The organism is Nocardioides sp., from assembly GCF_964228225.1.
GTDB lineage: Bacteria > Actinomycetota > Actinomycetes > Propionibacteriales > Nocardioidaceae > Nocardioides.
In genome coordinates, this window is record NZ_CAXQZB010000027.1 from 1 (window position 1) to 52,794 (window position 52,794).

The 52,794-nt window shown below is 73.6% G+C and carries 48 protein-coding genes; 28 read left to right on the plus strand and 20 right to left on the minus strand.

Translation table 11 applies throughout. The annotated features are described in order from the left end of the window. Positions 1 to 886 (minus strand): PH domain-containing protein (locus ACERUJ_RS06735; protein ID WP_370247712.1); only part of this gene is annotated, 886 nt, incomplete at its 3' end. Next, on the minus strand, positions 883 to 1,467 hold the full coding sequence (locus ACERUJ_RS06740) for a PH domain-containing protein (protein ID WP_370247713.1): 585 nt from the start codon (positions 1,465 to 1,467) through the stop codon (positions 883 to 885). The genes ACERUJ_RS06735 and ACERUJ_RS06740, both read right to left, overlap by 4 nt. 143 nt (positions 1,468 to 1,610) lie before the next feature. Here ACERUJ_RS06740 and ACERUJ_RS06745 point away from each other — a divergent pair, with 143 nt between their 5' ends. Continuing rightward, entirely contained in the window at positions 1,611 to 2,705 is a 1,095-nt protein-coding gene (locus ACERUJ_RS06745; RefSeq protein WP_370247714.1) for an SGNH/GDSL hydrolase family protein, read from the plus strand. Positions 2,706 to 2,863: 158 nt separating this feature from the next. After that, positions 2,864 to 4,447: a hypothetical protein gene (locus ACERUJ_RS06750; RefSeq protein ID WP_370247715.1), complete on the plus strand. Its 1,584-nt coding sequence runs from the start codon at positions 2,864 to 2,866 to the stop codon at positions 4,445 to 4,447. Between the two features lie 187 nt (positions 4,448 to 4,634). Here the strand turns inward: ACERUJ_RS06750 and ACERUJ_RS06755 are convergent, their stop codons facing one another. Together ACERUJ_RS06755 and ACERUJ_RS06760 are read right to left on the minus strand one after the other, a co-directional pair. Beyond that, the gene (locus tag ACERUJ_RS06755) at positions 4,635 to 5,993 is read right to left on the minus strand and encodes a polysaccharide biosynthesis tyrosine autokinase (RefSeq protein ID WP_370247716.1); all 1,359 of its coding nucleotides are present in this window, start codon (positions 5,991 to 5,993) and stop codon (positions 4,635 to 4,637) included. A gap of 152 nt (positions 5,994 to 6,145) precedes the next feature. Next, entirely contained in the window at positions 6,146 to 7,939 is a 1,794-nt protein-coding gene (locus ACERUJ_RS06760) for a biotin carboxylase N-terminal domain-containing protein (protein WP_370247718.1), read from the minus strand. A 161-nt stretch (positions 7,940 to 8,100) separates the two neighbouring features. Between ACERUJ_RS06760 and ACERUJ_RS06765 the strand changes: the two genes are divergently transcribed. The 3 genes from ACERUJ_RS06765 to ACERUJ_RS06775 all read left to right on the plus strand — a co-directional run bounded on the left by ACERUJ_RS06765 (position 8,101) and on the right by ACERUJ_RS06775 (position 10,495). Then, positions 8,101 to 8,763, plus strand: coding sequence for a hypothetical protein (locus ACERUJ_RS06765; protein ID WP_370247719.1), 663 nt, complete (start codon positions 8,101 to 8,103; stop codon positions 8,761 to 8,763). A 66-nt stretch (positions 8,764 to 8,829) separates the two neighbouring features. Beyond that, positions 8,830 to 9,999 carry an acyl-CoA dehydrogenase family protein gene (locus ACERUJ_RS06770; RefSeq protein ID WP_370247720.1) on the plus strand — a complete coding sequence of 390 codons (1,170 nt, stop codon included), beginning with the start codon at positions 8,830 to 8,832 and terminating at the stop codon, positions 9,997 to 9,999. Positions 10,000 to 10,024: 25 nt separating this feature from the next. Then, on the plus strand, positions 10,025 to 10,495 hold the full coding sequence (locus ACERUJ_RS06775) for a GtrA family protein (protein WP_370247721.1): 471 nt from the start codon (positions 10,025 to 10,027) through the stop codon (positions 10,493 to 10,495). 188 nt (positions 10,496 to 10,683) lie between these two features. Here the strand turns inward: ACERUJ_RS06775 and ACERUJ_RS06780 are convergent, their stop codons facing one another. Genes ACERUJ_RS06780 through ACERUJ_RS06790 form a run of 3 tightly spaced genes read right to left on the minus strand, consistent with a single transcriptional unit; the run spans position 10,684 to position 13,155 of the window. Continuing rightward, positions 10,684 to 11,283, minus strand: a complete 600-nt coding sequence (locus ACERUJ_RS06780) for a nucleoside triphosphate pyrophosphatase (protein WP_370247722.1) — start codon at positions 11,281 to 11,283, stop codon at positions 10,684 to 10,686. Between the two features lie 13 nt (positions 11,284 to 11,296). Further along, positions 11,297 to 11,539 carry an acyl-CoA carboxylase subunit epsilon gene (locus ACERUJ_RS06785; protein ID WP_370247724.1) on the minus strand — a complete coding sequence of 81 codons (243 nt, stop codon included), beginning with the start codon at positions 11,537 to 11,539 and terminating at the stop codon, positions 11,297 to 11,299. Beyond that, on the minus strand, positions 11,539 to 13,155 hold the full coding sequence (locus tag ACERUJ_RS06790; protein ID WP_370247725.1) for an acyl-CoA carboxylase subunit beta: 1,617 nt from the start codon (positions 13,153 to 13,155) through the stop codon (positions 11,539 to 11,541). The genes ACERUJ_RS06785 and ACERUJ_RS06790 overlap by 1 nt, the downstream gene beginning before the upstream one ends. 129 nt (positions 13,156 to 13,284) lie before the next feature. Here ACERUJ_RS06790 and ACERUJ_RS06795 point away from each other — a divergent pair, with 129 nt between their 5' ends. The 8 genes from ACERUJ_RS06795 to ACERUJ_RS06830 all read left to right on the plus strand — a co-directional run bounded on the left by ACERUJ_RS06795 (position 13,285) and on the right by ACERUJ_RS06830 (position 20,590). After that, complete coding sequence (locus ACERUJ_RS06795; protein ID WP_370247726.1) at positions 13,285 to 14,103, plus strand: biotin--[acetyl-CoA-carboxylase] ligase; 819 nt, start codon at positions 13,285 to 13,287, stop codon at positions 14,101 to 14,103. 23 nt (positions 14,104 to 14,126) lie between these two features. After that, complete coding sequence (locus ACERUJ_RS06800) at positions 14,127 to 14,648, plus strand: PH domain-containing protein (RefSeq protein ID WP_370247727.1); 522 nt, start codon at positions 14,127 to 14,129, stop codon at positions 14,646 to 14,648. 4 nt (positions 14,649 to 14,652) lie between these two features. Beyond that, positions 14,653 to 15,675, plus strand: coding sequence for an adenylate/guanylate cyclase domain-containing protein (locus ACERUJ_RS06805; protein ID WP_370247728.1), 1,023 nt, complete (start codon positions 14,653 to 14,655; stop codon positions 15,673 to 15,675). 179 nt (positions 15,676 to 15,854) lie between these two features. Further along, positions 15,855 to 16,163: a winged helix-turn-helix domain-containing protein gene (locus tag ACERUJ_RS06810; protein WP_370247729.1), complete on the plus strand. Its 309-nt coding sequence runs from the start codon at positions 15,855 to 15,857 to the stop codon at positions 16,161 to 16,163. A gap of 54 nt (positions 16,164 to 16,217) precedes the next feature. Continuing rightward, on the plus strand, positions 16,218 to 17,441 hold the full coding sequence (locus ACERUJ_RS06815) for a 5-(carboxyamino)imidazole ribonucleotide synthase (RefSeq protein WP_370247730.1): 1,224 nt from the start codon (positions 16,218 to 16,220) through the stop codon (positions 17,439 to 17,441). A gap of 2 nt (positions 17,442 to 17,443) precedes the next feature. Next, a complete protein-coding gene (gene purE / locus ACERUJ_RS06820; RefSeq protein WP_370247731.1) occupies positions 17,444 to 17,965 on the plus strand; it encodes a 5-(carboxyamino)imidazole ribonucleotide mutase in 522 nt (173 codons plus the stop codon). A 277-nt stretch (positions 17,966 to 18,242) separates the two neighbouring features. Beyond that, positions 18,243 to 19,667, plus strand: coding sequence for a sulfatase-like hydrolase/transferase (locus ACERUJ_RS06825; RefSeq protein WP_372715304.1), 1,425 nt, complete (start codon positions 18,243 to 18,245; stop codon positions 19,665 to 19,667). Further along, positions 19,664 to 20,590: an SUMF1/EgtB/PvdO family nonheme iron enzyme gene (locus tag ACERUJ_RS06830; protein WP_370247733.1), complete on the plus strand. Its 927-nt coding sequence runs from the start codon at positions 19,664 to 19,666 to the stop codon at positions 20,588 to 20,590. The genes ACERUJ_RS06825 and ACERUJ_RS06830 overlap by 4 nt, the downstream gene beginning before the upstream one ends. A 21-nt stretch (positions 20,591 to 20,611) precedes the next feature. Here the strand turns inward: ACERUJ_RS06830 and ACERUJ_RS06835 are convergent, their stop codons facing one another. Genes ACERUJ_RS06835 through ACERUJ_RS06855 form a run of 5 tightly spaced genes read right to left on the minus strand, consistent with a single transcriptional unit; the run spans position 20,612 to position 25,224 of the window. Beyond that, positions 20,612 to 21,802: a hypothetical protein gene (locus tag ACERUJ_RS06835; RefSeq protein WP_370247734.1), complete on the minus strand. Its 1,191-nt coding sequence runs from the start codon at positions 21,800 to 21,802 to the stop codon at positions 20,612 to 20,614. A 37-nt stretch (positions 21,803 to 21,839) separates the two neighbouring features. After that, positions 21,840 to 22,619 (minus strand): hypothetical protein, encoded by a 780-nt coding sequence (locus tag ACERUJ_RS06840; RefSeq protein WP_370247735.1) that lies wholly within the window; start codon positions 22,617 to 22,619, stop codon positions 21,840 to 21,842. Continuing rightward, positions 22,619 to 23,059: a CoA-binding protein gene (locus ACERUJ_RS06845; protein WP_370247736.1), complete on the minus strand. Its 441-nt coding sequence runs from the start codon at positions 23,057 to 23,059 to the stop codon at positions 22,619 to 22,621. The genes ACERUJ_RS06840 and ACERUJ_RS06845 overlap by 1 nt, the downstream gene beginning before the upstream one ends. Before the next feature lie 13 nt (positions 23,060 to 23,072). Then, entirely contained in the window at positions 23,073 to 23,960 is an 888-nt protein-coding gene (locus ACERUJ_RS06850; RefSeq protein WP_370247737.1) for a crotonase/enoyl-CoA hydratase family protein, read from the minus strand. Between the two features lie 7 nt (positions 23,961 to 23,967). Then, positions 23,968 to 25,224: an LCP family protein gene (locus tag ACERUJ_RS06855; RefSeq protein ID WP_370247738.1), complete on the minus strand. Its 1,257-nt coding sequence runs from the start codon at positions 25,222 to 25,224 to the stop codon at positions 23,968 to 23,970. 38 nt (positions 25,225 to 25,262) lie between these two features. On the opposite strand from ACERUJ_RS06855, the gene ACERUJ_RS06860 reads away from it, so the two are divergent. Together ACERUJ_RS06860 and ACERUJ_RS06865 are read left to right on the plus strand one after the other, a co-directional pair. Beyond that, positions 25,263 to 25,811: an acyl-CoA thioesterase gene (locus tag ACERUJ_RS06860; protein WP_370247739.1), complete on the plus strand. Its 549-nt coding sequence runs from the start codon at positions 25,263 to 25,265 to the stop codon at positions 25,809 to 25,811. A 123-nt stretch (positions 25,812 to 25,934) separates the two neighbouring features. Beyond that, positions 25,935 to 27,416 (plus strand): LCP family protein, encoded by a 1,482-nt coding sequence (locus ACERUJ_RS06865; RefSeq protein WP_370247740.1) that lies wholly within the window; start codon positions 25,935 to 25,937, stop codon positions 27,414 to 27,416. A gap of 187 nt (positions 27,417 to 27,603) precedes the next feature. On the opposite strand, the gene ACERUJ_RS06870 is transcribed toward ACERUJ_RS06865, so the two are convergent. Beyond that, positions 27,604 to 28,392, minus strand: coding sequence for an inositol monophosphatase (locus ACERUJ_RS06870; protein ID WP_370247741.1), 789 nt, complete (start codon positions 28,390 to 28,392; stop codon positions 27,604 to 27,606). A 22-nt stretch (positions 28,393 to 28,414) separates the two neighbouring features. On the opposite strand from ACERUJ_RS06870, the gene ACERUJ_RS06875 reads away from it, so the two are divergent. Further along, a complete protein-coding gene (locus ACERUJ_RS06875; protein WP_370247742.1) occupies positions 28,415 to 29,326 on the plus strand; it encodes a glycosyltransferase in 912 nt (303 codons plus the stop codon). Further along, a complete protein-coding gene (locus ACERUJ_RS06880; RefSeq protein WP_370247743.1) occupies positions 29,323 to 30,246 on the plus strand; it encodes a glycosyltransferase in 924 nt (307 codons plus the stop codon). Before ACERUJ_RS06875 ends, ACERUJ_RS06880 begins: the two co-directional genes overlap by 4 nt. Positions 30,247 to 30,252: 6 nt before the next feature. On the opposite strand, the gene ACERUJ_RS06885 is transcribed toward ACERUJ_RS06880, so the two are convergent. Next, the gene (locus tag ACERUJ_RS06885; RefSeq protein WP_370247744.1) at positions 30,253 to 31,332 is read right to left on the minus strand and encodes a phosphatase PAP2 family protein; all 1,080 of its coding nucleotides are present in this window, start codon (positions 31,330 to 31,332) and stop codon (positions 30,253 to 30,255) included. Between the two features lie 103 nt (positions 31,333 to 31,435). Between ACERUJ_RS06885 and glf the strand changes: the two genes are divergently transcribed. Further along, positions 31,436 to 32,650 (plus strand): UDP-galactopyranose mutase, encoded by a 1,215-nt coding sequence (gene glf / locus ACERUJ_RS06890; protein ID WP_370247745.1) that lies wholly within the window; start codon positions 31,436 to 31,438, stop codon positions 32,648 to 32,650. Between the two features lie 45 nt (positions 32,651 to 32,695). Here the strand turns inward: glf and ACERUJ_RS06895 are convergent, their stop codons facing one another. Continuing rightward, on the minus strand, positions 32,696 to 33,994 hold the full coding sequence (locus ACERUJ_RS06895; protein WP_370247746.1) for an endonuclease/exonuclease/phosphatase family protein: 1,299 nt from the start codon (positions 33,992 to 33,994) through the stop codon (positions 32,696 to 32,698). 285 nt (positions 33,995 to 34,279) lie between these two features. Between ACERUJ_RS06895 and ACERUJ_RS06900 the strand changes: the two genes are divergently transcribed. The 4 genes from ACERUJ_RS06900 to ACERUJ_RS06915 all read left to right on the plus strand — a co-directional run bounded on the left by ACERUJ_RS06900 (position 34,280) and on the right by ACERUJ_RS06915 (position 39,354). Continuing rightward, positions 34,280 to 35,713 (plus strand): phosphatidylserine/phosphatidylglycerophosphate/cardiolipin synthase family protein, encoded by a 1,434-nt coding sequence (locus ACERUJ_RS06900; protein ID WP_370247747.1) that lies wholly within the window; start codon positions 34,280 to 34,282, stop codon positions 35,711 to 35,713. Between the two features lie 5 nt (positions 35,714 to 35,718). Further along, positions 35,719 to 36,894, plus strand: a complete 1,176-nt coding sequence (locus ACERUJ_RS06905; protein ID WP_370247748.1) for a hypothetical protein — start codon at positions 35,719 to 35,721, stop codon at positions 36,892 to 36,894. A gap of 134 nt (positions 36,895 to 37,028) precedes the next feature. Beyond that, positions 37,029 to 38,180: a hypothetical protein gene (locus ACERUJ_RS06910; protein WP_370247749.1), complete on the plus strand. Its 1,152-nt coding sequence runs from the start codon at positions 37,029 to 37,031 to the stop codon at positions 38,178 to 38,180. 67 nt (positions 38,181 to 38,247) lie between these two features. Then, positions 38,248 to 39,354 (plus strand): hypothetical protein, encoded by a 1,107-nt coding sequence (locus ACERUJ_RS06915; protein ID WP_370247750.1) that lies wholly within the window; start codon positions 38,248 to 38,250, stop codon positions 39,352 to 39,354. A 47-nt stretch (positions 39,355 to 39,401) separates the two neighbouring features. Here the strand turns inward: ACERUJ_RS06915 and ACERUJ_RS06920 are convergent, their stop codons facing one another. The 4 genes from ACERUJ_RS06920 to ACERUJ_RS06935 form a co-directional block, all read right to left on the minus strand. After that, a complete protein-coding gene (locus ACERUJ_RS06920) occupies positions 39,402 to 40,262 on the minus strand; it encodes a maleylpyruvate isomerase family mycothiol-dependent enzyme (protein WP_370247751.1) in 861 nt (286 codons plus the stop codon). Positions 40,263 to 40,329: 67 nt separating this feature from the next. Then, on the minus strand, positions 40,330 to 41,898 hold the full coding sequence (locus tag ACERUJ_RS06925; RefSeq protein WP_370247752.1) for a LicD family protein: 1,569 nt from the start codon (positions 41,896 to 41,898) through the stop codon (positions 40,330 to 40,332). Then, entirely contained in the window at positions 41,895 to 43,076 is a 1,182-nt protein-coding gene (locus ACERUJ_RS06930; protein WP_370247753.1) for a hypothetical protein, read from the minus strand. Before ACERUJ_RS06930 ends, ACERUJ_RS06925 begins: the two co-directional genes overlap by 4 nt. 60 nt (positions 43,077 to 43,136) lie before the next feature. Next, complete coding sequence (locus ACERUJ_RS06935; protein ID WP_370247754.1) at positions 43,137 to 43,373, minus strand: DUF6752 domain-containing protein; 237 nt, start codon at positions 43,371 to 43,373, stop codon at positions 43,137 to 43,139. 278 nt (positions 43,374 to 43,651) lie between these two features. On the opposite strand from ACERUJ_RS06935, the gene ACERUJ_RS06940 reads away from it, so the two are divergent. The 6 genes from ACERUJ_RS06940 to ACERUJ_RS06965 all read left to right on the plus strand — a co-directional run bounded on the left by ACERUJ_RS06940 (position 43,652) and on the right by ACERUJ_RS06965 (position 51,868). Beyond that, positions 43,652 to 44,386 (plus strand): sugar phosphate nucleotidyltransferase, encoded by a 735-nt coding sequence (locus ACERUJ_RS06940; RefSeq protein WP_370247755.1) that lies wholly within the window; start codon positions 43,652 to 43,654, stop codon positions 44,384 to 44,386. Next, the gene (locus ACERUJ_RS06945; RefSeq protein ID WP_370247756.1) at positions 44,374 to 45,453 is read left to right on the plus strand and encodes an iron-containing alcohol dehydrogenase family protein; all 1,080 of its coding nucleotides are present in this window, start codon (positions 44,374 to 44,376) and stop codon (positions 45,451 to 45,453) included. The genes ACERUJ_RS06940 and ACERUJ_RS06945 overlap by 13 nt, the downstream gene beginning before the upstream one ends. Positions 45,454 to 45,626: 173 nt before the next feature. Beyond that, positions 45,627 to 47,711: a glycosyltransferase gene (locus ACERUJ_RS06950; protein WP_370247757.1), complete on the plus strand. Its 2,085-nt coding sequence runs from the start codon at positions 45,627 to 45,629 to the stop codon at positions 47,709 to 47,711. 2 nt (positions 47,712 to 47,713) lie between these two features. After that, positions 47,714 to 48,634, plus strand: coding sequence for an ABC transporter permease (locus tag ACERUJ_RS06955; protein ID WP_370247758.1), 921 nt, complete (start codon positions 47,714 to 47,716; stop codon positions 48,632 to 48,634). Continuing rightward, positions 48,634 to 49,422 (plus strand): ABC transporter ATP-binding protein, encoded by a 789-nt coding sequence (locus ACERUJ_RS06960; protein WP_370247759.1) that lies wholly within the window; start codon positions 48,634 to 48,636, stop codon positions 49,420 to 49,422. Before ACERUJ_RS06955 ends, ACERUJ_RS06960 begins: the two co-directional genes overlap by 1 nt. A gap of 319 nt (positions 49,423 to 49,741) precedes the next feature. Then, positions 49,742 to 51,868, plus strand: coding sequence for an FG-GAP-like repeat-containing protein (locus ACERUJ_RS06965; protein ID WP_370247760.1), 2,127 nt, complete (start codon positions 49,742 to 49,744; stop codon positions 51,866 to 51,868). A gap of 42 nt (positions 51,869 to 51,910) precedes the next feature. Here the strand turns inward: ACERUJ_RS06965 and ACERUJ_RS06970 are convergent, their stop codons facing one another. After that, positions 51,911 to 52,660, minus strand: a complete 750-nt coding sequence (locus ACERUJ_RS06970; protein ID WP_370247761.1) for a TIGR03089 family protein — start codon at positions 52,658 to 52,660, stop codon at positions 51,911 to 51,913. Positions 52,661 to 52,794 lie beyond the last annotated feature (134 nt).

Consider the following 52,794-nt stretch of genomic DNA (forward strand, 5'->3'; position numbering starts at 1 on the left):
CGCCGGCGACCCGCGCGTCGTCGAGGGTCGTCTCCTGGCGCGTGAGCAGGCCGCGGGTCACGCGCCACGCCCGCGGCGTGCGGTCGAGCCGGTAGCCGCCGTCGACCAGGGCGGCGCGCACCACGGGTCCGACGACCAGCACCAGCGCGACGGCCCCGAGCACCAGCACCACGAGCGCGACCCCCACCAGGGGGGCGGCGTCGCGCAGGGCCGTGCCCGCCGAGGACTCGAGCCGGCGACCGAGGTCGGGCGCGGACTGCAGCACGAGGGACGCCCCGCTGGCGAGGGCGGCGGCGACGGCGGCCAGGGCGGTCGTGTCCAGCGGCGCGAAGCGCAGCCAGGAGGGATGGAACCGGCTCACGGGGCCGGCGTCGGGTCCGGCGTCGGGTCGCGCGTCGGGTCGGGGGAGTGGTGCGCCGTCGTGCGCGGTGCTCTCGAGCAGGTCGTCGCGCAGCCGCGAGGCCGCAGCGGCGCCGAGCCCGTCCAGGACGAGGTCGTCCTGGTCGGTGCTGGTCGCCAGACCGGTGCCGACCCGCATGGAGACCAGCCCGAGCAGTCGCTGGCTGAGGGTCGCGGTGAGGTCCACGGTGCGCACCCGGGCGCGTGGCACCTCGATCACGCGGCGGCGCAGCAGGCCGTGCCGCACCGCGATCCGGTCCGGGGTCAGCAGATACCGGGTGCTGAGGTAGCGCACGATGCCGAGCGCCAGCGGGCCGAGCACGGCCAGCAGCTGCCAGGCGCCCCCCTCGCCGTCGCGGGCCACGCGGCCGGCGAAGAGCACCACCAGCAGGGCCGGCACGAACCGGGCCAGCTCGCGCACCGGGTGCACCACCAGCATCCGCGGGTCCAGCCGACGCCAGTCGGTGCCGACCTCCGGTCCGCTCATCGCAGCGGGCTCCCCGGCTCGGGATCCGGGTGGTCCTGCTGCTGGGGGTGCGGGGGGCGCTGCTGGTGCTCATGCTGGTCGGTGCCGTCGCCGCCACGACCGGCCCGTTCCAGGACGTCGCGGGCCAGGGCGGCCGCGACCTCGCGGCGCAGTCCGTCGATGCGCAGCGGTCCGGCCGCCGACGCCGTGGTGAGGGTGAGGGAGGTCAGGCCGAGGGCGCGCCCGAGGGCCGTCTCGTGGCGGTCGACGGTCTGCACCCGGGCCAGCGGGGCGAGTCGCTGCTCGCGCGTCCACCATCCGGTCTGGACGTACACGGCCTCGGGGGTGACCTCGTACCGGTGCCAGCGGTAGCGCAGGCCCGCGCCGACCACCGCGAGGGTGACGCCGAGGCCCAGCAACGGCACCACCGACCAGGTCGGGAGCCACGCCGGGCCGAGCAGGGGCAGACCGACCCCGAGGGCGAGCGCGCCCAGGACCGCCAGTCCGAGTCCCTGCGCGGTCCACAGCCAGCGGGCCCGCACGTCGACGGCGCAGGCGGGCTCCCGCAGCGCCGCGGCGCTCGGCACGGATGTCTCCTCCACCGCTCCAACCTACGGCGCCGGGCGCGTGCGTCGGGTGACCGGCGGGATCCGGGTGAGTCCGGGGATCCTGGGGGGACCGAGGTCACACCGGCCCATGCCCCCGGGGGCAGTGACCTCCGCCCGGTTGCGTCGTTGGCCCGGACGTGGTCCCTCCTCCCGACCGTCCCGACGTCTCCGACCTCCCCGTGCCGCCGCTGCCCCCGGACGACCCGGGGGCGGGCGACGCGGGCCCGGAGGACGCGGAGGGCCCGCCGGGTCGCCGCGGCGTGCTCGCGCTCGCCCTCGCGGTGGTGGTCGGCCTGGTGGCCGGCGCCGCCGTGCTCCTCACCCGTGGCGACGACGGGCCGGTCGATCCGGCCGCCGACCCGGCCGCGGACCTGCTGGTCGTGAGCACCGCACCGGTCGAGCCCCTGCCGCCGGAGCTGCTCGCACGCGGGATCCGGCGCTACGTCGCGATGGGCGACTCCTTCAGCGCCGGTCCGGGCATCGCGCCCGCGCAGGAGGACTCCGGGACCGCGCTCACCTGCGGCCGCTCGACGCGCAGCTACCCCGCCCTGATCGCCGCCCGGGGCGACGTGCGGCGGTTCGTGGACGCCACCTGCTCGGGCGCGTCCACGGCCGCGGTCACGGACCGTCAGCTGATCGGTGCGGACGCCGTCGTCGTCCCGCCCCAGATCCGCGCCCTCAACGGCCGTGAGGACCTGATCACCGTGAGTCTGGGGGCCAACGACGGTGACCTGTTCGCCACCGTGTTCGCGGTCTGCGCCGAGGTCGTGGAGCAGTCGGTCGGGGGTCCCCCGGACGCGACGCCGTGCCGCGACGCCTTCGGCGAGGCCGGTGTCGCCGGTCTCGAGGCCAGTGCGACCGGGATCCGCGCGAGCCTGGCCGCCGACCTCGAGGCGATCCGCCGCCGCAGCCCCGACGCCGTGGTGGTGGTCGTCGGCTACCCCCGCATCTTCCCGGTGGCCGGTACGTGCGAGGACCTGTTGCTCACCGACGCCGACGCCCGCTGGCTCGCCGGGCTGTTCAACGTCGTCGTCGCCTCGCAGGAGCAGGCGGCCCGCGACGCGGACGTCCGCTTCGTCGACCTGCGCACCACCGAGGGACAGGCGATCTGCGAGGAGGGCACCTGGGTCAACGGCGGATTCACCGCGCCCGGTGACGGCATCGGCTTCCACCCCAGCGCCGACGGCATGGCGCGGGCCGCCGACCGGATCGTCGAGGCCCTGACGCCGTGACGAGATCCACAGCGACACGGGGCCGGGTATCCGGTAGCGTCCGTCCACCACCGGTGGAACCTCGATGACGCGGATCCGACGATGGCCGTAACTTCGCGCTTCGCCCGACGTTGCCATACTGTCGGCCGTATCCCCATGAAGCAGAGGATTCCCCAGACATGACGACACCGCCCCCCGTCCCGTCGTCGCTCACGCACCGTCATCAGGACCTGAGCGCCCTCAGTGACCACGCCCTCACCAGCTACTGCCGTGCGGGCGAGACCGCTGCTGCCGACGTCGTGCTCTCGCGCCACCGCGAGGCCGTGCGGCCGTGGGCCGACCGGATCGGTCCCGACGTCCTCGCCGAGTCCGAGGAGGTGCTGCGCCAGTGGCTGGCCGACCCCGCCGGGACGCGCGTGCCCGTGCGGGTCGCCTGGCACCTGGTGATCAACAAGCCCGACGCCCTCGTCGACCGCGGCGACACCGCCGTGTGGGACGCCTTCGTCTCGCTGCCGCCGTCGTGGCAGACCCTGGTGTGGCACCGCGACATCGAGGGTGAGGCCCTCGATGACATCGCGACCGTGCTGCCCATGTCCGAGCACGAGATGGTCCACGCCCTCGGCTCCGCCCACGCGGCCATGCGCCGCGAGGTCGCCGTGCGTCACCGCGGCGGCGCGGGGGACACCTGCCGCGGGCTGCGCGAGGAGTTGCGCGCCACCACCTCGGCCCGGCTCGGCGATCGCTTCAGCCGGCGCCTGCGCGACCACGGCCGCGAGTGCGACGACTGCCTGCCCCTGGTGCGCGACGTCCTCACCCTCGACTCCGCCGTGCGGCTGGCCCTGGCCACGGCCGTGGTCGGCACGGCCGCCGTGCCGTTCCTGGCCGCCCACCCCGAGCGTGGCCGCCTGGCCAGCACGGTCTCGATGACCACCCGCATGTGGCGTCGCCAGCGTCAGGCCCACCCGGTCGCCGCCATGGTGGGCTCCGGGGCGGTCGCCGCGGTCGCGCTCACCGTGCTCCTGGCCGACCCCAGCCGGCTGCCCGGCACCCCGTTCCGGGGTCCGGAGGACTCCATCGTCGGCGTCACCTCCGAGCCCCCGACCTTCGCGGTCCCGGGGGCGCCGGTGCCCGACGTCGACGAGCCCCAGGTCCTGCTGGTCTCCGACGCCACCGCTCCCGTGCTGCCCATCGGTACCGGCGTGACGCCGGGCACCGAGGCGGTCGGCGGCAACGGCGGTGACACCGACGGTCCCACCGACGGCGGTGGCTCCGACGGCGGCACCACCGACCCCGGCACCGACCCCGGCACCGACAACGGTGGCGGCACCGACAACGGCGGCGGCACCGACAACGGTGGCGGCACCGACAACGGTGGTGGCACCGACAACGGTGGTGGCACCGACAACGGCGGTGGCACCGACAACGGTGGCGGCACCGACAACGGTGGCGGCACCGACAACGGCGGTGGCACCGACAACGGCGGTTCGACCCCGACGTCCCCGGTCACCGTCGACGACTCCGGCTCGGTCACCGTCGGCGTGGGTGGCGTCACCGTCACCACCCCGAGCGTGCCCGGCCTGCCCGGCGTCAACGTCACCGTGCCGGACCTCCCGATCGTCAGCGACATCACCGGCCCGATCCTCGGCACCGGCAGCACCGGCACCAGCGGCGGTGGCACCGCCGGCGGCGGCGGCGGTCTGGTCGGCGGCCTGGTCGGCGGCCTGATCGGCAAGAAGCCCGACACCGAGGTCGCGGCGGAGTAGTCCGCCCCTCCTCCGGCTCACCAGGGGCGGATCGCGCACGGCGCGGTCCGCCCCTGTGCCGTCTCCCGGACCTGGGACCGCGCGACCGGAGCCGGCAGCGCGGCACGACTCCGCAGCGCAGCGCGCACGAGCGTGCCACCGCCGCCCCCGAGTGGCGGTGGCCGGACCGGCCCCCGGGCCGGGAGCGTCAGGAGCGGGAACGCCGACGCTTGGTGCTGGCGGTGTACTCGTAGCGGTAGCCGCTGGACACGGTCACGTCGCTGCGGTTCAGCACCGCCCCCGCCACCACGGCATCGACCCGGCACAGCGCCGTCAGGGCCCGCTTGAGCTGCATGCGGGTGGTGATCTCGGCGCGGGCCAGCAGCACGGTGGCGTCGACGCAGGTGCTCACCACCGCGGCGTCGGTGACGCTGAGCAGCGGCGGGGTGTCGAGGATGACGACGTCGTAGGTGTCGAGCAGCTCGCGCACCAGCCGCTGGAAGCGGCCGGAGCCGAGGATCTCGCTGGGATTGGGCACGGTGGGCCCGCCTGCGACGACGTCGAGCCCGCCGTGGCGCTGCACCACCTCGGTGAGCGGCAGCAGCCCGGCCAGCACGTCGCTCAGCCCCACGTCGTGCACCAGGCCCAGAGTGCGGGCCACGGCCGAGCCACGCAGGTCGGCGTCGACCAGGACCGGGCGGAAGCCGGCGTCGGCGTAGGAGAGCGCCAGATTGACGGCGGTGAGGGTGCGGCCCTCGTCGCCGAGCGGGCTGCAGATGGCGATGCGCCGCAGATGTCCCTCGCTCGCGCTGTAGCTGAGGTTGGTGCGCAGGCGTCGGTAGCCCTCGGCCCACACCGGGTCGGCGTGGTCCAGGCCGAGCAGCGGCACCTGGTAGTCGGTGCGGGCCTCGGGGATGACGGCGAGGGTCGGGAGGTCCGTGGCCTCGGCGATGTCGTCGTCGGTGGCCACGCGGGTGTCGATCCGCTCGCGCACGCCGACGACCAGCGTGCCCACGATCAGGCCGAGCAGCAGGCCGAGGGAGAGGTTGTAGGCCGGGATCGGGCTGATCCGCTCCTCGGGCACGACCGCCGGTCGGGCGAGCTCGGCCTGGACCGGGGAGTCCTGCTCGGTGCGGGCCTGCTCGATGTCGCTGACCACGGTGCTGAAGCGGGCGGCGACGGCATCGGCGATCTCGGCGGCGCGGGCGGGGTCCTCGTCGTCCACCGCGATCTCGAGCAGCACGGTGTACGGGGGTACCCGGGTGTGGATGCGGGAGGCGAGGTCGGCGGCGTCCTGGTCGAGGTCGAGCTCGTCGATGACGTCGTCGAGCACCAGCGGGCTGCTGACCACGCGGGCGTAGGACTTGATGCGACTCTGCAGGAAGGTCTGGCCCAGGCTGCGGTCGATCGCGTCGCTGTTCTCACGCACCGACACGAACACCTGCGAGGTGGCCCGGTAGACGGAGGGCTGCAGAGCCGTGAGGGCGCTGGCGGCCGCGACCCCGAGCAGCACCGCCACCAGCAGCAGGCGCCACCGGCGGATCAGGGCGCCGAGCAACTCAGGCATGCGGACCTTCCGGGGCGACGACGGGCACGGGGGACCGGGCGGACCCGGGGGTCCCACGGTAACGGCCGCGGGACGCCGACGGGGCCACCGCCGCCCGATGTGGACGGATCCGGTGGCCCCGTGGCGGGTGCTCCCCGGGTGGGGAGAGGAGGTCAGTCCTTGAGCTCGCAGATGACCGCGCCGCTGGTGACGGTGGCGCCCACCTCGGCGGCCAGGCCGGTGACGGTGCCGGCCTTGTGCGCCTTGAGCGGCTGCTCCATCTTCATGGCCTCGATGACCACGACCGTGTCGCCCTCGGCGACGGCGTCGCCCTCGGCCACCACGACCTTGACGATCGTGCCCTGCATCGGGCTGGTGACGGAGTCGCCCGACGCCGCGGCGCCGGCCTTCTTGCCGCCGGCGCGCTTGGGCTTGGCGGGACCGCCCGCGGCCGGCGCGGCGGAGGCGATGCCGCCCAGGCCCGCCGGGAGGACGACCTCGACGCGCTTGCCGCCGACCTCGACCACCACGGTCTGCTTCTCGCCGGCCTCGTCGGCCTCGCCGAGCTCGCCGTCGTAGGGCTGGATCTGGTTGTCGAACTCGGTCTCGATCCAGGTGGTGTAGACGTCGAACGAGCCCTCGCCGGTGGGGTTGGACGCCCCGACGTAGGCGGGGTCGTTCAGCACGGCCTGGTGGAAGGGGATGACCGTGGGCATGCCGCTGACGCCGAACTCGGCCAGCGCCCGGCGCGAGCGCTCGATCGCCTGCTGGCGGGTGCGGCCGGTGACGATGAGCTTGGCGATGAGGGAGTCGAACGCCCCGGGGACGGTCTCGCCCTTCTCGTAGCCGCCGTCGACGCGCACGCCCGGGCCCTGCGGCGGGTTCCACTCGGTGAGGGTGCCGGGGGCGGGCATGAAGTTGCGGCCGCCGTCCTCGGCGTTGATGCGGTACTCGATCGAGTGGCCGATGATCTCGGGGTCGCCGTAGCCGAGCTCCTCGCCGGCCGCGATCCGGAACATCTCGCGCACGAGGTCCAGGCCGGTGACCTCCTCGGACACGCAGTGCTCGACCTGCAGGCGGGTGTTGACCTCGAGGAAGGAGATCGTGCCGTCGCGGCCCACGAGGAACTCGCAGGTGCCGGCGCCGACGTAGTTGGCCTCGCGCAGGATGGCCTTGGAGGACTCGTAGAGGCTGGTGAGCTGCTCCTCGGAGAGGAACGGCGCGGGGGCCTCCTCGACCAGCTTCTGGTGGCGACGCTGCAGCGAGCAGTCGCGGGTGGAGACGACCACGACGTTGCCGTGCTTGTCGGCCAGGCACTGCGTCTCGACGTGACGCGGGCGGTCGAGGAACTTCTCGACCAGGCACTCGCCGCGGCCGAAGGCGCCGATGGCCTCGCGCACCGCGGACTCGTACTGCTCCGGGATCTCCTCGAGCGTGCGGGCCACCTTCAGCCCGCGGCCGCCGCCACCGAAGACCGCCTTGATCGCGACCGGCAGACCGTTGGCCTTCGCGAACTCGACGACCTCGTCGGCGTCCTTGACCGGGTCCTTGGTGCCGGGGGCCAGCGGCGCGTTGGCCTTCTGCGCGATGTGCTTGGCCTTGGCCTTGTCGCCGAGGGCGTCGATCGCCTCGGGCGAGGGACCGATCCAGATCAGCCCGGCGTCGATGACGGCCTGCGCGAACTCGGCGTTCTCGGCGAGGAACCCGTAGCCCGGGTGCACCGAGTCGGCGCCGGAGCGGGCGGCGACCTCGAGGATCTTCGGGATCGAGAGGTAGGAGTCGGCCGGCGTGGCCCCTCCCAGCGAGTACGCCTCGTCGGCGAGGCGCACGTGGAGCGCGTTCGCGTCGGGCTCGGCGTAGACCGCGACGCTCCCGATCCCGGCGTCCTTGGCCGCGCGGATGACGCGGACGGCGATCTCGCCGCGGTTGGCGATCAGGACCTTCTGCAGAGGCTTCACCTCGGGCACCTACTCACTCCTTGTTCGTCCGGTGTCGACCCCGTCGACGCGCGCCCCGCAGGCTACCGCGTCACGGTGTCGCCCGAGCGCGGGGTCTGTACCGTGGGCGCCCGCCGGGTACGCCGAGGGTGCCTCCGCCGGACCGCGTGCCGTCGCCTTATGCTCGGGGGGTGTCCGAGTACCAGCAGGAGCGCAAGGGGTTCTGGCACGAGCCGGGCGGCGAGCAGACCTCCGAGGCGATCGCCCTCGAGGCGTGGGTGAAGCTGACCCACCCGATCCTCGAGGAGGTCGCGGCCGACTACCACGCCGTGATCCGCGAGGCCGATCTCGCCGAGCGGCTGCTGCGCGAGTCCCACCTGGGCACCACGCGGCCGCACGAGAAGTGGCTGCCCAAGGTGCTCGCCCCGCTCGCGCGGGTGCACGCCCGCGACGGTTTCCCGCCGCTCACTGCGCTCGTGGTCGATCATCGCGGCTACGTCGGCGAACGCTACGACGACGTCCTGCGTGCCGCCGACCAGCTGCCCCTCACCGACGTCGGGGCCCGCGAGCGCCACGCCGCCGTCTCCCGACTGGCCTGCTACGTCTGGGCCGGCAGCGCCCCCGAGGACGGCGGCGTCCCCGCGGCCCTGCCCCGTGCGACCTCCACCCGCACCCGCACGACCACGCCGCGCACCCCGGCCGCCCCGCGCGCCCCCCGGGCCGCCCGGACTCCGGCTGCCCCCAAGGCGCCGGCGCCTCCGAAGCGCGTGCACGCCGTCGACCGGCCGGTCGCGGTCTGCCCCCGGTGCTTCATGGCCCTGCCCGCCACCGGACTCTGCGACACCTGCGACTGATCCCGGCGCGGGCCGTCGTCCGCCCAGACGGTTAACAAACGCTAACCACTGATCTACGATGCCGTCATGACGTCCTTCGAGTTGTCCCGCGAGCACGAGGAGTTCCGCCGCAGCGTCCGCGACTTCGCCGAGGCGCAGATCGCGCCGTACGCGGCGCAGTGGGACCGCGAGCACCACTTCCCGGTCGACGTGGTGCGGGCGATGGGCAAGCTGGGGCTCTTCGGCCTCACCGCCCCTGAGGAGTTCGGCGGCGCCGGGGGCGACTTCACCAGCCTGTGCCTGGCGATCGAGGAGCTGGGTCGGGTGGACCAGTCGATGGGCATCACCCTGCAGGCGGGGGTGGGCCTGGGCATCAACCCGCTCATCGAGTACGGCACCCGCGCGCAGCAGGAGGCCTGGCTGCCGGCGCTGGTGGCCGGCGAGGCCCTGGCGGGCTTCGGTCTCACCGAGCCCGGCGCGGGCTCCGACGCCGGCGCGACGCGCACCCGCGCGGAGCTGCAGGGCGAGGAGTGGGTGGTGAACGGCGCCAAGCAGTTCATCACCAACTCGGGCTCGGAGATCACCAGCCTGGTCACCGTCACCGCCCGCACCGGGGTGCGCGAGGACGGCCGACCCGAGATCAGCGCGATCATGATCCCCGCGGGCACCCCCGGCTTCGTCGCCGAGCCGGCCTACGACAAGCTCGGCTGGCACGCCTCCGACACCCACCCGCTGAGCTTCACCGACGTCCGGGTGCCGGCCGACCACCTGCTCGGGGAGCGGGGCCGCGGCTACGCCCAGTTCCTCGCCACCCTCGACGACGGCCGGATCGCGATCTCGGCGCTGAGCGTCGGCTGCCTCCAGGCCTGCCTGGACATGGCGGTCGCCTACGCCGGGGAGCGGCAGACCTTCGGGGGGCCGATCGGGCGCAAGCAGGGCGTGGCCTTCCAGATCGCCGACCTCGAGGTCATGCTGCAGGCCAGCCGGATGCTCACCTACCGCGCGGCGGCCCTCAAGGACGCGGGCGCCCCGGCGGGCGTGGTCAAGCAGGCCGCGTCGGTGGCGAAGGTCTACAGCACCGAGTCGGCGGTGACCGCCACCCGGATCGCCACGCAGGTCTTCGGCGGCTACGGCTTCATGGAGGAGTACCCGGTCGCGCGCTTCTACCGCGACGCGAAGGTGCTGGAGGTCGGCGAGGGCACCTCGGAGGTGCAGCGGATGCTGATCGCCCGCGGCCTGGGCCTTCCCGTCGAATAGCCGGTCGCGCCCGTACGATGGCGGGGTGAGCCGACATCGACGCCTGGCGGCCGAGGTGCTGCGGTTCTTCGTCGTGGCCCAGGCCGCGACGTGGGTGTCGTTCGTGCTGTTCAACATGTTGGTGCACGGGCTGTTCCTCGACCGGCCGCCGATGCCGGACCAGGCGATCCTGGGCTACGTCGTCGCCAACTCGGTGGGCATGGTGATCAGCTACCACGGCGCGAGCCGCTTCGTCTTCCCGCACCGCCCGCCGGTGCAGGCCGACGGCGGGTGGTCGGCCTACATCGCGATCAACCTCGCCGCGATGGTGCTGCCCCTGGGGTGCCTGGCGATCAGCCGCCACGTGCTGGGGCTGGACAGCGCCCTCGCCGACAACGTCGCCGGCAACGGCATCGGCCTGGTGCTGGCCTTCGTGGCGCGCTTCTACCTCTTCCGCCGGTTCGTGTTCCGGCGCCCGGCGCTGCCGCAGGCCGCGACGGAGTCGGTCGCGGGCTGAGCCGCCCGCGCGCAGGACCCCACCGCCGTCCCCCGGCTCACCGCGTCTCGTGACGGCGCCGGGGCGCCTCCTCGACGACCGTGGGTGGGTCGGCGTCTCGTGACGGCGCCGGGGCGCCCCCTCGACGACCGTGGCGGTGGTGCGGTCGTCGAGGAGCGAGCGCAGCGAGCGTCACGGGACGCGTGCAGCTACCAGAGGTCGGTCCAGGACCCGCCGAGGTCGGCCAGCAGGGTGCGCACGAGCGGCAGGCTCACGCCCACGACGTTGTGGTGGCAGCCCTCGATGCCGGTGACGAACGCGCCGCCGCGGCTGTCGACGGTGAAGGCACCGGCCACCTGGAGCGGTTCGCCGGTGGCGACGTAGGCCTCGATCTCGGCGTCGGTGACGTCGGCGAAGTGCACGACGGTGGAGGCGACCGCGCTGCGGTGCTCCCCGGTGCGCGGATCGCGGAGGCTGTGGCCGGTGTGCAGGACGCCGCTGCGTCCGCGCATCGCCCGCCACCGCGCGATCGCGACCTCGGGCACCTCGGGCTTGCCGTGGGCCTCGCCGTCGAGCTCCAGCACGGAGTCGCACCCCAGCACCACGGCGTCCGGCGGGAGGTCGTCGCGGGCGACCACGGCGGCCGACTTCAGCTCGGCCAGGCCGAGGGCGAGGTCGGCGGGGGAGAGGCCGGTGAGCTGGTCCTCGTCGACCCCGGAGACGATGACGACCGGCTCCACCCCCGCGGCTCGCAGGGTCGCGAGCCGCGCGGGGGAGGCCGAGGCCAGGACCAGCGTGGTCACCGCCATGGCGCGCCGACCCTCAGCGGGGCAGGCCGCTGGCGCGCCAGCCGCCGACGCCGTGGGGCAGCGTGCGGCGCACCTGACGGGCCGGGTGGCTCCACGACGCCCGTGCACGCCGCGGCGCGGGAGCCGCGCCGCCCAGGGAGGAGAGCACCGCGACGATGGCGGCGACCTCCTCCGGCGTGGTGTCGGGCGTGATGATCCGCAGCAGCGGCGCCGCCGGAGCGGCGTCGGGAGCGGTGTCGGGCGTGGTCTCGGCCATCAGAGCGGGATGTTCCCGTGCTTCTTGGCCGGCAGGGTGGCGCGCTTGGTCTGCAGCAGCCGCAGCGCCCGCACGACCTCGGCGCGGGTCTCGTGCGGTGCGATGACGGCGTCGACGTAGCCCCGCTCGGCGGCGATGTAGGGGTTGGCGAGGGTGGTCTCGTACTCGTCGATGAGCTCGGCGCGCTTGGCCTCGACGTCGCCCCCCTCCTTCTCGATCTTCGCCAGGGTCTTGCGGTGCACGATGTTGGCCGCGCCCTGGGCGCCCATGACCGCGATCTGGGCGGTGGGCCAGGCGAGGTTGATGTCGGCGCCGAGGTGCTTGGAGCCCATGACGTCGTAGGCGCCGCCGTAGGCCTTGCGGGTGATGACCGTGACCAGCGGGACGGTGGCCTCGGAGTAGGCGTAGATCAGCTTGGCGCCGCGGCGGATGATGCCGTTCCACTCCTGGTCGGTGCCGGGGAGGAAGCCGGGGACGTCGACGAAGGTCAGCACCGGGATGTTGAAGGCGTCGCAGAACCGCACGAAGCGGGCGGCCTTCTCGGAGGCGTCGATGTCGAGGGTGCCGGCGAACTGCATCGGCTGGTTGGCGACCACGCCGACCGAGCGGCCCTCGACCCGGCCGAAGCCGACGATGAGGTTGGGGGCGAACAGCTCCTGGACCTCGAGGAAGTCCTCGTCGTCGAGCACGGCGGTGATGACGTCGTGCATGTCGTAGGGCTGGTTCGGGGAGTCCGGGATGATGGTGTCCAGGCCGAGGTCGAGGTCGGTGGGCTCCAGGGCCGCCGGGGAGTCGTAGGCCGGGACCTCGTCGAGGTTGTTCTGCGGGAGGAACGAGAGCAGCGCCTTGACGTACTCGATCGCGTCCTCCTCGTCGCTGCCCATGTAGTGGGCGTTGCCCGACTTGGTGTTGTGGGTGCGCGCGCCGCCGAGCTCCTCCATCGAGACGTCCTCGCCGGTGACGGTCTTGATGACGTCGGGTCCGGTGATGAACATCGCCGAGGTCTGGTCGACCATGATCGTGAAGTCGGTGACCGCGGGGGAGTAGACGTGGCCGCCGGCGCAGTTGCCCATGATGAGGCTGATCTGCGGGATCACGCCCGAGGCGTGCACGTTGCGGCGGAAGATCTCGCCGTACAGGCCGAGCGAGACCACACCCTCCTGGATGCGGGCGCCCGCGCCCTCGTTGATGCCGATGATCGGGCAGCCGGTCTTGATCGCCAGGTCCATGACCTTGGTGATCTTCTCGCCGTAGACCTCGCCCAGGGAGCCGCCGAAGACGGTGAAGTCCTGGGAGAACACGCACACCTGGCGGCCGTTCACGGTGCCGTAGCCGGTGATCACGCCGTCGCCGTAGGGGCGGGTCTTCTCCAGGCCGAAGGCGGTGGACCTGTGCCGGGCGAGCTCGTCGAGCTCGACGAAGGAGCCCTCGTCGAAGAGCATCTCGATGCGCTCGCGGGCGGTCTTGCGCCCCTTGGCGTGCTGCTTCTCGATCGCCTTCTCCGACCCGGCGTGCACGGCCTCGTCGAGGCGGCGCTCGAGGTCGGCCAGCTTGCCGGCGGTGGTGTGCAGGTCGATGTCCTGGGGGACGTCGGTCCCCTTCGGCTGTGCGCTCACGTGACTTCCTGGCTCCTGGATTCGAGCGGCACCCCACGGGTGCGGTCGGGCTTCGGGCTGGCGTCCGGCGAGGCCGGCGTCGGGAGCGACACGTTTCGCGCCCCCGGTCGGTAGGACAGGCTAGTGCCCGTGACGACCGACAGCGCCGAGCGCCCACCCCTCGACAAGCAGCGACTCGCTCCCGGCCACCCCGCGCTCCCGCCGGATCTGGTGGTGGAGGTGCTCGAGCAGGCCGCCTCCACCAACGCCGAGGCGATCGCCCGTGCATGGGAGGGGGCGCCCGACGGTCTCGTGGTCGTGGCCGAGCACCAGCACGCCGGTCGTGGCCGGCTGGACCGGCAGTGGGAGACCCCGGCCCGCGCGGGCCTCACGTTCTCGCTGCTGGTGCGTCCCACCAGCCCGACCCGCGCCTGGCCGTGGCTGCCGCTGCTCACCGGCTACGCCGTCGACAAGGCCCTGCGCGCGCACGGGGTCGCCGACGTCGGGGTGAAGTGGCCCAACGACGTGCTCATCGGGGAGCAGAAGGTGGCCGGGATCCTGGTGGAGCGCATCGAGACCCCGCAGGGTCCCGCCGCCGTGCTGGGCGTGGGAGTCAACGTCTCCACCACCGCCGAGGAGCTGCCGGTCCCCACCGCGACGTCGCTGCTGCTCGCCACCGGGGCGGCACCGGATCGCACGACCCTGCTGCTCGCGGTGCTGGCCTCGCTGCGGGAGGCCTACGACGCCTGGGAGGCCGGGGGTGACGCCTCCGGCATGCGGCTGCAGGAGTCCTACCGGGCGGCCTGCGTGACCGTCGGCCGCCAGGTGCGGGTGGAGCTGCCCGACGGCAGCGCGCTGGAGGGCGTGGCCCGCGAGATCGACCCGGCCGGCCAGCTCGTGGTCGAGGCGGCGGGCCGTCGCCACGCCGTCTCGGCGGGCGATGTGGTGCATGTGCGTGCACTCACCTGAGCCGCGGTGACATGATCCCCTGCGTGGCCCTCTCGCGCAGACTGCTGAACCCGGGCGAGGAGATCGTCGTCAGCACCCGCACCCACGCCAAGGCGCTGGTGGTGCCGGTGCTCACCGGCGTGCTCCTGCTCGCCCTGGGCGTGCTGTTCTCGGTGGGGGCCCCCGACGCGCTCACCGACGAGCCCATCGTGGTGGGCGTCGTGTGGGGGGCGGTGGTGCTGCTCGTGCTGTGGCGCACCGTGTGGCCGGCGCTGGTGTGGGCATCGGGCTCGTACACGATCACCGACCGCCGGCTCATCACCCGCCACGGCGTGCTCACCCGCCGGGGCCACGACATCCCGCTCAGCCGGATCAGCGACGTCGCCTACGAGCGCGACCTGCTCGACCGCGTGCTGGGGTGCGGCACCCTCGTCATCAGCGACGCCAGCACGGACGGGCAGGTGCTGATCCACGACATCCCGCGGGTCGAGGAGACCCAGCGGACCCTCAACGCGTTGCTGCACGGCGTGCACCGGGGCGAGCGTCCCGGTGCCGAGGGCCACTGACCCGGTGGCCGCCCCGACGCCCCCCGGCGGCCCGGCCCCCGAGGCCGTGCCCGATCCCCCGGACCCCCGTGGTGCCGAGAGCACCGAGCTGCTGCGCGCGATCCTCGGCGAGGAGCCGAGCCTGACGGCGGAGGAGCTGGCCGGGGCCAGTGGCACGACGGTCGACCACGCCCGCCGGCTGTGGCGGGCGCTCGGCCTGCCCGAGGCCGACCAGGCGCGGGCCTTCACCCCCGCCGACGCCGATGCCATCCGACGACTCACCGCGCCGATCAACGAGGGCCTGATCGACCTCGATCTCGCGGTGGCGCTGACGCGCGCGCTCGGTCAGACGATGGCGCGGCTCGCCGACTGGGAGGCCTCCGCCCTCGTGCACCGGGTGGAGGAGCTGGAGCAGGCCAGCGGCGGCACCCGCATGGAGACCGCCCAGGACCTGCTCGACGGTCTGGGCGCCAACTTCGAGCAGCTGCTGATCTACGCCTGGCGACGCCACCTGGCCGCCGCCGTCACCCGCATCATGGCGGTGGGGGAGGCCGACCCGAACACCGTGCCGCTCACGGTCGGGTTCGCCGACATCGTCAGCTTCACCGCGCTGTCCAACGAGCTCTCGCGCGAGCGCATCGGCGACCTCGTGGAGCTCTTCGAGAGCCGCTGCGCCGACGTCGTCGCCGCCCAGCGGGGGCGGATCATCAAGTCCCTGGGCGACTCGGTGCTCTTCGTCAACGACGATCCGGTGCGGGCCTACGACACCGCCGAGGGCATCATCACCGTCATCGGCCGCGACTCCCGGATGCCCGACGTGCGGGTGGGCCTGGCCTCGGGGTCGGTGGTCACCCGGCTCGGCGACGTCTTCGGCCCGCCGGTGAACATGGCGGCACGGCTCACCAACGTGGCGCGCCGCAACCGCATCATCATCGACGCCGAGACCGCGGCCCTGCTGCCGCCGGACCAGTTCGAGACCCGCCGCCTCCCCGCGCGACCGGTGCGGGGCTTCGGCCTGGTCGAGCCGGTGGCCGTGCGGCGTCAGTGACGACGGCGGGACCGACCGCGGGTCCGCGGCGTCCCGCCCGACCCAGCATCCCCAACCGTCCCACCCGTCCCGCCCGTCCCGCCCGCGCCACGCACCGGTCTAGACCGATCCGTCGCCGCACCGTCTCATGTGCCGGATCGGTGCCCCTGCCCGCATCGGTGTCCCTACGTTGAGCGCTCATGTACGAGGTGCAGGGCGTCCGGGTGGACCCGGTCGCGCGGCGCGTCTGGCGCGCGGGGGAGGAACTGGTGCTCTCCCGCAAGGAGTTCGACCTCCTGCACGCCCTCATCGCCCGGGCCGGCGACGTCGTCTCGCGCGAGACGCTGATGCACGAGGTCTGGCAGACCACCTTCTGGACCTCCTCCAAGACGATCGACGTGCACCTGGGCTGGCTGCGCCGCAAGCTCGGCGACGACGGCCGGCGCCCGCGGCTGATCACGACCCTGCGCGGGCGCGGGCTGCGGTTCGAGACCACGCCCCCCGAGTGATCCGCCGCCGACCCGGATCGCGGGTCGACCGCGACGCGCCACTAGGGTGAGCCCGTGTCGAGCCCCAGCCCCGCGGCCCCGAACCAGGCCCCGAACCAGGCCCAGTCCGAGGCCCTGGCCCCCACGATCGCGGTGATCGGCGGTGGTCAGCTGGCACGGATGATGGCTGAGCCCGCCGCGGCCCTGGGTCTGCCGCTGCGGCTGCTCGCCGAGGCGCCGGGCGTCTCCGCCGCGCAGGTGATCCCCGACCACGTCGTCGGCGACTACCGCGATCTCGCGACGCTGCGAGAGGTCACGGCCGGAGCCGCCGTGGTGACCTTCGACCACGAGCACGTCCCCACCGACCACCTGCGCGCCCTGGCCGCCGACGGGGTCGGGGTGCACCCGGGTCCGGAGGCGCTGGTGCACGCCCAGGACAAGGCCGTCATGCGCGAGCGGCTCAGCGCGCTCGGCGCGCCCTGCCCGCGGTTCGCCCGCATCGCCGACGCCGCCGACCTCGCCGCCTTCGGGTTCCCCTGCGTGCTCAAGACCACCCGGGGCGGCTACGACGGCAAGGGGGTGTGGTTCGTGCGCGAGCCCGCCGACGCCGAGCCTGCGTTCGCCGCCGCCGCGGCGTCGGGGGTGGAGCTGCTGGCCGAGGAGCTGGTGGACTTCGCCCGCGAGCTGTCCGCGATCGTGGTGCGCGCCCCGTCCGGGCAGGCCGCGGCCTACCCGGTGGTGGCCACCACCCAGCTGGACGGGATCTGCCACGAGGTGATCGCCCCCGCGCCCGACCTGCCCGAGGAGCGCGCCACCGCGGCCCAGCAGCTGGCGCTGCGCCTGGCCGGCGAGCTCGGCGTCACCGGCGTCCTCGCGGTGGAGCTCTTCGAGACCGCCGACGGCACGATCCTGGTGAACGAGCTGGCCATGCGCCCGCACAACACCGGGCACTGGACCCAGGACGGCGCGGTCACCTCCCAGTTCGAGAACCACCTGCGTGCGGTGCTCGACCTGCCCCTCGGCGCCCCGGACCCCCGGGCCCGCTGGACCGTGATGGTCAACATCCTCGGCGCCCCCGACCGCGAGGACGGCACGCCGGTGGGTCGCCTCTACGACGGCTACCCCCACGCCCTGGCCCGCGATCCGCGGCTGCGGGTGCACCTGTACGGCAAGTCGATGCGTCCGGGCCGCAAGGTCGGCCACGTGAACGCCTACGGCGAGGACCTCGAGGACTGCCTGGAGCGGGCGCGGCACGCCGCCGCCTGGTTCCGCGGCGACCTCGGCGACGAGAGCGAGTGACGATGAGCGAGCAGCAGACCGGACCCCGCGTCGGGATCGTGATGGGGTCGGACTCCGACTGGCCGGTGATGGAGCTCGCCGCGCGGGCGCTGGAGGAGTTCGGCATCGCCTACGAGGCCGACGTCGTCTCGGCCCACCGGATGCCCGCCGAGATGCTCGCCTACGGCCAGCAGGCTGCGGCGCGCGGGCTGTCGGTGATCATCGCCGGCGCCGGCGGAGCCGCCCACCTGCCCGGCATGCTCGCCGCGGTCACGCCGCTGCCGGTGATCGGGGTGCCGGTGCCGTTGAAGTACCTCGACGGCATGGACTCGCTGCTCTCGATCGTGCAGATGCCCGCCGGTGTGCCGGTGGCGACCGTGGCCATCGGCGGTGCCCGCAACGCCGGGCTGCTCGCGGTGCGCATCCTCGCGGCCACCGACCCCGCCCTGCAGCAGCGCATGGTCGACTTCCAGACCGACCTCCACCGACAGGCCACCGAGAAGGGCGCCGTGGTGCGCGCCGCCGGGGCCCCGGTCACCGGGTGAGCGGTCCCGACCCCGGCGCGGGAGCGTGACCCACGTGCCGCCTCGTCCTCCGCTCGGGTTCCGAGGACTCCGCACCGCCCCCGGCGCCCCCGTCGGTGTCGCTGCGCTCGCGCTCACCACGGCCCTGCTCGCCGGGTGCACCGGCGCGCCGGTGACGCGGGGCGGTGTCCCGGGTGCGCCGTCGTCACCGGCCACGTCGGCGTCGCCCGCCACGCCCCCGCGGTGTCCGGGCGTGCGGGTGGTGCCCCCGCGGCCGCCCGATCCGACCGACACCGGCGTGCAGCAGCGTGCCGCCGACGCCCGGCCGAACTTCCTGCTCATCACCCTCGACGACGCCGCCCGCCGCGACTTCGCGTACATGCCGCACGTGCGCCGGCTCGTCGGCGACGCCGGCGCCACGATGACCACGATGATCGCCCCCACGCCGGTGTGCGTGCCGTCGCGGGCCTCGGTGATCACCGGCGAGTACGCCCACAACCACGGCATGCTCACCGTCGGCGGCACCTACGGCGGGGCCGATCGCTTCGTCGCGCGCGGCGAGCAGGACAGCACGGTCGCGACCTGGCTCGACGACGCCGGCTACGACACCTTCGTCACCGGCAAGTGGATGAACGGCTACGAGCGGGCGCTCCCGGCCTCGGCGGCCCAACCGGGCTGGGACTGCTGGACCCCGGCCACGCTGGGGACCTACCGCTTCTTCGACACCCGGTTCTTCGCCCCGGGCGGACGGCTCACCGGCGTGCCGGGGCGCTACAGCAGCGACCAGATCACCGACCGGGCCACCACGTGGATCGCGGAGCGGGCCGCCGACCCCGATCCGTGGTTCGGCTGGATCAACTACGTCGCCCCGCACAACGGCGGACCCCGGGGGCCCGACGACCCGCCGGGCCTGGCGTCCACCGTGCCCGCCCCGCGCGACGTCGACTCCTTCCCGCGGCTGCGGATGCCGCGCGACCCCAACCTGTGGCGCCGGGCCGGCCTGTTCGGGGACGTGCGGACGCCGCCGCGGCTGCGGCGCGCCGAGGAGCAACTGTTCCGCGAGCGCGTGCAGGCGCTGCAGGCGGTGGACCGCGGGGTGCGCGACCAGATCCGGGCGCTGCGCGTGACCGGGCAGCTGGACCGCACCTACGTCGTGGTGACCTCCGACAACGGCTACACCACCGGGCAGCAGAACTGGCTGGGCAAGATCGTGCCCTACCGCGACATCCTCACCGTGCCCACGGTGGTGCGCGGCCCGCGGATCCCGCGCGGCAGCGTGGTGACCTCCGCGGCGGCCGTGCCTGACCTGCCGGTGACCTTCGCGACCCTGGCGGGCGCTCCGCCGGAGGCCGACGACGCCGACGGCGCCGACATCTCGGGGCTGTGGGAGGGACGGGTCGCCGGGGTGCGGCCGATCCCGATCGAGGGGTGGCCGAAGAACTCCGACGTGCGTCGTTTCGAGGGCGTGGTGGTGGGTCGCTACCGCTACGCCGTGCGCCCCAACGGCACCGATCAGCTCTTCGACGTCCGCACCGACCCCTTCGAGACCGTCAACCTCGCCGCGGGTGCCGGATCCGACTCCCCGCTGGTGGTGCGGCTGCGGGAGCTCACGGCCGCCTACGTCGACTGCGTCGGGACGGGTTGTCCGCGCACCTACGCCCTGGGGCTGCCGTTCGCGGTGCCCCCGACCGAGCAGCCGACCGAGCGGCCGACGCCTCCGTGAGCGGCGTGGACGGGGAGCAGGGGAGCGGGTCGCCCGCGCCGTGCTGCCTGCCTGCGCGCGGCGCGACGCCGGGTCCGGTGGAGGTGTCCCGGCGCTCCGGCGGGTCCGGCGGGGCCGACGGGCCCCGGCTGCTCGACCTGCCCGGGGGGCGGTTCGCGATGGGCTACGAGGGCCCGCTCGCCCGCCCCGAGGACGGCGAGGGTCCGGTGCGCGAGGTGGTGGTGGCGCCGTTCCGGATCGGTGCCACGCCGGTCACGAACGCCGAGTTCGCCGCATTCGTGGCAGCCACGGGCCACACCACGGTGGCCGAGCGCGAGGGCTGGTCCTTCGTCTTCCACCTCCAGGTCGGCCCGCGTGCGGTGGTGCGCGGTCGGGCGGCGGGGGTGGAGTGGTGGATCGCGGTGCAGGACGCCGCGTGGTCCCGGCCCGGGGGCGCGGGCACCGAGCGTCGTGCCCGCCCCGACCTGCCGGTGGTGCACGTCGCCGCACCCGACGCCGAGGCCTACGCCGCCTGGTGCGGGGCCCGGCTGCCCACCGAGAGCGAGTGGGAGTACGCCGCCCGGGGCGGTCTGCCGGGTGCGCTCTACCCCTGGGGCGACGAGCATCCGCTCGCCGGTCCGGCGCGGTGCGTGATCTGGGAGGGCGACTTCCCCCACCGTCACCGCCGCGGGCAGGGGGCGGTCGGTCCGGGCCCGGTCGGGGCCGGGGAGCCGAACGGCTTCGGCCTGCAGCAGGTGGTCGGCAACGTCTGGGAGTGGACCGCCACCGATGCCGGTCCCGAGGTCCGGATCCGTCGCGGCGGGTCCTACCTGTGCCACGACTCCTACTGCAACCGCTACCGGGTCTCGGCGCGCGATCGAAGCCACGTCCTCGACACCGCCGGCAACCTCGGCTTCCGCATCGCCGCGGACGCCCGCACCTGACCTCCCGGCGGGGCGCGGGGGTCAGCCGAGCAGGGCGGCGATGTCGCCGCCGCGGGCGACGTCGTCGGCGAGCAGGTCGATCAGCGCCACGAGCCGACGCACCGTCGGGGTGGCGCCGGCGGGGGCCGGCCGCCCCGTGGTGGTCGACGCGGCCGGATCCAGGGTGGTCGCCCCGGCGGCGAGCCGCTCGAGCTCGGCGATCGCGAAGTCGCCGGCCGCCGCCACGGCCTCCGGTGCCGGCGGCTCGACCGGCCGGTAGGCGGGGGAGTCCGGGGCGGGGACGTCGAGGTCGACCCGCAGCTGCGCCCGGACGGGCGCGGGCAGCCCCGGAGCGACCTCCTCGATGCTCGCCAGGACCTTGCGGTTCCAGGCCGCGGCCCACCTCCCGAGCGCCGCGTCGACCGGGATCGAGGGCTCCTCGCGCAGCCGCTTGATGAGGATGCGACGGCTCAGCAGCCGCTTGGTGACCAGCCGGGTCTCCTCGGGCAGCGGGGCGCCGCGCCGGGCGGCGACGTCGTCGAGGGCGACCTGCACCTGGCGCACGAGCTCGGCGGAGGGGTAGCCCAGGCTGCGGTTGACCGCCTCGCCGGGGCGGTAGGGCACCCGGTCGGCCAGGCCGAGGGTGCCGCAGAACCGGCGCCACAGCTCGGCGGGGTCGGAGCGGTCCTCGGGCACGCTGAGGATCGCGGGCTCGCCCAGGGAGGACCAGGCCTCGAACTGGCGCACCAGGCCCTGGCGCCGGCGGAAGAAGGCCTTCGCCGGGTGGGCGCCCCGCGCGGCCAGCCCGGCCGCGAACTCCGGCCACGGCTCCGGCGTGCCGTTGCGGGCGGCCGTCTGCCACACCGAGGGGGCCAGTCGCAGGGCGCTGCGCACCGTGAAGACCGGCAGGATCCGGTGTCCGGGCAGCGCCGCGCGCAGCCGCGCGACCTCCTCGGGGCGGTACAGCGAGAGGAACTCCATCGAGACCAGTGCGTCGCCCGGGTGGGCGTCCAGCCGGGCGGCGAGCTGGTCCCAGGCGCGGCCACCGCCGTCGCGGCGGAACTCGCGCACTGCGTGGGACTGCAGGCCCCACGCACCGGCGTCGTCGAGCGGGAAGAGCAGACCGGCCCCGGCCAGCTGCGGGGCCATGGCCGTCGCGGCGTTCTGGAGGTAGGTGCTGCCCGACTTCATCGGGCCCACGTGCAGGAACAGGGTGCGCGTCGTGCCGGACACGGGGGCTCCTCAGGACTGGCGGGGAGGGTGATCGGCGTCAGTGCGCGGCGTAGCGCAGTGCGACGTCGGGGAGGTCGGGTCGGTTGGGGTGGGTCAGGTCGGCCACCCGTCGCCGGGCCTCGGCCTCGGCGGTCGCGTCGGCCCCGGCGGGCAGGAGCATCTCGGCAGGGGCGAGGGTCATCTCGAGCACCAGGGGGTCGCCGCCCGCGTCGAGTCCGCCGTAGTTGTTGCCGTGCACCCAGCAGGGCGTCAGGCGACGCAGCCGGCCGAGGAGGTCGGTGACCCGGTCGCGGTGCAGGTCGAGGTCTTGCCACTCGATCACGACGGCGACCAGCCGGTCCTCGTGCGCCACCAGGTCCTCCAGCACCCGGTACTCGTCGCCCTCGATGTCGATGCGCAGCAGCTGCGGCCCCTGGGTCATCGCCAGCAGCTCGGCCAGACTGCGGTCCCACTCCTCGGGCGGACGGCGGATGCCGTCGCCCGCGCGCACGGCGAGGTGGGTCGTCGCGGGGTCGGCACCGAAGAAGCGCCGGTAGTCACGGCGCCGGCGCCAGATGTCGGTACGGCCGAGCCGGGCCTGCGCCCACGCCTGCTCGATCCAGAACCGACGGTTGATGGTGTGGTCGCAGACCACGATCGGTGCCGACGAGCGCGCCCGGAACGCGGCCTCGAAGGACCACTCCAGACCCAGGCCGAGGCCGAGGAGCCCGGCCGCCTGATCGACGGCCTCCGCCGGCAGCACGTAGCCGCCGTCGTGGGGGGCGCCGAGGCGCACGGGGTTCCGGGGTGGCTGCGGACGCCACGTCGAGGGCAGCATCAGGGCTCCTGACGGTCCAGCCGCGGCCACTCGATCGCGGGACAGGAGTCCATGACCATCGGCACGCCTGCGGCCTGCGCCCGCGCGAACGCCGCGGCGTCGAGCACGCCCAGTTGCAGCCAGATCCCGCGCGGCACGGTGGCGAGGGCCAGCGCCTCGTCGACCACCGCCCCCGCGGCCTCCGAGCGCCGGAAGACGTCGACGACGTCGAGGGCGAACGGGACCTCGGCGAGCGCGGCGTACCCGGGCTCCCCGAGCACGGTCGGTGCGTCGGGGTGCACGGGCACGATCCGCTTGCCCCGGGCCTGCAGCAGCGCGGCGATGCGGAACGCGTCGCGGGAGGGGTCGCCCGAGAGCCCGACCACCGCCCAGGTGTCGCACTCGGTGAGCAGGGACCGCACGGTCTGCGGATCGCGCCAGGCGGGAGCGGCGGACGTCATGGCTCGGGTGCGCTCAGCCGGGGAAGATCCGCGGGGTCTGCGAGGCCCGCGAGGTGAACTGCGGGGTCCGCTTCTCCAGGAACGCCGCCACGCCCTCCTTGCCGTCGCCGACCGAGGCGTGCCACATCGCGAGGGAGTCCGACAGGTGCGCCTCCATCGGGTGCGCGGCGGCGGCGTTGCGGTACATCAGCTGCCGGGCGAAGGCCAGGGCCTGGGGCGAGCGGTCCTTCACGAACGAGCGGGCCAGGGCCAGGGCGTCCTCCACCAGCTGCTCGGGCTCGTGCACCGAGCGCACCAGCCGACCGGCATGGGCGGCCTCGGCGTCGAGGATCTCGGCGGAGTAGACCCACTCCAGGGCCTGCTGCAGCCCGACCAGGCGGGGCAGGAACCACGACGACGCCGCCTCCGGCACGATCCCGAGCCGGCCGAACACGAACCCGATCCGGGCCCGGGTCGAGGCCATCCGGATGTCCATCGCCAGCGTCATGGTGGCGCCGATGCCGACGGCCGGGCCGTTGATGGCGGCGATGACCGGCTTGGGGAGCTCGTGGATGGCCAGGGTCACCCGGCCGCCGGTGTCGCGCAGGCCGTCGGCGTAGGCGGGGTCGTCGAACCGCTCGCGGATCGACTCCGGCGTCGGGTCGAGCGTCTCGTCCAGGCCGAACACGTTGCCCTGCGCCGAGAGGTCCATGCCCGCGCAGAACGCCCGGCCCGAGCCGGTGACGACGATCGCGCGCACGTCGTCCTCCAGCGCCGGGCCGGTGAAGAAGTCCAGCAGCTCGCGGGCCATCACCAGGTCGAAGGCGTTGAGCGCGTCGGGGCGGTGGAGCGTCAGCAGGCCGACGCCGTCGTCGTCGACGGTGAAGGTCAGGGTCTCGTACGTGCTCGTTGTGCCGGTCATGCGGTGGTCAGCTCCTCGGGATGCCGTTCGGGGTGCATTGGGCCTTCGTGATGGCGTCGGTGTCGTCGTCGGCGATCGCCTGGAACAGCGGGTCGGCGAGGTCGCGGTCCCAGGTCTCGGCCGAGAGGTCGGTGACCGGCACGGTGCAGGTCAGCTCCACCCGCGTCATGCCGTAGGCCCAGAACGCGGCGTCGGTGGTGGACATGCCCTTGCCGAAGCGGAAGAAGGACGGCACCGCCTTGTTCAGGTGCCACCAGCGCCACGGGTTGAGCACGGTCCACGGCGACAGCACGGCGTCGCCGATCGCGGAGACCACCTCGCGCTGCCGGCGCACCCGCTCGAGGTCGCCGTAGGTGGACTGCTTGCGCGAGCGGGAGTAGGCCAGCGCGGTCTCGCCGTCGATGTCCTGGCAGCCCTTGCGGATGTTCAGCCCGGCGAGGGGGTCCTTGATGCGCTCGATCGGGCACACCTCGATCCCCCCGACGGCGTCGACGACGTCGGCCACCCCGCCCAGGCCGATCTCGACCAGCTGGTCGATCCGGATGCCGGTCTCGCGCTCGATGATCTTGACCAGCAGCTTCGGGCCGCCGCGGGCGTAGGCGGAGTTGATCTTCGACAACCCGTAGCCGGGCATGTCGACGATGGTGTCGCGGGGGATGGAGACCAGCACGTTGGGGCCGGAGCCGGTGTGCATGAGCATCATCGTGTCGGTGAGCTCGCTGCTGGGGTTGCCGGTGCTGTACTTCCGGCGCTCCTCGGCGGTGAGGCCCTTGCGGGAGTCGTTGCCCACGAGCAGGTAGGTGGTGCCGTCCTGCTCCGCGGGGCGGTCGCCGCCGGGGGCGAACGCGATCTGTTCGGAGGTGCGCCACACCAGGAACGGGGTGGCGATCGTGAACACCAGCCAGAGCACGAGGAGCAGCAGGACGGTGCGGATCCAGAACCGCGGGCGCCGCACCCGGCGCGCCAGGAACCCCGCCACGGGGTGGCGACGTCGCCCGGGCGGCGGGGGCCCGGCGGGGGAGGAGGGGGTGCCGGGCCCGGGCGGCGGCGGTGCCGCGGGTCCGGTCGGCACCACGCGCGTGGCGTCGGGGGGCGGCGGCGTCACCGGGATCGCGCGGGTGGGATCGGGCGGGGGCGGGTTCTTGCCCAGGGGCACGCCGCCCCGGCCGCCCGGTGCGTCCTCGGGGCCGCTGCCGTAGAGCCAGCCGAAGCCCGGGCCGTCGGGGCCCTCGGGGCCGCCCGGCCCTCCACGCTGGTCGCTCACGCGCGGAACGCTACCGGGTGGCACTAGCGTCGGGAGGCATGACCACCGACGACGTCCGCCCTGCGGGGCCGCCCGGGGCCGGCACCCCGGCGAGCGCCCTGCCCTCCTCCTTCGCCCGGGTGTCGCTGGCCTATCTGATGCGGAGCGTCGAGGCGAACCTGCTGGGCAACATCCACGGCGGCGAGATCGTGAAGCTCGCCGACACCACCGCCGGTGCGGTGGGCCAGCGCCACTGCGGTGGTCCGGCCGTGACCGCCGCCCTGGACGACATGGCCTTCCTGGCGCCGGTGCACGTCGGGGACATCGTGCGCACCTACGGCCAGGTCAACTGGGCCGGTCGCACCTCGATGGAGATCGGGGTCCGGGTCGAGGCCCAGCCGTGGAACGACCCGCGCGACGAGGCGGCGGTGCACGTCGCCTCGGCCTACTTCGTGTTCGTGGCCGTGGACGCCGACGGTGCTCCGCGGGCCGTGCCGCCGCTGGTGCTCGAGACGCCGGAGGACCACCGGCGCTGGCGCGAGGCCGAGATCCGGCGCGCCCACCGGTTGGCCCGCAAGGCGGAGATCGCCTCCAGCCGCGGCCACTGAGCACCGACGCGTCGGCCAGTCCGCGGCCGGCGGCGTGTTGTGGCTGCTGTGGCCAGCGTGACTGGTGATACTGACGGGGCTGTCCTTCCCCGGTCGCACCCCCGCAGCAGAGAGTCCCACCACATGACCATCCCGTCCTCGGTCCCGCCCCGGTCCGTGCGCCCGACGGCGGCGACGTCGTCGGTGATCACCGCCAGCGCCCAGCGGGCGGCCGAGGTCCGCTTCCGGCGCGCGCTGGCGCTGATGGCGATCACCCTGGTGCTCCCGGGCAGCGCCCAGCTCGTGGCCGGCAACCGCGACGTCGGCCGGCTCGCCCTGCGGATCTGGTTCGGCCTGCTCGGCACCGGCCTGGTGGCGCTCGTCGTGCTGGTGGTGCACCCCTCGTGGGGGCTGACCTGGGCCACCGACACCCGGCTGCTGTTCGTGCTGCGCTGGACGCTGGCGCTGGTCGCGATCGCCTGGGGGGCGCTGCTGGTGGACGCCTGGCGGATCGGCCAGCCCCTCAGCTACGGCCTGTCCCAGCGCCGCGCCGCCGTCGGGATCAACGGCGTGCTCTGCCTGGTCACCACCGGCGTGCTCCTGTTCGGCAGCCACCTGGTCGACGTGCAGCGCCAGTTCATCCTCACCACGTTCGGGGACGGTCGGGCCACGGCCGCGCACGACGGCCGCTTCAACGTGCTCCTGCTCGGCGGCGACTCCGGGGCGGGCCGCTGGGGGCTGCGGCCGGACTCGATGACCGTGGCCTCGGTCGACGCCGAGACCGGACGCACGGTCCTGATCGGCCTCCCGCGCAACCTGCAGGACTTCCCCTTCCGCGAGGGCACGCCGATGGCGGAGCAGTTCCCGAAGGGCTTCACCGACTGCGGCGCGGACTACTGCATGCTCAACGGCGTCAGCACCTGGGCCGAGGACCACACCCGGTTGTTCAAGGGCAGCGAGCACCCCGGCGTGGACGCCACGATCTCGGCGATCGAGGGCATCACGGGCCTGCGCATCAACTACTGGGCGATGGTCAACCTCGAGGGGTTCAAGGACCTGGTCAACGCCGTGGGCGGGGTCACCCTCACCGTCCGCGACCGGATCCCGGTCGGCGGGCTCGGCGACGACGTCACCGGCTACCTCGAGCCCGGCACCCGCAAGCTCACCGGCTTCGAGACGCTGTGGTTCGCCCGGGCGCGCGAGGGCTCGGACGACTACTCCCGCATGGCGCGCCAGAAGTGCGTGATGAACGCGCTGCTGGAGCAGGTCAGCCCCCAGAAGGCGCTGGCCAACTTCTCCGCCATCGCCCAGGCGTCCTCCGACATGGTGTCCACCGACCTGCCCGCCTCGGAGGTCGACACCTTCCTCAGCCTGGCGCTCAAGGCCCGCAGCCAGAAGATCGCCACCGTCTCGCTCGTGCCGCCGCTGGTGAACACCTCCGACCCCGACATCGACAAGATCCGCAGCACCGTCGCGGCGGCCATCGACAAGGCCGAGGGCCAGGCCCCGGCGCCCCGCAAGCGCACGGGCCCGAAGCCGGACGCCCCGGTGACCGGCGGCTCGGTGGGGTCGCTGTCCGAGGGCTACGCCGCCAACCAGGCCGAGGACCTCGCCAGCGCCTGCTGAGCGCCGGCGCTCGGCTCACGGCGTCTCGTGACGGCGCTGGGGCGCCTCCTCGACGAGCGTCGGGTTCGGTCGTCGAGGAGCGCAGCGAGTGTCTCGAGACGTGTGCACCCGACCCACGGCGTCTCGTGACGGCGGTAGGGCGCCTCCTCGACGAACGGGCCTCCGGGACGCCTGCCGGGAGCAGGTGTCAGGACCTGGCGATCTCCGCGCTCACGATGCGCGCGACGCGGTCGGCCAGGTCGGCGTCGCGGGCGGCGACCAGCGGCGCGCTGTCGATCGCCCGGGGGTCGTACGGGGCGCCGTCGAGGGTGACCACCGCCCCGCCGAGCTCGGTGAGCATGAGCAGGCCCGGCGCGTGGTCCCAGGGCCGGCTGCCGCTGTAGAGCAGGTAGTCGATCCCGCCGGTGAGCAGCTGGGGGTAGTCCACACCGCAGCACACCCAGGTCAGGGCGAGCGGGTCGAGGCCCGGGAACGCCCGTCCCACCCAGGAGCGTCGTGAGGTCGCGCCGCGCGGGACGCCGTCGTGGGGGACCGCCGGTGCGAGGGCGACGCCGTCGCGGCGCACCCCGGCGCCGCGCTCGGCGACGAAGAGCGTCTCGTGCTGCGGCTGCCAGATCCACGAGCGCGTCACGGCACCCTCGCGCAGCTCGGCCGCCATCACGGCGTGGTCGGGGGAGCCGTGCACGAAGTTGCGGGTCCCGTCGACCGGGTCCACGGTGAAGGAGTGGGACGCGCCGGCGTAGCGCGTGAGCACCGCGGGATCGGCCGCGCTGGCCTCCTCGCCGAGCACCACGGTGTCGGGGTAGGCCGCCCGCAGCGCGTCGGTGATGAGCACCTCGGCCTCCCGGTCGGCCACGGTCACGAGGTCGCCGGGGTTCTTCTCCATCACCTCGGCCTGCGCCAGGGCACGGAAGCGGGGGGTGATCACCGCGGCGGCGACGTCTCGGAGCAGGGTGGTGATGGCGTCGGTCTCCACCCTCCAACCGTAGGGTGTGCGCGTGGACGTGGTGGCAGTGGTGGTGACCTACAACCGGCTGCCGCTCCTGCAGCGGCTGGTCGCCGCCCTGCGCGAGGTGCCCGAGCTGAGCCGGATCCTCGTGGTCGACAACGCCTCCACCGACGGCACCGGCGCCTGGCTGGAGGCGGCGGTCGGCGGTCCGGGGCCGGTGATCGAGGGACACCGCCTCAGCGTGAACACCGGGGGTGCGGGCGGCTTCGCCGCCGGCCTGGCGCGCGCCTGCGACCTCGGGGCCGACCTGGTGTGGCTGATGGACGACGACGGCGTCCCGGCGCCCGGCTGCCTGCCCCGCCTGCTGGAGCGCCGCGGCGAGCTCGACCTCTGGGGCCCGGCGGTCGTCGCGGAGGGGGACCCCGACCGACTCTGCTTCCCCATCCGCCTGCCGGGTGGGACCCGCGTGGTGCACGGCATGCACGAGGTCGAGGCCGCGGCCGACGACGGCCTGGTGCGCGGCGTCGTGATCCCCTTCAACGGCGTGCTCGTCACCCGCGACCTCGTGGAGCGCATCGGGGTGCCGCGCGCGGAGTTCTTCATCTGGGGCGACGACGTCGAGTACCTGTGGCGCGCCGAGCGGGCCGGGGCCCGGATCGCGACCGTGGTCGACGCCCGCTTCGCGCACCCCGCCACCGACGACCTCGGCACCCCCATGCTGCGGGGCCGCACCACCTACAACCACACCCCCAGCGAGCTCAAGCACTACTGCATGGCCCGCAACAACACCGTCAACCTGCGGACCTACCGGGGCTGGCCGTTCGTGCTCATGTTCTGGTTCAAGACCGTGTGGTTCTACCTGGTCACGCGCCCGCAGCCGGGCCGGGTCGCGATGAGCGCCCGGGCCGCGCTCGCGGGCCTGCGCGGCGACTTCACCGGCCATCGGCGGTACCTGCGGTGAGCGCGGGGACCGGCGTCGCGGTCGTCGTCGTGACCTACAACCGGGTCGAGCTGCTGGAGCGGGTGCTCGACGGCCTCGCCGCCCAGACCCGCCCCGCCGACCTCGTGCTCGTCGTCGACAACGGCAGCACCGACGCCACGCCCGCGCTGCTGGACCGCCATCCGCTGGCCGGTCTGCGCACGATCACCCAGGCCAACCTCGGGGGAGCGGGCGGCTTCCACCGCGGCGTGGCGGAGGCGATGGCGGCCGGTGCCGCACGGATCTGGCTCATCGACGACGACGTCGTGCCGGCCCCGGACTGCCTGGCCCAGCTGCTGGCCCACGACGAGCCGTGCCTGATCTCGGTGCGCGAGGACCTCACCGGGGCGCTGGTGGAGAAGGCCGCCACCCGGTTCGACCTGCGGCGGCCCTGGGTGATCAAGCCCAAGACCGGCATGGTCGAGGACGCCGGCTCCCGGGCCGCGCTCGCCCCGCTCACCCCGGTCGAGAACGTCGCCTTCGAGGGCTTCCTGGTGCACCGCGACGTCGTGGCCCGGATCGGGCTGCCCGACCCGGCCTTCTTCATCTTCTACGACGACGTCGACTACGCCCTGCGCGCCCGGCGCGCGGGATACCGCATCCGGGCGGTGCGCGACGCCGTGCTGGTGCGCCAGCTCGACTTCGACCAGCAGCACGACCTCGCGGGCTGGAAGGGGTACTACATGTACCGCAACCTGTTCGTGGTGCACCGCCGCTACGGCGAGAACGTGCTGGTGCGGCTCAAGCCGTGGCTGATCACCCTGGCCGTGCTGCTGCTCGCCCCGCTGCGCGGCGGGCGGGCCGAGGCGCGCAACGTCGTGCGGGCGCTGCGCGACTCCGCCGCGCTGCGGGAGCTCACCCCCGCCGCGCGGCCCGGCGCCGTCGTCGCGGACCTGTCGTAGCCGGCGTCAGTCGCAGACGGCGGCCTGCTGCTCGCGTGCCGGTGTCTCCTCGGGCTCGTCGGCCAGTCGGGGCACCAGGCCGAACCGGTTGCCGGTGGCCATCGCCGCGGCCCACACCGTGAACGAGCCCAGTGCCATGCCGCCGAGGACGTCGACGAAGAAGTGCCAGCCCAGGTACATCGTGGCGATGACGGTGAGCACGAAGAACACCCACGACGTGACCCGTACCCACCGTCGTGCCCTGACGTACTCCAGGAACACGCAGATCGTCATCATGATCCCGACGTGCAGCGAGGGGAAGGCCGCGATCGTCTGCAGGCCGGCGTCGCGGTCGGCGAGCATCGCGACGCGGTCGTCCCACAGCTGGTTGGCCAGCAGGGTGTTGTAGGTCTCCGGCAGCGCGGTGAACAGCTGGCGCTGACCCTCGTGGTAGACCGGCCCCAGGGTCGGAAGCAGGAGGTAGAAGAGCGCACCGAGCGCCCAGTCGAAGGCCACCGCGGTGACGAACCAGGAGCCGGCCTGCGTGCGGCGGCTGAACACCAGGGCGATGGCGATGCTCACCGGCACCAGCGCGATCCAGATGAAGTAGACCGCGGAGAAGAAGTGCGCGGCGATGCCGGTGCCGAACAGGTCGTGCATGACCTGCGAGGGGTCGTGGTCGAACCACAGCACCCGGTCGATCCGGGCGAACTCGTCGTCCCAGACGGCGCTGTTGACGTAGGGCACCATCGACTTCAGGTTGCGGAACGCGGTGTAGCACAGGTACCACGCCGAGAGCCCGCCGACGGCGAAGAGCCAGTGCTGCAGGCGCCAGCGCTCGTCGAGCACCGCGCGCCAGTGGCGCCCGAACTCGCGGGGCGCGCGCCGGCTGCGCCACACCACCCGCGGCACGACGTCCAGGGCGATGGCGGTCAGGATGATGAGCGGGAAGCGGATGTAGCCGGGGATCAGCGCATCCGGGTCCTTGATCGGCAGCTCGTTGATCGCGGACAGCACGACCGTCGCCACCGCCATGGCGATGCCCGCGGCCCACGCCCACCCGAAGTGGCGCTCGACCGCGGTCCGCAACGAGGCAGTCCGTGACATGGCGCTCAGGGTAGGCGATCCTGCGCCCCGGTGCCGCATCCCACACTCCGGGACGGCCGGTCGGGGCGGCGGCGGGCGCCCGGTCACCGTAGACTCAGCGCCCGTGTCCGAGACCCCCGCTGCCGTCCCGAGCCCCGCCGTCCCGCTGCCCGACCTGCTCGTCGTGGGGTCCGGCTTCTTCGGTCTGACCGTCGCCGAGCGGTGCGCCACCGAGCTCGGCCTGAAGGTCCGGATCCTCGAGCGGCGCTCCCACCTGGGCGGCAACGCCTACTCCGAGCGTGACGCCGAGACCAACGTCGAGGTGCACAAGTACGGCGCCCACCTGTTCCACACCTCCAACGAGAAGGTGTGGGAGTACGTGAACCGGTTCACCTCCTTCACCGACTACAAGCACCGCGTCTTCGGCCAGTACCAGGGCCAGGTGTACTCGCTGCCGATGAACCTGGGACTCATCAACCAGTTCTTCGGCCGCGCCCACACCCCCGCCGAGGCGCGGGCGCTGATCGCCGAGCACGCCAGCGAGATCGACACGGCGTCGGCCACGAACCTGGAGGAGAAGGCGATCAGCCTCATCGGGCGCCCGCTGTACGAGGCGTTCATCAAGGGCTACACCGCCAAGCAGTGGCAGACCGACCCCACCGAGCTCTCCGCCGACATCATCACGCGGCTGCCGGTGCGCTACACCTTCGACAACCGCTGGTTCAACGACACCCACGAGGGCCTGCCGGTCGACGGGTACACCGCCTGGCTGGAGCGGATGGCCGACCACCCGAACATCGAGGTGCTCCTCGACGTCGACTTCCGCGACGTCCGTGAGGAGTACCTGGGTCGCGTCCCGATCGTCTACACCGGCCCGGTCGACGAGTACTTCGACCACGCCGAGGGTCGCCTGTCCTGGCGCACCGTCGACCTGGTCGAGAGCGTCGTGGACGTCGACGACTTCCAGGGCACCGGCGTCGTCAACTACAACGACCAGGACGTGCCGCACACCCGGATCATCGAGTTCAAGCACTTCCACCCCGAGCGGGAGAAGACCCACCTGCCCGGCAAGAGCGTGATCGTGCACGAGTACAGCCGCTTCGCCACCGAGGGCGACGAGCCGTACTACCCGGTCAACACCGCGGAGGACCGCGCCATCCTCAAGCGCTACCGTGCGCGGGCCGCCGCCGAGCCGCAGGTGCTCTTCGGTGGCCGGCTGGGCACCTACCAGTACCTCGACATGCACATGGCGATCGGCTCCGCGCTGTCGATGTTCGAGAACAAGCTGCGTCCCCACTTCGCCGAGGGTGCCCCGCTCAAGGCCGACGTCGAGGACTGAGCGCCGGCCCGTGCCGGCCGGGCCCGGCCGGCCCGTGCCGGCCGGCTACTCGTCCAGCGTCGTCGTGGCGACGACGAACGGGTGGTCGGTGATCGAGTTGATCGCCGGGCCGTCGATGCGCTGGTAGTCGGAGAAGCTCACCCCGCCGGCGCCGAAGATCCAGTCGATCCCGGCTCCGGCCGGCGGCGCGCAGGCGGTGTCGGGGGAGTTGGACCCGCCGTTGGCCGCGATGATGTCGCCACCCTCGGTGACCTGGCAGAACGCCTCGGCCTTCTCGTTGAAGTCGCCCATGAGCAGGACCCCGATCGGCACCCCGGGGTTGTTGCGCAGGGCGCTGCGCACGAGGTCGATCTGGATGTTCGTGGCCCGGGTGCGGTGCACCTGGTTGTTGCCGCGCCGGGCGTTGCTGGTGGGGTTGTGCACGCTGATCGCGACCAGGTAGCGCTGGGTCTGCTTGTGCTGCAGCAGCACCCACGGCATCGGGGCCGGGTTGCCGCGGAAGTAGGGGATCGCCACCGTGCCGGCGTCGCGGAAGTCCCAGGTGTCGGTGCGCCACACCACCGAGTCGCGCGCCTTGGAGTCGGCCGCGAAGCGACTCCAGGAGTCGCCGGTGAGCCGGTCGAAGGCGCCCTTCTGGCTGTCCTCGAACTCCTGCAGGGCGGCCACCGAGATGTCGTAGGAGCGCAGCAGCCCCACCGCCCCCGCCATCCGGTCGTCGCCGGAGCGGTAGGCGGGCTTGTTGCCGCCCGCGGCGGTGTGCGAGGCGCCGAGGACGTTGAGCGTCGCGGCCCGGAACGTCGCCGGCGGGATCGCGGCCAGCGCGGCGGCGGCCTCGATGCGCTCGCGCTTGGTGCGCATCTTCGGGGTGTTGAACTTCGCCAGCGGCTGCGCGTGGTCCTCGGCGGACGTCGGGCCCACCGCGGTGGCGGGCGACTCCCCGGGCGCGGCTGAGGCGGGTGGGTCGTCGCTCAGGACGCTGCCCACGGTCGGGGGCGTGCTCTGCGCCACCTGGCGCCGGGTGTCGTGGTCGATGCTCACGAACCCGGCGGTCAGGGCGGCGGCGAAGACCGCGACCACCGCGACCGGGCCGAGCAGTGCCTTGCCGCGGGGCAGCGACTCCAACGGCGAGGCGAGGGCCGCCGTGCGGCTGCGCGGCAGCGTCGCGCGGCGGCGGCCCGCGGGCTCCGGCGCACCGCCCGGGGCGGTGCCGGGGTCGGTGCCATCGGTGTGCGCGGCATCCGTCGGGTCCCTCGGGTCCGTCGGGTCCGGCAGGTCGACGGCGTCCTCGGCCGGCCCGGTCGCGTGCGGCCGGTCGGGGTGCTCGGGCGTGCCGGGGGCGGACATTCGCAGCGGCTCCAGGGGAAGGGGCGTCGTGGGGCGGGCGTCGGCGGGTCCGGGGACGCGCGACCGACGTGACGAACCTTACCGGGGCCCGGCGGTCCCGGGGGTCGCTTCGGCCGTGCCCACGCGGCCCGAGCCCGCGGTGGCGGCCCGATTCCACCCGATCGGTCGAGGGTCCCCGGCCCGGACGGGTGCGTCCAATGCACCGGATGGTCGCCCCCGCCACCTATAGTGCTGGCGGGCGCTCTCGGGCGCTTGGCCTGGTCATCTGATTTCCCTGGGGGTCCCATGCGTCGCGTCGCGGTGCTGCCGTTGCTCGCCCTGATGCTCACCGCCGCGGCGGTCGTACCCACCGGTGCCGCCGCCCGACCCGACCGCGCGCCGTCGGTCGCGCGCGCCGCCACGCCCTCCGGGCAGCCCGCCACCACCTTCAACGCCCCGCGCCCCTTCGGCGACGCCGCGGCGAACAACCGCATCCTGGTGCGCGTCGAGCAGGCCATCAACGGCGTGCCGGGCCCGACCAAGAAGAACCCCGAGCCGACGATCACGATCGCCAGCTACCTCTTCGACCGCGCGCAGTCGGTCGACGCCCTCATCCGGGCCTGCCGCCGCGGTGTCGGCGTGCGGGTCATCCTCGACGGCGACATCTCCACCCGCGCCGAGAAGCGACTGGTCTCCGCGCTCAACGGCGACAACGTGGCCGACAAGAACAAGGACGGCAAGCCCGACGGCAAGGCGGCCACCGGCCGCTGCGGCCGGCCCAAGAAGGAGGGCCGCGCCAACCGCGCGGCCGGTCTGGCCAAGCCGGGGGTGGGAGCGACCGGGCTGCCCGGGCTGCCCGAGCTGCAGGTCATGACGCGCCGCCAGGCCGTGGCGAGCATCGACCAGCCGGTCGACTCCTCGGTCACCTGGGGCAAGGACCGCAGCTACGTCAAGCGCTGCTCCGGCAGCTGTCGCAACCTCGGCGACGGCGGCAACATGCACTCCAAGTTCTACCTCTTCTCCCGCACCAACGGGGTCGACCACGTCTCGATGTTCTCCTCCTCCAACCTCAACCGCGGCGGCGCGGTGCTCGGCTGGAACGACCTGTTCGTGGTGGAGGACCGGCCCCGGCTCTACGACTTCTTCCTCCAGGTGCACCGGGCCATGACCCGCCAGCTGCGGGCCGACGCCAAGAAGCTGGAGTTCACCGACGCCAACGTCACCGCGCGGGTCTACCCGCTGCGCGGTGCGTCGAAGGCCAACGACCCGACGCTCGCCGACCTCAAGGCGATCAAGTGCACCAGCGCGCTGGGCCGCACCCAGATCAACATCTCGATGTTCTACTGGCAGGGCGACCGCGGCGGCTACCTCGCCGACCAGGTCCTCGCGCTGGCACGGCAGGGCTGTGCGGTCAACATCATCTACGGCGCGCCCTCGCGGATCATCGCGGGTCGGCTGCGCGCAGCCGCCAACTCCGGCCTGATCAACCTCTGGGACTCCCGGTTCGACCTCAACGAGGACGGCTTCGTCGACGTCCGCACCCACGCCAAGTACGTGCTGGTCAAGGGCACCTTCCGGGGCAACGACCGCGCCCACGTCGTGCTCACCGGCTCCCAGAACTGGTCCAAGGGCTCGCTGACCCTCGGCGACGACATCACCCTCAACATCGCCGGCAAGTCGATCTACAGCCAGTACCTGCGCCACTGGAACGTCGTGCGCAGCCACTCGACCAGGAAGTGAGCACCATGAGCGCTCCCCGCGTGATGCTGCATGTCGGCAGCCCCAAGACGGGCACCACCTTCATCCAGCAGACGCTGTGGGGCCAGCGCGAGGTCGCCGCCGCCCACGGCGTGCACCTGCCGATGAACGGGTTCCACGACCACTTCTGGGCCACCCTCGACGTCCGGGGCGTGGCGGGCAAGGCGCCCCACCCGCCGGAGTCGGAGGGGGCGTGGAACCGCCTGGTCACCGACACCCGCCGGCACACCGGCACCGTGCTGATCTCCCACGAGCTCTTCGCGATCGCCACCGAGACCCAGGCCCACAACGCCGTGGGCTGGTTCGGCACCGACCTCGAGGTGCACCTGGTCGTCACCGCCCGCGACCTGCTGCGCCAGGTCACCGCGGAGTGGCAGGAGCACGTCAAGCACCGCAACACCCTCACCCTGGAGGAGTTCGTCGAGCGTGAGGTGCGCGGCGCGGCCGCCGACCGCAGCAGCTGGTTCTGGAAGGTCCAGGACACCGCCGACGTCGTGCGTCGCTGGAGCCGCCGGCTCCCGGCCGCGCGCGTCCACGTCGTCACCGTCCCCGCGCACGCCGAGCCCGGCGACGACCTCTGGACCCGCTTCGCGCGGGTGATCGGGCTCCCGGCGACCGCGTTCGACACCACCGCGGGGCGCGCCAACTCCTCCCTCGGGCAGGAGCAGGCCGAGCTGTTGCGCCGCGTGAACGGTGCGCTGGGGGAGCGGCTGCCGTTCCCGGGGCCCTACCCGGCCGTCGCCAAGGACATCCTGGCCCACGCCTCGCTGGCCTCACGGCCGGGCACCCGGCTGGGCCTGCGCGAGGAGGACGCGCGCTTCGCCGCCCAGCACGCCACGCGGATCGCCGAGGAGCTCGCCGACCTCGGGGTCGACGTCGTGGGCTCGCTCTCCGACCTCGTGCCCGACGACGCGGCCGTGGCGGCCGCGATCGACCCGCAGGCCTACCGCGAGATCGGCGACGCCGAGATCGTCGAGGAGGGCGTCGCGGCGATCGCGGACCTGTTGGTCGAGCTGTCCGAGACCCGGCGCCGCGAGGCCGACCTGGCCCACGAGCTGCGCGAGCTCCGCCGGGCGCCGCTGCGCACGGTCCTGGACGCCGCCGAGCCGAACGCGCCGACGGCGATCGCACGGTCCCTTTACCGCAGGATCCGTCCCTCCTGACCGATCTTCCTCGGCGTGTCGCCGATTTCTCCACTCAGATGTGTGACAGATGGGACGGGTGTGAGTACTGTGACTCGCGCCTCGTCTCCCGCAGCTGACCGAGGCACCCTGCCCCCGGCTGCGGAGGAGATGCGATGACCCCGGTGTCCGACGACCGCCCCGCTGACCTGTCCCGTCCCCGACGGGACGCCGGACGGAGCCGTGCTCGGAGCGGGCGCCGGGCCGCGTGCCTGGCGGTCTTCCTGGGCGCACTGCTGACGGCGACCGCGTTCACGACCCCGGCGCGTGCCGACGACTCCAGCGTCGACCCCGTGACGCCGCCCGCGGTCGACCCCGTCGTCTCACCGGCCTACGACAACACCCCGCTGCGCTTCATCACCTACAACGCCGGCGCCGCGGTCTCGGTGAAGGGGGCCCAGGCCGACCTGCGGGCGCTGATGGCGAAGCAGCCCTCGATCGTCGGGCTGCAGGAGTTCGCCAGTGGTCCCAAGCGCGCGTGGGTGCGCAGCACCTTCGTCGACTGCGAGACCTGCCACTACGGCGGCTACATGCCCGCGCCGGCGGTGCCCGGCGGGACGCCGATCCTCTACGACGCGCGACGCTTCCGGCTGCTGCGCAGCGGCACCGTGCAGGTCACCAAGGACACCTTCGTCGGCCAGGCCGGAGCCGGCCCGGCGACGATCCGCGCGAAGTTCATCAACTGGATCACGGTGCGCGACCTCGCCACCGGGCGGTCGTTCTCGGTCCTGAACAACCACGCGGTGCCCACGGTGCAGGGCAAGGGGGGCGGTGCCAACCGTCGGATGCCCAAGCGGTTGGCGATCTACAGCAAGCACATGGCCGGTCTCGCCGCGCTCATCACCCAGCTGCGCGAGGACGGCGGTGGCTCGGTGTTCGTGCTCGGCGACTTCAACGTCAACTACCGGCTCGACCGCCAGGTCAAGGACCCGGTCTTCCCCTACGCCCACCTCACGCCGCTCGGGCTGGCCGCCAACTGGGAGCGCCTCGGACTCCCCAGCCGCGGCACCCACACGCTCAAGGGCGGCAACGACACCCGCCTGATCGACTACGTCTGGTCGGACCAGCGCGCGATGCTGACCCCGCTCACCCAGGAGATCCTCGAGGGTTTCCGGTCCGACCACCGGCCGGTCGTGGTGACCTTCCAGCTCTCGCGGCTCAAGGGCTACACCCCGCCGACGGAGGAGGACTCCACCGACGCCGAGACCCCGCCGCCGGTCGTCACGCCGCCCGACGGCACCGCACCCGACGACTCCGTCCGCGGCTGACCCGGGCCCGGGGCGGGCCGCTGCGGCGGCTAGGATCCAGCGGTCCGGTCGGCGCGAGGAGGGGTGAGTGGTCACAGCGCAGCAGTCGCGCGTGGTGCTGCACGTGGGCAGTCCCAAGAGCGGCACGACCTTCCTCCAGCAGGCGATGTGGCACCACCGGCCGGCGTTGGCCGAGGCCGGCATCGCCCTGCCCGGACGTCGGCAGCGGGAGATGTTCCTGGCCGCCATCGAGGTGCGCGAGGAGCACGAGTTCTGGGGGTACGCCCCCGACCAGATCGACGGCACCTGGGCCCGGCTGTGCGCCCAGGCGCGCGAGCACCGCGGCACCACCGTGATGAGCCACGAGCTGCTCTCCGCCGCCACCCCCGAGCAGATCGAGCGGGCGCTGAGCCACCTGGAGGGGGTCGAGCTGCACCTGGTGCTCACCGCCCGCGACCTCGTGCGCCAGGTCACCTCGGAGTGGCAGGAGCGGGTCAAGAACGGCGGCACCCGGTCGTTCCGCAAGTTCAGCCGCCGCATCATGGGCCAGCTGGAGCGGGGTGAGGTCGACGCCGGCTTCTGGGGTCACCAGAACCCGGCCGGGATCCTGCGCCGCTGGGGTGGCCACCTGCCGCCCGAGCGGGTCCACGTCGTCGTCGCGCCCCAGCCCGGCGCGGGTCCCGACGTGCTGTGGCAGCGCTTCGGGGCCGCGGTGGGCTTCGACGCCTCCGCCCTGGACCCGCAGGTGGTCTCGCGCACCAACCCCGCGCTCGGCGCGGCGCAGGTGGCGGTCCTGCGGCACGTCAACGCAGCCCTCGCCCGCCGGATCCCGCAGCCGGGATACGCCCGCATCGTCAAGGACCAGTTCGCCGAGACCCTGCTCGCCGGCCAGGGGGGAGCCCGGCCGCAGTGCCCGCCGCGCCTGGCCCGGCAGCTGCGCGACCAGGCCCGGCTCTGGAACCAGGAGATGCGGGGGCTCGGCTACGCCACCCACGGCATGCTCTCCGAGCTGATCCCGCGGATCTCCGAGGACGTCGTCGCCCCCGACCGGGTGCCGACCGAGGAGGTCCTGGACGCCTTCGCCCAGGCGGTCGCCTCCCTGCTGATCGAGCGGGCCGAGGCCGGTCGTGCCACCACGAGTCCGGTGGAGGTCACCTCGGCCTGGCAGCGGATCCGCGGCCGGCTGGCCCGCTGACCCGCTGACCCCTGCCCGGCCCTCTTCGGCCCCGCCGTGACCCGGGGTCAGGCGATCCCGTCGGCCAGCACCGCACGGAACTCCGCCAGCACGTGCGCGGCGCCCTCGGACACCAGCGCCCCGGCCTCGCCGGAGTCGCGGGTCCACACGTGCAGGTCGAGGGCGGCCGCGGGACCGAGGAGGGTGACGTCGGCGGGGCGTGCGGACGCTCCGTCGACCGCCAGCCGGGCCGCGGGGTGCTCGGTGAAGGTCTGGCCCCATGCCTCGCCGCTCCAGCGCAGCGTCTCGAGCCGCCAGCGGCGCCCGGTGTCGGTGGCCACCAGGTCGACCCGACCGGTGACCCGGCGCTCCACCTCCGGCGGCGCCCAGGCCCACATCACCTCCGCGACGTGGTCGACGCCGTCGGCGGCGGCCTCGGGAGCCAGTCCGGGGCCGGAGGAGGGCGCCAGTCCGGCGGCGAGTTCGGCGTCGACCCGGTGGAGCGTGACCTCATGGGTCTGCATGCGCCAGGTGAACCCGACGCTCTGGTCGGCCGGGAACCAGCTCCAGGCCGGCTCGTCCGGCGCGCGCCCGGCCAGCGCGGTGAGCAGGTCGGCCGTCGCCCGCTCGCGGGCGTCCAGCAGCGCCGGGACGTCCTGCGGCAGTGCCGCCCGCTCCTCCTGGTAGCGCTCCACGCCCGCGTCGTCGAGCCGGCGCCCGATGACCGCGGCCCAGAAGTCGTGCACCTGGACCACGTGGTGCAGCAGGTCGCGCACCGTCCAGTCCGGGCAGGTCGGCACCGGCGTGGCCGGGTCGAGGTCGGCGACGACGGCGCCGAGCCGCGCCGACTCGGCCTCGATGATGGCGGCGCGCTCGGTGGGCGTGAGGCCAGGGCGGGGTGTGCCCTCGGGGCCGTCTGAGGAGACCATGCTCGGCAACCTACGCCCTGGCGCCGACACCGGCGACCCGCGCGGGCCGGGCTCAGGCGGGCCGGGCTCAGGCGTCCGCGGCCCCCGGCGCCCACGCGGCCACGATCCGGCACACGTGCGGGTCCTCGCGCTCCAGCGGCGCGAGGCCGGTGCCCTCGACCCGGTCGATGATCCAGCCGCCGCGCCGCTCGATCTCGGCCACGACCTCGGCCGGGTCGACGAAGCGCCGGTACTTGCGCGGGAAGTGGTGGTGGCGGAACTGGTCCTTGTGGGTGCGGAACTCCAGCAGCAGCAGACCGCCGCGCCGCAGCGTCATCGAGGCCAGCCGCAGCACGAGGTCGCGACCGTGCTCGTCGAGCGAGCTGAGCAGGAACCGGCCGTAGAGGTCGGGCGGGGTCGGGGCGTCGTTGAGGCGCACCGCCAGGGAGTAGACCTGCCGCAGGTCGTTGAGGTTCACGACCTCGCGAGCGATCGCCGGTGCCTTGCGGCGCGCCGCGGAGCGCTTGAGCACCCCGAGGGCGTAGTCGACGGCGGTGACCTCGCGACCGCGCCGGGCGAACCAGTGGGCGTCGCGCCCGGTGCCCGACCCGAGGTCGATCAGCGGTCGATCGGAGTCGTGGTGCTCGGCCACCCACGTGGCGAACGTCGAGGGGCCCGAGGGCACCTCGCGCGCGTGTCCGCCGTAGAAGGCGTCCCAGATCTTGCGGTCCACCCGCAGCCCGCCGAACCAGCCGGTGAGGCGACGCGCCAGCCAGCGCGGCGTCTCGTACTTGAACGAGGGGTCCGGCACCGCCCAGTTCGGGCCGTAGGTGTGGGCCAGGAGCAGCTCGCTGTCGGCCGGCGCCGGCATCTCGCGCCCGTGCAGGGTCACGGTGCCCAGCGGCAGGATCGACTCGCGCGGGATCTCGAAGCCGGTGTCGGAGGGCATGTAGAACACGCCCTCGGTCCAGTGGGCGGTGAACACGTCGACGTAGCGCAGGGTGCCGTCGGGCTGGGGCAGGCGCACGTTGAGGCGGGTGCCCGAGCCGCGGCGCACCACCCAGCCGTGCGCCACCAGCGCCCGCTCGACGCGGAAGGTCTCGCGCACCACGTCGACCGGGTGCTCGTGCTCGCTGACGTAGGAGATGTCGACGTCGTTGTCGTGCCCGATCAGGCGGCCGTTGCGCACCGCGCCGAGCAGGGTGCCGTAGGAGATGAACGAGGCGACCCCGACCTCCTCGCGCATCACGCGCAGCAGCTCGGCCACCTGGGCCAGGAAGTCGTCGAGCACGCCGTCGTCCTCGGCGGCCAGCGGCCGGGTGAGCCGGCCGTACTTGTCGAGCACCAGGGCGGCGCCGTGCTTGTCGACGACCTCCACGCGCCGGCTGTCGTCGCCGCCGAAGACGACGTCGACGCGGCCGACCTCGGCCCCGCTGACGTGGTCGCGCACGAGCACGTCGGCCCGGCCCACGAGGTGGCGGCGCAGCGCCTTGGGCCAGCGGGCGACCCGTTGCTGACCGCGCTCGACGGTGTCGCGGGAGGGCAGCAGCGACCAGACGTGGACGTCGTTGAGCACGACGTCGTAGGTGGTCTCCGGCTCGAGGTCGCCGGGCAGCACCAGCCGGTCGTCGTCGGCGCTGATGCGGGTCGCGCTCATGCCTCCCCCTCCTGCTCGCGCTCGTGGTCGGACCGTCGGCCGCGCCGTCCCCGCCCGGCCCGGCCGCCGAGGCGGCCCCGCACGCCGTCGGCGACGCCCGAGGCCGTCCGGCGGCGTGCGACCGAGCGCCAGTGGTCGCGCTCCTCGGTGAGCGCGGCGACGTCGCGGATCATCCGGTCCAGGGCGGTGACGGCCACCGCGAGCTGCTGCTCGGCGGTGACGTCGTCGGGGTGCAGCGGCTCGGCGGCGCCCGCCGGCAGGCCGGGGTCGAGGAGGTCGGCGAGGTCGCCGACCACGGGGTAGCCGCCGGCCTCGACCGCGGCCACGGCCTCGCGCGCCCGGGCGAGCAGCGCCTCGCGCTGCGCCGGGCGGGGGGCGAACCGGGTGCCGCCCTGGGGCACGAGCACCTCGTGGCCGAAGTAGCGGCGCACCCAGCGGTGGCGGGTGGGGCCGTCGAGCAGCGGGCCGGTCAGCGCCGGCTTGAGCTCGTGGAGCAGGGCGCACTGCGCGGCGCCCATCGACTCGTTGGGGTAGGTGACGTCGAGGTCGAACCCGGTGGGATCGAGGTCGACGGCCTCGCACCAGCGGCGCCACAGGGTGTCGCGCGGACCGCCCGGGGGAGGCACGGTGACGACCCGCACCTGCTCGGGGCCCACCGCGGCCGACCAGCGGGCCAGCACGGCGGGGACGTCCTGGGAGGCCCACCCCCACGCGCCCTTGAGCCGACGGCCGTCGCCGGTGAGGGCATCGGTCATGAACTGCTCGAACGAGGCGTCGTAGTGCATCTTCAGCGCCTCCTGCCACATGGCGGGGAACTGCCGCACGTAGCCGCGCACGGTGACCACGACCCGCACCCGCGCCGGGGCGAGGTCGGCCACCACCGCGCGGGCCTCCTCCTCGGTGCACATCGAGAAGAACTCGTGACTGACCAGCCCGCGGCCCGACCAGCCCGCGAGCTCGCCGACCAGGCGGTCCCAGGCCGCGTCGGCCCGGTCGACCGGCTTGCCGCGCGAGCGCCGACGCACCTGCTGGAAGGCGTTGTAGTGGTCCAGACGGCGCCGACCGGGGTAGCGCAGCCCGCGCCGCTCCAGCAGCTCGCGGTGCTCCCACAGGATCGTCTGCAGGAAGGTCGTGCCCGTCTTCGGGAGCCCGACGTGGAGCACGACCTCCTCAGCCACGGGAGGCTCCCGCGGTCCGGGGGTCCACCGGCCCGTCCACCGGCCCGTCCACCGACCCGTTCACAGGGGCGTGCGGTGGCTGTCGAGGTAGGCCCGCACCGCGGCCTCGTCGCGCTGGGCCAGCGGCACCAGCAGCTCCTCGACGACGTCCATCAGCTCGGCCAGGCGTCGGTTCAGCCGCCGGCACTCCTGCACCTCGGCCTCGAGCTCCTCCACCCGCCGCTTGAGGTCGTCCTCGCTGGCGTCGCGCAGCCGCTTCAGGAAGCGGCCGCCCTGGTTGCGCACGGCGTCACTCATCAGAGTCGGTCTCCTCGGGAGGGTGGAAGTCGCGGGGGCGGTCGCCCGGCGGGCCGGCCCTGCGACGACGGGAGTCCCCGCGCCGCCGGCGGCCCGGTCGCCCGGCGTCCGAGCAGGCTACTACGGCTGGGGCGCACGACCGGCCCGCGATACGGTGGCGCGGTCGGCGCACCGGGCCCCCGGTGCGCCGCGGTGCGTGACCGCCCCCGCCGTCGCGCCCCGCCCGTCACCATCCCGCTCCCGTCCCTGTCCGGGACGCACCGAAGAAGAGGCTCACCGTGATCGGTCTGGTCCTGGCCGCCGGCGCCGGACGTCGGCTCCGTCCCTACACCGACACCCTGCCGAAGGCGCTGATGCAGGTCGACGACGACCGCACCATCCTCGACTGCAGCCTGGCCAACCTCGCCGCCGTCGGCCTGACCGACGTCGTGATCGTCGTGGGCTACTGCGCCGAGGCCGTGGAGGAGCGCAAGGCCGCCCTCGAGGCGCGCCACGGGGTGTCGCTGACGCTGGTGTTCAACGACAAGGCCGAGGTCTGGAACAACGCCTACTCGCTGTGGACCGCGCGCGAGCACCTGCGCGAGGGCGCGCTGCTGGTCAACGGCGACACCCTCCACCCGGTCGGCGTCGAGCAGGCGCTGCTCGCGAACCGCGGGCCCGGCGTGCTGCTCGCCGTCGACGTCGAGAAGTCGCTGGCGGAGGAGGAGATGAAGGTGCAGGTCGACGACCAGCGTCACGTGCGTCGCATCACCAAGCTCATGGACCCCGCCACGGCGTACGCCGAGTACATCGGTGCCTCGCTCATCGAGGGGCACGCCGCCGAGGCGCTGGCCGCCTCGCTCCAGGCCACCTTCGAGCGCGACCCCGATCTCTACTACGAGGACGGCTACCAGCACCTGGCCGACTCCGGTTTCGCGGTCGGCACCACCCCCATCCCGTCGGGGACCCGCTGGGTGGAGGTCGACGACCACGCCGACCTGGCGCGCGCCCGGGAGATCGCGTGCCACTCCTGAGCCGCATGCTCGCCAGCCCGGTGTCGGTCGACATCCGGGCCGGTGCGGTGGACGACCTGCCCGAGCTGCTGGCCCAGCGCCGGCTCTCCAGCGGTGGCGACGTGCTCGTCGCCGTGGGCCGGTCGACCGGGGAGGAGATCTGGGACCGGATCGGCCATGCCTTGCCCGGGGCGGAGTGCTTCCTCGTGGACGGCGCCACCCTCGCCGAGGCCCAGCGGCTGCAGGACCGGCTCGGCGCCCGCGGCTACGACGCCGTCGTCGCCATCGGCGGCGGCCGCACCCTCGACGTCGCCAAGTACGCCGCCACCCGCGCGGCGCTGCCGATGGTCGCGGTGGCCACCAACCTGGCCCACGACGGGCTCTGCTCGCCCGTGGCCTCCCTGGAGCACCCCCACGGCAAGGGCTCCTTCGGGGTCGCGATGCCGCTGGCGGTGCTGGTCGACCTCGACTACGTCCGCGCGGCCCCCGCCGCGCTGGTGGCCGGGGGAGTGGGCGACGTGGTCTCCAACCTCTCGGCGGTCGAGGACTGGCTGCTCTCCCACGAGGTCACCGGCGAGCCGCTCGACGGCCTCGCCCTCGCCTTCGCCCGCACCGCCGCGGAGGCGGTGATCGCCCGCACCGACTCGATCCGCGACGACGCCTTCCTCGTCGTGCTCGCCGAGGCGCTGGTGCTCTCGGGCCTCGCGATGTCGGTGGCCGGCACCTCCCGCCCCTGCTCGGGGGCGTGCCACGAGATCCTCCACGCCCTCGACGCCGCCCACCCCGGCCGCTTCCAGCACGGCGAGATCGCCGGCCTCGGGGCGCTGTTCGCCACCCACCTGCGCGGCCACCACGAGCGGCTGGCCGTGATGCGGGCCTGCCTGCAGCGGCACGGCCTGCCGGTGACCCCCGCCGACCTCGGCCTCGACGCCGCGGAGTTCACCGCGGCGGTGCTCGCCGCCCCGGGCACGCGGCCCGACCGCTACACGATCCTCGAGCACCTCGCCCTGGACGCCGAGCAGACCGCGGCGGAGGTCGCCCGGTTCGTCGCCGGGGAGCCCACGGGCGCCGTCGTCGCTCCCCGCTGAGCCCGCTGAGCCCGGTCGAGCCCGGCCGGGGCGCCCTCGGGGCCCGGCGCGAGCGGGGGTGAGCCTGCTCTCATCGCGCCCCGCCCGGGTCGCAGGAACATGGTCGCGGGCCGGTGCGCTGGTAGGTTGACGCTGCTCCAGACCCCGATCGAAGACGCGCGAGGACCCTGCACGTGGCGACCCCTTCCCCCGCTCCGACCGCGACGACGGCCGCGGAGGCCACCCCCTCCGCGGTGCCGGCCTCCCTCGAGGGACGCCGTGTCGTGCAGCGCACCCTGATGCGGGGCGAGCTCGAGCTCGACGTCCGCTCGCTCTACCTGTGGGCGGTCACCAGCCTCGGCAGCGGCGACCCGTCCTCCGACGCCGCCGAGCAGCAGAGCAAGAACAAGCAGGCCACGAACTACCAGCAGTCCGACGTCGGGCTGCAGGGCTACGCCCGCATCACCGACGACGACACCGTGGTCGTGGAGCCCGGGCGCCGGGTCACCTTCGGCGCCTACTTCAACGCCTTCCCCGCCGCCTACTGGCGCCGCTGGAGCGATCTCACCCACGTCCGGCTGCGGGTCGAGGCGCGCGGCGAGGGCACGCTCATCGTCTACCGCTCCACCGCGCGCGGCCACGTGCTGCGCACCGAGTCCGTCGAGCTCGCCGGCACCGGCTCCGCCCAGGAGGTCGTGCTCGACCTCCCGCTGGCGCCGTTCATCGACGGCGGCTGGTACTGGTTCGACCTCGAGGGCGGTGAGACCGAGATCGAGCTGCTCGCGGCCGACTGGTCCTTCCCGGCCCCGGCGGCCACGAGCCGGCTCTCGATCGGCATCACGACCTTCAACCGCCCCGACTTCTGCACCGCCCAGCTGGTGGCGCTGAGCCGCTCGCCGGAGGTGCTGGCGATCGTCGACGAGATCATCGTCGTCGACCAGGGCACCCAGCAGGTGGCCGACGATCCCGGCTTCCCGGCGGTCGCCGCCGCGCTCGGCGACAAGCTGCGCGTGCTGCGCCAGCCCAATCTCGGCGGCTCGGGCGGCTTCTCGCGCGCCATGTTCGAGACCGTCGCCAAGGGCAGCGCCGACTACCTCCTGCTCCTCGACGACGACGTCGTCTGCGAACTCGAGGGCATCCTGCGGGCGGTCGCCTTCGCCGACCTCGCCAAGCAGACCACGCTCGTGGGCGGGCACATGTTCAGCCTCTACGACCGCACGGTCATGCACGCCTACGGCGAGTCGATCGGCAAGTGGCGCTGGTTCTGGGGACCGGCGGCGCCCTCCATCCACAGCCACGACTGGGCCCGGATCCCGCTGCGCTCCACCAAGTGGCTGCACCGGCGCATCGACGTCGACTACAACGGCTGGTGGATGTGCCTGATCCCCACCGAGGTCATCCGCACCATCGGCCTCTCGGCGCCCATGTTCATCAAGTGGGACGACGCCGAGTTCGGCCTGCGCGCCGGCCGGGCCGGGTTCCCCACCGTCTCGCTCCCCGGGGCGGCCGTCTGGCACGTGCCGTGGACCGAGAAGGACGACACGATCGACTGGCAGGCCTACTTCCACCAGCGCAACCGGTTGATCTCCGCCCTGCTGCACTCGCCCTACGAGCACGGCGGACGGCTGGTGCAGGAGAGCGCCGAGAACCACGTCAAGCGCCTCATGGCCATGCAGTACAGCGCCGGCGAGATCATCATGCTCGCCATCGAGGACGTCCTGGCCGGCCCGGAGCGGATGCACCGCGACATGAAGGAGCGGCTCGCGGAGATCCGCGCGATCCGCCAGCAGCACGCCGACGCCCAGCCCCGCACCGACCTCGACGTGTTCCCGGTGGCGAAGCTGGAGAAGCCGCGCCGCAAGGACCGCGGGGTGCCGAACCCCACCGACCGCGTCGGGAAGATCAAGATGGCCGCCACCGGGCTGGTCCGCCAGGTCACCAAGCCGCGCGAGTTCGGTCAGATCCACCCCGAGGCCGTCGTGCCGCACGTGGACCAGAAGTGGTACCGCCTGGCCCACTTCGACTCCGCGATCGTCTCGGCGGCCGACGGCGTGAGCGCGGCCTGGCACAAGCGCGACCGCGCGGAGTTCAGCCGCCAGCTGCGCCGCTCCACCGCGCTGCACGCCCGTCTCTACAAGGAGTGGCCGGCGCTGGCCGCGCGCTACCGTGACGCGATGCCCACCATCACCTCGCCCGAGGCGTGGGCCGAGACCTTCGGGATCGACGGCGGGATCGGCGGCGGGATCGGCGGCGGCACCGGACAGGCCGGGCAGGACTGAGCATGGCGATCCGCGAGACCCCCGGGATGCGTCCCGCCGCGCTGCCCGACGACGGCGCGGAGGCCGGCCTGCCGCCGTTGGCCGACCCCGCACCGCGCGCCGGGCTGCTGGAGGTCTTCCGGCGCCGCTACCTGCTCAAGCTGCTGGTGCGCCGCGAGATCAGCGCCCGCTACTCGGGATCGTTCCTGGGGCTGATGTGGAGCTACCTCAACCCGCTCTCGCAGTTCGCGATCTACTACTTCGTGATCGGCAAGATCTTCTCGCTGCACGAGAACACCCCGAACTTCGCGGTGCACATCTTCGCCGCGATCATCATCGTCCACTTCTTCACCGAGACCTTCAACGCCGGCACCCGCTCGATCGTGCGCAACAAGGCGATCGTGAAGAAGATGGCCGTCCCCCTGGAGATGTTCCCGGTGGCCTCGATGGCCGTCTCGCTCTACCACGTCGGTCCGCAGGTGGTGATCATCCTGATCGTCGGCCTGTGCTACGGCTGGGTGCCGACGCTCCCGGTGCTCGCGGCGGTCCTGCTCTCGGTCGGCATCATCATGACCTTCGGCACCGCCCTGGCCCTGCTGTTCAGCGCCGCCAACGTCTTCTTCCGCGACTTCTCCAGCGTCGTCAGCATCCTCACCAACTTCGTGCGGTTCGGGGTGCCGATGATCTACACCTACTCGATGGTGGGGGAGCGGTTCGGATCGGCCGCGGACTACTACCTCCTCAACCCGATCGCCAACGCCGTGCTGCTGATGCAGCGGGCGTTCTGGATCCCGACCATCGACGACGCCCGCATCACCGGCGCGGAGATGCCCGACCACCTCTTCTCCCGGGCCGTGATCGTGTTCGGGGCCTGCATCGTCGTGCTCGTGCTCGCGCAACTGGTCTTCCGCCAGTTCGAGAAGCGCATCCCGGAGCGCATCTGATGGCCGACTCCATCCGGGTCGAGCACGTCTCGAAACGGTTCACCCTGCGCTACCACCGCACGTTCAAGCAGGTGACGGTCGCCAAGGCCAAGGGCCGCAAGATCAGCGAGTCCTTCCCGGCGATCAACGACGTCTCCTTCACCGTCGCCCAGGGCGAGTCGATCGGGCTGATGGGCCTCAACGGCTCCGGCAAGTCGACACTGCTGAAGATGATCAACGGCGTCATGCGTCCCGACGAGGGCCGGATCCTGGTGCGGGGTCGCATCGCGGGTCTCATCGCGACCGGCGCGGGCTTCCACCCCCAGCTGAGCGGGCGCGAGAACATCATGCTCAACGCCGCGATCCTCGGGATGACCGAGAAGGAGCTGGCACGCAAGTACGACGAGATCGTCGACTTCAGCGGGCTCTCGCCCAAGCTGCTCGAGACCGAGGTGGGCCACTACTCCTCGGGGCAGAGTGCGCGCCTGGGCTTCTCGGTGGCCATCCACGTCGACTCCGACGTCTTCCTCGCCGACGAGGTCCTCGCGGTGGGCGACCGGCCCTTCAAGCGCAAGTGCCTGCAGAAGATGGAGGAGGTCCGCGACAGCGGCCGCACCCTGTTCTACGTCTCGCACGCCTCCGCTTCGGTGCGCCGGATGTGCTCGCGCGTCATCGTCCTCGAGGAGGGCCGGGTGGCCTTCGACGGCGACGTCGAGGACGGCATCCGCTACCTGGAGTACGACGGGAACGACGAGGAGTTCCTGCCCGGCGAGGAGGAGAGCGACGAGGAGCTCGGCGCCGACATCTGACGTCGCGACCGACCCGTCCCCGCCTCCGACGCTCCGCCCGGCGTCGTACCGCCCGCCGACCGCCCCCGACCCGCCCCGGCCACCGGGGCCGGGTCGGGGGCGTCGTCGTTGCCGGGTTCGGCTGACGTGGGCGTCGATCCGACGCAGACTTGACAAATCTCGGATTCGCCGGCGTGTCGAGTGGAAATTACAGCCTTGTAGTTACTCACGAAACCTTCCGTGACCCGTGTGACGGATGTGAAAGTAGCGACGCGTGTGAAACTTCCCCCTCGCACTGGAGCATCCTGTGACCTTCGACGGACGACCTCGTCTCATCGCCGTGTGCCAGCGTCTGCTGGTGCTCGGCGTCATCTGCGCCGCCCTGACGCCCGCGGCGCGGATCCATTCCCTCGACCTCGTGCCGGACCCCGCGGAGGCCGGCAGCGCGGCCGGTGGCGGCGGTCTGCCGCCCCTGGCGATGACCGCCTACGTGCAGGCGGCGCGCACGACCACCCGGGTGCCGACCGCCCCGGTCGACCCCGTCGTCAAGGAGTACCCGCTCACCGCGCCGGCCGGCGCCCGCGTGGCACCGGGGTCGCTGCAGGCCACCGCCCGCCCGATGCCCGGGGGAGCGAGCAAGCTGATCAGCCGCCCGCAGCGGGTCACGGGCTTCGGCGCCGTCGGCGTCACCTGGGCCAGCGGCACGCGGCTGCGCGAGCAGGACCTCACGATCAAGGTGCGCCTGCGTGACGGCGGCCGGTGGTCGCCGTGGCGCGACATGGTCTACCACGACGACCACGGCCCGGACCCCGACAGCGCCGAGGCCCGGCGTGCCCGTCCCGGCACCGACGAGCTGCTGGTCGGCACCGTCAAGCGGGTGCAGGTCAAGATCGTCGCCGACCGCGCGGTGCCCAGCGACCTCAAGCTCGCGGTGATCGACCCCGGCGCCCCGTCGGCCACCCGCCGGGAACGGGCCGCCATCGACACCGCCACCCTGCCCAGCGCCGCGCGCGTGCCGGGCGGTACCACCGGCGACGTCTACGCCACCTCGGCCCCGGCCACGCCCGAGACCCTGGCCGACGGCCAGGACCAGGTCTCGCTCGCCGCCGCCGCGGTCACGCCCAAGCCGGTCATCTTCTCCCGCGAGCAGTGGGGAGCCGACGAGTCGATGCGCGACAAGGGGTCGCTGCGCTACTACGAGGTGCACGCCGGCTTCGTGCACCACACGGTGAACGCCAACAACTACACCCGGGCCGACGTCCCGGCGATCCTGCGCGGCATCTACGCCTACCACACCCAGAGCCGGGGCTGGAGCGACATCGGCTACAACTACCTCGTCGACCGCTTCGGCCGCATCTGGGAGGGTCGCTACGGCGGGGTCGACCGTCCGGTGGTCGGGGCGCACACGCTGGGCTACAACGAGTACTCCTTCGCCATGTCGGCGATCGGCAACTACGAGATCGCCCAGCCCTCCGACGCGATGGTGCAGGCCTACGGTGCCCTGTTCGCCTGGAAGCTGAGCCTGCACGGGATCAACGCCGCCTCCACCCGCCAGCTCGTGGGCAGCACGACCTTCCAGGCCATCAACGGCCACCGCGACGCGGCGTCGACCGCGTGTCCGGGCAAGTACCTCTACGCCCGGATCCCCGAGATCCGCAAGCTCGCCGCCCAGGCCCAGGTGGGCTTCGCCGGACGGCAGCTGGAGAGTGACGTCGCCGCCACCCCGCAGCCCGACCTGATCGTGCGCCGCAAGGCCGACGGTCTCGGTTTCGTGATCCCGCTCAAGAAGCTGGGCACGGGGTCGTACAAGGCGGGCAAGCCGATCGCGACGGGGTTGAACCTGGGCGGGGTCAACCGGATCCTCAGCGTCGGCGACTGGGACCGCGACGGGTTCAGCGACCTCGTGACCCGCAACGCCGCCAACGGTGCGCTCTACCTGCGCCGCGGCCTCGGCGACGGCACGTTCGCGGCCGTCCAGCGGCTCGCCACCGGGTTCGGCGCCGTGCGGCTGCTCGCCGCGGTGGGCGACATGACCGGCGACGGCTACCCCGACCTCATGGGCGCGCCGAACGGCGGCTCGATGATGATCTGGCCCGGGCGGGGCCCCTCGGGGCTCGGCACCGCCTTCACCGCCTACGGCTCGGTGAGCGCGGTCCGGCAGATCGGGATCGGCCGCTGGGACGGCGACGGCGCCCCCGACTCGCTGCTGCGTCGCGGGCCGCGGCTGGAGGTCGTGCGCGGCAACGGCCCCGGCGGCCTGACCGGCGCACCGAAGCAGCTGGCGATCGACCTCACCCCGTTCGACTGGGTGGTCGGGATCTCCGACATCGACCTCACCGGGCACGCCGACCTCGTGGTGCGGACCAAGGCCGACGGCGGCCTGTGGCTGGTGCCGGGATCCACGAGCGGGTTCGGCACCCCGGTGCAGCTCGGCTCCGGCTTCGGCGTCTACGACCTGGTGGGCTGAGCCGGCCGGCGGGAGATCGGCACGACCGACGTCCGGTCGTCGTCAGGCAGGGAAGCGAGCGGTCACGCGCTCGGACTCCGCGAGGAGTGCGAGCCGGTCCCGCTCGGCCGCGACGACCAGTACGAGGGAGCCGCGCTGCGTCAGCGGCTCCGTCCAGGAGGCCAGTCCCGGTGGGGAAGCCGGGTTGGCCTCCGACAGCAGGCGGCCGCCACCGGAGACGAGGGTCCCGGTGGTGGCCGCCCGCCACATCTCCTCCTGGGTCGTGACGACGCCGGCCCACTCCACGCCGGGATCCTGCGGGCCGGGCGGATCCCACGGGGCGAAGGCGTCGGGCTGCGACCACACCTCCACCCCGACGTCGTGCACGCCGGGCGGCACGCCCTCGGGGAACCGCACGCCGAGCGGGCGCAGCGCACACGCCAGCACCGGCAGGTCCGCCGCACGCGGCGCCCAGTCGGGCAGGGTCTGCGGGCCGCACACGACGGCGTCGGGGTCGGCGGCGTCGGTGACGACCAGCCCGGCCAGCCAGGCCGCGCCCAGGAACACCGGCCCGAGCCAGTGGGTCGGGAGGTCGATCCGCAGCCGGTCGCCGCGCTCGAGGTCCAGCTCGTCGACCAGCAGCGAGGCCACCTTCGCCACCCAGTTGGCGTAGGTGGTGCGGGAGAGCTCGACCCGTTCCCCGCTGCGCTCGTCGTAGAAGGTGAGCAGCGGCTGGCCCGGATCCTCGCGCAGCAGGTCGGCGAGCACGGTCGCGAACACGGTGGGGCCGGTGGCGGAGGCAGGCGGAGTCACCCCCCGATTCTGCCGCCCCGCCGCCGTCCCCCCGACGCGACCACCCGCGTTCGTCGAGCAGCCGCGCGCACGGTGGTGTCGGGACCGGGTGGTCCGTGCGGGTGCGGGCGTCTCGTGACGCTCGCTACTCGAGG

Excerpts from the sequence above, each read along its gene's own strand:
- ACERUJ_RS06895 (WP_370247746.1), bottom strand. The coding sequence starts at position 33,994 with ATGTCCGCCCCCGGCACGCCCGAGCACCCCGACCGGCCGCACGCGACC.
- ACERUJ_RS06955 (WP_370247758.1), top strand. The coding sequence starts at position 47,714 with ATGGCGATCCGCGAGACCCCCGGGATGCGTCCCGCCGCGCTGCCCGAC.
- ACERUJ_RS06850 (WP_370247737.1), bottom strand. The coding sequence starts at position 23,960 with ATGACCGGCACAACGAGCACGTACGAGACCCTGACCTTCACCGTCGAC.
- ACERUJ_RS06750 (WP_370247715.1), top strand. The coding sequence starts at position 2,864 with ATGACGACACCGCCCCCCGTCCCGTCGTCGCTCACGCACCGTCATCAG.
- ACERUJ_RS06865 (WP_370247740.1), top strand. The coding sequence starts at position 25,935 with ATGACCATCCCGTCCTCGGTCCCGCCCCGGTCCGTGCGCCCGACGGCG.
- ACERUJ_RS06840 (WP_370247735.1), bottom strand. The coding sequence starts at position 22,619 with ATGCTGCCCTCGACGTGGCGTCCGCAGCCACCCCGGAACCCCGTGCGC.
- ACERUJ_RS06780 (WP_370247722.1), bottom strand. The coding sequence starts at position 11,283 with ATGGCGGTGACCACGCTGGTCCTGGCCTCGGCCTCCCCCGCGCGGCTC.
- ACERUJ_RS06910 (WP_370247749.1), top strand. The coding sequence starts at position 37,029 with ATGACCCCGGTGTCCGACGACCGCCCCGCTGACCTGTCCCGTCCCCGA.
- ACERUJ_RS06860 (WP_370247739.1), top strand. The coding sequence starts at position 25,263 with ATGACCACCGACGACGTCCGCCCTGCGGGGCCGCCCGGGGCCGGCACC.
- ACERUJ_RS06905 (WP_370247748.1), top strand. The coding sequence starts at position 35,719 with ATGAGCGCTCCCCGCGTGATGCTGCATGTCGGCAGCCCCAAGACGGGC.
- ACERUJ_RS06885 (WP_370247744.1), bottom strand. The coding sequence starts at position 31,332 with ATGTCACGGACTGCCTCGTTGCGGACCGCGGTCGAGCGCCACTTCGGG.
- ACERUJ_RS06925 (WP_370247752.1), bottom strand. The coding sequence starts at position 41,898 with ATGAGCGCGACCCGCATCAGCGCCGACGACGACCGGCTGGTGCTGCCC.
- ACERUJ_RS06920 (WP_370247751.1), bottom strand. The coding sequence starts at position 40,262 with ATGGTCTCCTCAGACGGCCCCGAGGGCACACCCCGCCCTGGCCTCACG.
- ACERUJ_RS06900 (WP_370247747.1), top strand. The coding sequence starts at position 34,280 with ATGCGTCGCGTCGCGGTGCTGCCGTTGCTCGCCCTGATGCTCACCGCC.
- ACERUJ_RS06755 (WP_370247716.1), bottom strand. The coding sequence starts at position 5,993 with ATGCCTGAGTTGCTCGGCGCCCTGATCCGCCGGTGGCGCCTGCTGCTG.
- ACERUJ_RS06810 (WP_370247729.1), top strand. The coding sequence starts at position 15,855 with ATGTACGAGGTGCAGGGCGTCCGGGTGGACCCGGTCGCGCGGCGCGTC.
- ACERUJ_RS06935 (WP_370247754.1), bottom strand. The coding sequence starts at position 43,373 with ATGAGTGACGCCGTGCGCAACCAGGGCGGCCGCTTCCTGAAGCGGCTG.
- purE (WP_370247731.1), top strand. The coding sequence starts at position 17,444 with ATGAGCGAGCAGCAGACCGGACCCCGCGTCGGGATCGTGATGGGGTCG.
- ACERUJ_RS06770 (WP_370247720.1), top strand. The coding sequence starts at position 8,830 with ATGACGTCCTTCGAGTTGTCCCGCGAGCACGAGGAGTTCCGCCGCAGC.
- ACERUJ_RS06785 (WP_370247724.1), bottom strand. The coding sequence starts at position 11,539 with ATGGCCGAGACCACGCCCGACACCGCTCCCGACGCCGCTCCGGCGGCG.
- ACERUJ_RS06960 (WP_370247759.1), top strand. The coding sequence starts at position 48,634 with ATGGCCGACTCCATCCGGGTCGAGCACGTCTCGAAACGGTTCACCCTG.
- ACERUJ_RS06845 (WP_370247736.1), bottom strand. The coding sequence starts at position 23,059 with ATGACGTCCGCCGCTCCCGCCTGGCGCGATCCGCAGACCGTGCGGTCC.